The sequence below is a fragment of the Mesorhizobium sp. Root552 genome (assembly GCF_001427285.1).
Taxonomy (GTDB): Bacteria; Pseudomonadota; Alphaproteobacteria; order Rhizobiales; family Rhizobiaceae; genus Mesorhizobium.
Genome location: NZ_LMFV01000005.1, coordinates 73,944 through 128,645, shown reverse-complemented (window position 1 = coordinate 128,645; position 54,702 = coordinate 73,944). Strand labels below are relative to the sequence as shown.

Sequence of the window (54,702 nt, the reverse complement as noted above, 5' to 3'; positions counted from 1 at the left end):
GATGGTCATCTTCATCAACCAGATCCGCATGAAGATCGGCGTGATGTTCGGTTCGCCCGAGACGACGACCGGCGGCAACGCGCTCAAGTTCTATGCATCGGTGCGTCTCGACATTCGCCGCATCGGTTCGGTCAAGGACCGCGACGAGGTCGTCGGCAACCAGACCCGCGTCAAGGTGGTCAAGAACAAGCTTGCTCCTCCGTTCAAGGTGGTCGAGTTCGACATCATGTATGGCGAAGGCGTTTCGAAAACGGGCGAACTGATCGACCTGGGCGTCAAGGCCGGCGTGGTCGAGAAGTCCGGCGCATGGTTTTCCTATAATTCGCAGCGTCTCGGGCAGGGGCGCGAGAATGCCAAGCTGTTCCTGCGTGACAATCCGGAAACGGCGCGCGAAATCGAACTGGCGCTCCGCCAGAACGCGGGGCTGATCGCCGAGAAATTCCTCGAGAACGGCGGCGAGGGCGGTTTGGAAGACGAAGCGGGCGAGATGTAGAATCCCGCCCATGTGAGGCGCACAGGCTTGCATTTCATCGGGTAACATAAGCCGCCGGTCTTTTAGGCCGGCGGTTTGCGTTTTGATGCCGGCTTGTCGTGTTCCAAGGCGATTTGGCTGGCTGTTTCGCTGGATTCGTACAGGCTTTTTTGTCTTTCTGGACAGTGCGAGGGCTGGTCGCTAAAAGGCCATGTTCTGTGCGCCGGCATTGCCGGCGTTTCCCGCGAAAAAGGCATCATTCATGAGTGGCGTGAACGAGATCCGGTCGACTTTCCTCGACTACTTCCGCAAGGAAGGCCATGAGGTCGTCTCGTCGAGCCCATTGGTGCCGCGCAACGATCCCACCTTGATGTTCACCAATGCCGGCATGGTGCAGTTCAAGAACGTGTTCACCGGTTTGGAAAAGCGCGGCTATTCGCGCGCCACGACCGCTCAGAAATGCGTGCGCGCCGGCGGCAAGCACAACGACCTCGACAATGTCGGCTACACCGCCCGCCATCTCACCTATTTCGAGATGCTCGGCAATTTCTCGTTCGGCGACTACTTCAAGGAGCGCGCCATCGAGCTTGCCTGGAACCTGATCACGCGCGAGTTCGGTCTGGCCAAGGACAAGCTCCTCGTCACCGTCTACCACACCGACGACGAGGCCGTGCGCCTGTGGAAGAAGATCGCCGGCTTTTCCGAAGACCGCATCATCCGCATCCCGACGTCGGACAATTTCTGGGCCATGGGCGACACCGGCCCTTGCGGCCCTTGCTCGGAAATCTTCATCGACCGCGGCGAGCATATCTGGGGTGGCCCGCCCGGCAGCCCGGAAGAGGATGGCGACCGCTTCCTGGAGTTCTGGAACCTCGTCTTCATGCAGTACGAGCAGGTCACCAAGGAAGAGCGTGTTGATCTGCCTCGCCCCTCGATCGACACCGGCATGGGGCTGGAACGCATGGCGTCGATCCTCCAGGGTGTCGAGTCGGTCTTCGAGACCGACCTGTTCCGGCACCTGATCGATGCTGCGGCGTCAGTGCTCGGTCGGGGGCCGGATAAGGAAACCACGGCTTCGTTCCGCGTCATCGCCGACCACCTGCGCTCGTCCTCGTTCCTGATTGCCGACGGCGTGCTGCCGTCAAACGAAGGCCGGGGCTATGTGTTGCGCCGCATCATGCGCCGCGCCATGCGCCACGGCCAGTTGCTTGGCGCGAACGAGCCGCTGATGTGGAAGTTGGTGCCGGCGCTGTTGCGCGAGATGGGCCAGGCCTATCCCGAACTGGTGCGCGGCGAAGCGCTGATCACCGAAACGCTGAAGCTTGAAGAAACACGCTTCCGCAAGACGCTGGCGCGCGGTCTGCATCTGCTGGAAGAAGCCACTGCGGATCTTTCCGAAGGCGCGATGCTGGATGGTGAAACCGCGTTCAAGCTCTACGACACTTATGGCTTCCCGCTCGACTTGACGCAGGATGCGCTGCGCCAGCGCAACATTTCCGTCAATCTCGACGGCTTCAACGATGCCATGCAGCGCCAGCGGGCCGAAGCGCGCGCCAACTGGGCGGGCTCCGGCGAGGCCGCAACCGAGACAATCTGGTTTGGCCTGCGAGAAAAGCTCGGGGCCACCGAGTTCCTCGGCTACGACACGGAAAAGGCTGAGGGCGTCGTGCTGGCGCTGGTTGGTGACGGCAAGGAAATAGAGACCGCTGCCAGTGGCGGCACGGTTGCGGTGATCGTCAACCAGACCCCGTTCTACGGCGAATCCGGCGGCCAGATGGGCGATACCGGCAGGATTGCCGGAGATGGGTTTGAAATTGAAATCACCGATACGCAAAAGAAAGTCGACGGCCTCTTCATCCACCTTGGCAAGGTGGTAAACGGCACGGTCAGGGAAGGGGCGGCGGTAGAGCTCCAGGTAAACCATGCGCGTCGCTCGCGGTTGCGGTCGAACCATTCGGCAACCCACCTCATTCACGAGGCCTTGCGTGAAGTGTTGGGCACCCACGTCGCGCAAAAGGGTTCGCTCGTTGCGCCGGAACGGCTGCGTTTCGACATTTCGCACAACAAGTCGATTTCGCCGGAAGAACTCGAGCAGGTCGAGCGCATGGCCAACGAGATCGTCGTCCAGAACGGGCCCGTCACCACCCGGTTGATGTCGGTTGATGATGCGCGCGCCGAGGGTGCGATGGCGCTCTTTGGCGAGAAATATGGCGATGAGGTTCGCGTCGTCTCGATGGGCACCGCCTTGCACGGCGAAAAGGCCAATCGCCCTTATTCCATCGAGTTGTGCGGCGGCACGCATGTCAGGGCAACCGGCGATATCGGCATGGTCCGAATTCTCTCGGATAGCCCGGTTGCGGCCGGCGTTCGGCGTATCGAAGCGCTGACGGGCGAAGCTGCGCGTCGTCATCTGGATGAACAGGATCGCCGCCTGAAGGCGGTGGCGGCCACGTTGAAGATTTCGCCGGCCGATGTTCAGGCCCGGGTCGAGGCCCTGCTCGACGAGCGCAAGAAGCTGGAACGCGATCTTGTCGAGGCACGCAAGCAGCTTGCTCTCGGTGGAAGCTCGACGGCCGGAGGGTCGTCGGAGAACGAAACGATTGCCGGCGTGGGCTTCCTCGGCAAGGCCGTTTCGGGTGTTTCGCCGAAGGATTTGAAGCCGCTGGCCGATGCCGGCAAGAAGTCGCTCGGTTCGGGCGTGGTTGTCTTCGTCGGCGCTGGCGAGGATAACAAGGCAAGCGTCGTGGTCGGTGTGACAGACGACCTGACGGGCCGGTTCAGCGCGGTGGAACTCGTTCGCGTTGCCTCGGCTGCGTTGGGCGGGCAGGGCGGTGGCGGCCGGCCGGACATGGCTCAGGCAGGCGGCCCGGATGCCTCTAAGGCGAACGATGCGATTGCGGCGGTAAAGGCGGCACTGGCCGCCGCGTAACCGAGCCAACACGAGCGCTCAACCTCTGCGTTCCCCATCTCTTCCAAGGGAGCGCACCCCTCCGCTTCGTCATCCCGGAAACGAGCCGAGCAAAGCGAAGGCGAGGCTGTCCGGGATCCATTCCGTGACATCGCGGCAGTACAATGGCGGCGGAAACCTGCCGTTTCTGCGCAAACGCCGACGCCTCCCGCTCCCCCTCCTCAGGGGGAGAGGGTAAGGGTGAGGGGCAGCGCCAAGTTGCCGAACGTGGATCAAACGCGGGCTGACCTCCACCCAACCCCTTGTTCCTGCATACCTACCACAAAAATCTCACCCCTCACTTATCCCCACCCTCCGCGCCTCCCGCATACTCCATGCCATCGCCCTTGCGGGAGACCTGGTGCGCACCGGGTATCAGGGAAGGGCGTCGGTGCCGGGCTGGTCGTCTTCGGTAGGCGGCTGGGTGATGAACCCCTAAGTTCGGCCCTCGAACCGGGCGCAGTGTTGCCCGCAGTTGTCGGCCTTCAAGGCCGGAGCTGCGGCATGGCCGGTGCATCGGTTGAGGGAAGCCACCGGACGGGCGGCCGCAAGGCCGCATACTTTATCTAAACGAGCGACCGAACGGCCGCCCGTCCTCCCGACCTCATCAGAGGTCAGTTCTTTGACAATGGCCAGACGGCTTTAGCCGGGCGTGGCAACCATAAAGCACGAACTCCGATAGCCGTCTGGCCATTCCTCGGGGTCCCCGCCAGCGACGNCTTTGACAATGGCCAGACGGCTTTAGCCGGGCGTGGCAACCATAAAGCACGAACTCCGATAGCCGTCTGGCCATTCCTCGGGGTCCCCGCCAGCGACGCGCGAAGCAAGGAGCTTAAGGGTGGGGCAAGGATTCGTCCCCGCCAGCGACGCGCGAAGCAAGGAGCTTAAGGGCGGGGCAAGGATTCGTCCCCGCCAGCGACGCGCGAAGCGAGAGAGCTTAAAGGCGGGGCAAGGAATTCCCAGACGCGAAAGCGGGCGTGGCAACGAATAGGCACAACCATCTCTTCGTCATCCCGGAAGCGAGCCGAGCGAAGCGACGGCGATGCTGTCCGGGATCCATTCCGTGATAGTGCGGCAGTGTGAAAGCGACGCAGAACCGGCTGCGCCGCCCTTTGCCGCTCAGGCCATCGCCTTCTGCAGGTTCTCGTCTACCTTGTCGAGGAAGCCGGTGGTGGACAGCCACGGTTGGTCCGGGCCGATCAGCAGGGACAGGTCCTTGGTCATGAAGCCGCTTTCGACGGTGTTGATGCAGACCCGCTCCAGCGTTTCGGAAAAGCGCTTCAAGTCGGCATTGTCATCCAGCTTGGCGCGGTGCGCCAGTCCGCGCGTCCAGGCAAAGATCGAGGCGATGGAGTTGGTCGAGGTTTCCTCGCCTTTCTGGTGCTGGCGGAAGTGGCGGGTCACGGTGCCGTGCGCGGCTTCGGCTTCCACCGTCTTGCCATCCGGCGTCATCAGCACGGAGGTCATCAGGCCGAGCGAGCCGAAGCCCTGTGCCACCGTGTCGGACTGGACGTCGCCGTCATAGTTCTTGCAGGCCCACACATAGCCGCCCGACCACTTCAGCGCGGAAGCCACCATGTCGTCGATAAGCCGGTGCTCGTAGGTGATCTTCTTTTCCTTGAACGCGTCCGCGAATTCCTGCTCGTAGACTTCCTGGAAAATATCCTTGAAGCGGCCGTCATAGGCTTTCAGGATCGTGTTCTTGGTCGAGAGGTAGACCGGGTAGCCGCGCAGCAAGCCATAGTTCAGCGAAGCGCGGGCGAATTCACGGATCGACTCGTCCAGATTGTACATGGCCATGGCGACGCCGGCGCCGGGTGCATCGAACACGTCATGCTCGATCACCTTGCCGTCTTCGCCGACGAATTTGATCGACAGCTTGCCCTTGCCGGGGAAGCGGAAATCGGTGGCCTTGTACTGGTCGCCGAAGGCATGGCGTCCGACGATGATCGGCTTGGTCCAGCCCGGTACCAGGCGCGGCACGTTCTTCATGATGATCGGCTCGCGGAAAATCGTTCCGCCGAGGATGTTGCGGATGGTGCCGTTGGGCGACTTCCACATCTTCTTGAGCTTGAATTCCTCGACGCGGCCTTCGTCGGGCGTGATGGTGGCGCACTTTACACCAGCACCATACTTCTGGATCGCATGGGCGGCGTCTATCGTCACTTGGTCGTTGGTGGCGTCGCGATGTTCGACGCCGAGATCATAGTAATCGAGGTTGATGTCGAGATACGGGTGGATCAGCTTGTCTTTGATGAACTGCCAGATGATGCGCGTCATCTCGTCGCCGTCGAGTTCGACGACCGGGTTCGCCACCTTGATCTTCGCCATGAAAAGTGCCTCGTTTCTGGAAATCTGAGCGGCCGTGCCGAAGGGACTGGCCGAGGATGAAGCCCGTATATCAAAGCCATTGTAAGCGCGCAAACGACACGAGTGCTCCTGTTCTCGGCATTTGGGAGCATGGATGCGTGGCGAAAGGCCGTTTTTGGCGAGGATGAGATCAGGTCGGTCTCGCGAGGTCTTGGAAAAGCCTTCATTTTACGAGCCGGATATGGCAGGGACGGCGCCAACGCCGCATCAAGACCGTTCGCCGAACACCATGCCTTCCAGCAAAGACCAGCAGAAATCCCCGATGGCAGGGCCTGTCATTATCCTTGTCGAGCCCCAGCTTGGCGAGAATATCGGCATGGTGGCGCGCGCCATGGCCAATTTCGGCCTGTCTGAACTGAGGCTGGTCAATCCGCGTGACGGCTGGCCGAGTGAAAAGGCCCGTGCTGCGGCAAGCCGGGCCGACCATGTCATCGATGGCACGCGTGTGTTCGAAGATCTCGCATCGGCGATTGCCGATCTCAATTTCGTGTTTGCCACCACCGCACGCCAGCGTGATGGTTTCAAGAGGGTCGCCGGGCCGGTCGAGGCGGGCAGGACGCTTCGAAGCCGTTCAGGTGCCGGGCAGCGGACGGGCATCCTGTTCGGGCGCGAGCGCTTCGGGCTCAACAATGAGGAAGTCGGTCTGGCCGATGAGATCGTGACATTCCCGGTCGATCCCGGCTTTGCTTCGCTTAACATCGCCCAGGCCGTGCTGTTGATGTCCTACGAGTGGATGAAGTCCGGGCTTGAGGACGAGACCCGGACCAACTTCTCCGGGCCGGAAATGGCGCCCGCGACCAAAGAGCAGTTGCATGGCCTGTTTGCTCATCTGGAAGCAGCACTCGAGGCGCGTGGGTATTTCCGCCCGGCGGCGAAGAAGCCGAAGATGGTGGACAATCTGCGCGCTGTGCTGACCCGGGCCGGCTTTGCCGAGCCGGAACTCAAGGTTTTGCGTGGGATAGTTGCCTCGTTGGACTATTTTTCGCCGAAGGAGCCGCGCGGCGCGGGTTATCCCGAGCGCAAAGCCAAGGTGGATCGCGCTTTGCATGCGGAGGATACGCAACCCGACACGTCGGGCGAAGGGTCGGATCGTGACTGAGCAACCGATCCTGATATTCGATTCTGGCGTCGGCGGTCTCACCGTGCTGCGCGAGGCTCGGGTCCTGATGCCGGATCGCCGCTTCATATATGTCGCTGACGATGCCGCTTTCCCCTATGGCGCATGGGAGGAGCCTGCCCTGAGGTCACATATACTCGACCTTTTCGGTGTGCTTCTGGATCGTTTTCGCCCGGAAATCTCGGTCATCGCCTGCAATACTGCTTCGACGCTGGTTATCGATGCCTTGCGCGAGAAATTTCCCGGCCATCCGTTTGTCGGCACCGTGCCGGCGATCAAGCCGGCTGCGGAACGCACCCGTTCCGGGCTGGTGTCTGTGCTGGCGACGCCCGGAACAGTGAAACGCCAATACACGCGCGACCTCATCCACCAGTGGGCATCGAAATGCCATGTGAGGCTGGTTGGCAGCGATCGGCTCGCGGCTTTGGCGGAGCTTTACATGCGCGACGGCTTCGTCGACGAAGAGGTAGTGCGCGATGAGATAGCGCCTTGCTTTGTGGAACAGGACGGTGCTCGCACCGATATCGTCGTGCTTGCTTGCACGCACTATCCTTTCCTGGTCAACCGCATGCGCAAGACGGCACCGTGGCCGGTGGATTGGCTGGACCCTGCGGAAGCGATTGCCCGCCGGACGCTTTCGCTGGTTGCCAAATGCAACGCCGAGAATTTCCGCGAGGCCAATGGCGCTGAACCGGATCTGGCGATGTTCACCTCCGGAAAGGCTGAGTTTGCAACCCGCCGGCTGATGCAGGGATTTGGCCTCGCGCCCTCTCGCTAGCGGAACATGCCGCGGAGCAACGCGTTCTCTCCTGAAAGGAGAAGCGCCATGCCCGCTACCTCAAAAGCCCAGCAAAAGGCCGCCGGTGCAGCTCTTTCGGCCAAGCGCGGCGAAACCAGAAGAAGCGAACTCAAGGGCGCATCGAAGGAAATGTATGATTCGATGAGCGAGAAGCAACTCGAGGAGTTCGCCGAAACCAAGCACAAGGGATTGCCAGACAAGAAGTCCGAGGATTGATCGGGACACCGCCCGGCCGGTTGACTTGGCAGGAAACGGAATGCGGCGGGCAGCGGCTTGTCCGATAGTCGCGGCGAACAAGATAAGGACGCCGCAATGAGTCTCGACCAAACCGTTTCCTCGCTTGACTGGACACGCATCGCAAACGCGCTCGACGAGTTCGGCGTGGCCACCACCGGACCTTTGCTGAGCCGGATCGAATGCGAAGCCTTGCGCGATCTCTATGGCGGAGAGGGGCAATTCCGCAGCCGCATCGTCATGCAGCGGCATGGTTTCGGATCGGGCGAATACAAGTACTTCGCCAACCCGCTCCCCGAGCCCATCGCGACGCTGCGGGAAAGCTTTTATGTCCGTCTTGCCCCGCTTGCCAATGAATGGAACCGGCGCATGGGGATCGAGCGCCGCTATCCGCCAAAGCTCGATGCTTTTCTCGCCGAGTGTCATGCCGGCGGCCAGGAAAAGCCGACGCCCCTTCTGTTGCGGTACCGGGCCGGCGACTACAATTGCCTGCATCAGGACGTCTACGGCGCAAACCTTTTCCCGATCCAGCTTGTCATCTTGCTGAGCCAGCCAAGCGTGGAATTCGAGGGCGGCGAGTTCCTGCTGACCGAGCAGCGGCCGCGCATGCAGTCGCGGGCGGAAGTGGTGCCGCTCGGGATGGGGCACGGCGCGCTGTTCGCCGTCAATGACCGGCCCAAGGCGGGAACCCGTGGCGACTATCGCGTCAAGATGCACCACGGCGTCAGCCGCATCCGCTCGGGTGAACGTTTCGCCACCGGTGTGATCTTCCACGATGCATCGTGAACTGGTAGGGCAGCCAAGGCTTTGCTGAGGGATTGCTTGACAACAGGCAGCCCCTCCTTTAGAGCCACGCCAACACCGGGCCGCAATGCCCGGTGGTTTTTATTGTGAGTGCCGCGAAACCGGCCGGAAAGCTGTTCTGCACTTTTCCTGGTTTCGCTCTACGACGTGTCCCGTGGATCGTCCGTCGCTTTGCGCGGAAGATCCTGTCAGGTCTCGAAAAAGGAGGCCAGAGGAGGGCGCGTTTCCTTCACTCGAAACATGAGGTTTCGGGTGTATTGTTTTGAAAGGGAATGCGATGAGCAAGCGCGAATCCGCGAAATACAAAATCGATCGCCGCCTTGGCGAAAACATCTGGGGCCGTCCGAAGTCCCCGGTCAACAAGCGTGAATATGGTCCGGGCCAGCACGGTCAGCGCCGCAAGGGCAAGCTTTCCGACTTCGGCCTGCAGCTGCGCGCCAAGCAGAAGCTGAAGGGTCACTACGGCGACATTTCGGAAAAGCAGTTCCGCAAGACCTATGAAGAGGCCAACCGCCGCAAGGGCGATACGCCGGAAAACCTGATCGGTCTTCTTGAGTCGCGCCTCGACGCCATCGTCTACCGCGCCAAGTTCGTGCCGACCATTTTCGCGGCCCGCCAGTTCATCAACCACGGCCATGTCAACGTCAACGGCCGCCGTACGAACGTCGGTTCGTACCGCTGCAAGCCGGGCGACGTCATCGAGGTGCGCGAGAAGTCGAAGCAGCTCGTGATCGTGCTGGAATCGGTTGCTCTGGCCGAGCGCGATGTGCCGGACTACATCGAAGCCGACCACAACAAGATGGTGGCTACCTATGCCCGCGTTCCGGGCCTGTCGGACGTGCCGTTCGCCGTCCAGATGGAACCCAATCTGGTCGTCGAATTCTATTCGCGCTGATTGGAGCTTTCCGCTCATTCGACGAGGCCGCCTTCGGGCGGCCTTTTCGTTTTTGGCAGGTTTATTCATCGCTACGCGGGCCTTCGAGCCGCTCTTGCCTTCTCCCCTTGTGGGAGAAGGTGCCTGAACGAAGTGAAGGAGGATGAGGGGTTTCAGCGCTCCGTCCAACACCCCTCATCCGACCTCGCTGGCGCTCGGCCACCTTCTCCCACAAGGGGAGAAGGCAGGTCGCCGCACACTTATTCATTGCCACGCCCGCTTTCGCGTCTGGCCATTGTCAAAGAACTGACCTCGGTTGAGAGGTCGGGAGGACGGGCGGCCGTTCGGTCGCTCGTTTAGTAAGGTAGTGCGGCCTTGCGGCCGCCCGTCCGGTGGTCTTGCCTTACCGGGGGCAGCAATGACGCTGAAAGCCCCGATCAAGGCCCGGACTTGGGGGCTCATCACCCAGCCGCACACCGTCATGCGACCAATCCGGCACCGACGCCCTTCCCTGATACCCGGTGCGCACCAGGCCTCCCGCAAGGGCGATGGCATGAGTATGCGGGAGACACGGAGGGTGGGGATAAGTGAGAGGTGAAGTTTTTGCGGAAGTGAGTGGGATCAAGGGGTTGGGTGGAGGTCAGTCCGCGTTTGGTCCACGCTTGGCCAGTTCGGCGCTGCCCCTCACCCTTACCCTCTCCCCCTGAGGAGGGGGAGAGGAGGCGTCGGCGTTTGCGCAGAAACGGCAGGTTTCCGCCGCCATTGCACTGCCGCGAGGTCACGGAATGGATCCCGGATATTCCTTTCTCGCTCCGCTCGAAAGCGAACTGCGGGATGACGAAGTTGAGGAGGCAGCGCTCCCTTGGCCGGGATGACGTAGCTTTAGTTTCTCGCTCCGGCTTCCGGGATGGTGCCACGCGCGGAGAAACACGCGAAAAACCGCTTCGCAGCGGCAAGGGTGATGTTGTAAGCCGGTCGGAACGCAAAGACAGGCCGAACGACATGAACATGCAGTCCGAACCCATCGCCGATACGGAGGGCGGATATCATCCGCTGTTCAGGGATGCGCCGTCGTCGGTGGAGTTCAACAAGCTGCGCAAGCGCGTGTTGCGGCTGACCCGGCAGGCCATCGAGGATTTCGCCATGGTCAAGCCCGGCGAGCGCTGGCTGGTGGCGCTGTCTGGCGGCAAGGATTCCTACGGCCTGCTTGCCATCCTGCTCGACCTCAAATGGCGCGGGCTCTTGCCGGTCGATCTTTTGGCTTGCAATCTCGACCAGGGCCAGCCGAATTTTCCGAAGCACATATTGCCGGATTATCTCAACGCCAACGGCATCGCCCACCGCATCGAGTATCAGGACACCTATTCGATCGTTACCGACAAGCTGGCAGAAAACAGCACCTATTGCTCGCTGTGTTCACGGCTGAGGCGCGGCCATCTCTACAGGATCGCACGCGAGGAAGGGTGCTCGGCGCTGGTGCTGGGACACCATCGCGAGGACATCCTCGAAACCTTCTTCATGAACCTGTTCCACGGCGGCCGGCTTGCCGCCATGCCGCCCAAGCTGCTTAACGACGACGGCGACGTCATGGTGCTTCGGCCATTGTCCTACTGCGCCGAAAACGATCTGGAACGGTTCGCCTCGGGCATGCAGTTCCCGATCATCCCTTGCGACCTGTGCGGCAGCCAGGACGGCCTTCAGCGCAACATCATGAAGGCGATGCTGGACGACATCGAAAAGAATATGCCGGGGCGCAAGGACACGATGATCCGGGCGCTGACCAATGTGCGCCCGTCGCATCTGCTCGACCGCAAGCTGTTCGACTTCGCCGGTCTGGCGTTCGGTTCTGCCGGTTCGGAGTAAACGGGTAGATCACAAGACCTGTACGGGCTTTATGCCCCTCACCCTTACCCTCTCCTCGTAGAGACGGGGAGAGGGGGGCGTCGGCGTTGGAGCTTCTTCCTTCTCCCCGTTTACGGGGAGAAGGTCCGGCAGGGGATGAGGGGCGATTTCCCTTTGACCTAAACCGGCTTGTTGTGCGGTTGGAACAGCTTGCCGCGTTCCGCGACGAGAACGAAGACAAGGCCGGCCAGGGCAACGCCGAAGAAGCCGGCTCCGAGCGGCGTCGTCGTGCCGTCGAAAGCCTGGCCGAGCAGCGCGCCGATCAGCCCGCCGCCAGCCGTGCCCATGAAGCCGAGTACGGCGGAGGCTGTTCCGGCGACATGGCCGAGCGGCTCCATTGCCAGCGCATTGAAGTTCGAGCCGATCAGGCCGAACTGGAACATGGCCAGTGCGAATAGCAGCAGGAACAGCGGGAACGGGATGGTTCCGAACAGCGACAGGACGAACCAGACGGCGCTCACCAGCATAAAGCCGATGAGCGCTCCGTGCGACAGGCGGCGCATGCCGAAACGCCCGACAAGGCGGGAGTTGAGGTATGAGGCAAGCGACATGAAGGCTGCGACCGTGGCGAAAGCGACCGGGAACAGTGCTCCAAGCTCGTAAATGCCGACATAGATCTGCTGGGCCGAGTTGATGAAGCCGAACAGCGCGCCGAAGATGAAGGTGGAAGCCAGCGTATAGCAAAGCGCCACGCGGTTGGTGAGCACGATGGTGAACGCTTCGCCGACCGAGCGGATGGTGAAGGGACGTCGGTCTGCCGGGTTCAGCGTTTCCGGCAACCTCAGCTTCATCCATAGCGACACGGCAATGGCCGCGACGGCCATGAAGACGAAGATGAGGTGCCATTCGCCGAACAGCATGATGACCTGGCCGGTGCCGGGCGCGATGATCGGGACGATCATGAACACCATCATGACCAGCGACATGACTTCGGCCATCTGCCGGCCGCCGAAGACGTCGCGGATGATGGAGACGGTGATCACGCGCGTGGCAGCCGAGCCGATGCCGTGCACGAAGCGGAACAAAAGCAGGGCCTCGAAGGTGGGCGCGAAGGCGCCGAGGAACGCCGCGACTATGTAGATGCCGAGGCCGGCCAGCATGGGTGCCTTGCGGCCGAAGCGGTCGGCAAGCGGGCCATAGGCGAGCTGTGCAACCGCAAAGCCCATCAGATAGGCCGAGATGACATACTGGCGATGGTTTTCGCTTTCGACGCCGAGGCTGGCGCCGATTTCCTGCAGGCCCGGCAGCATGATGTCGATGGCAAGCGCATTGAGCGCCATCAGCATCGCCATCATGGCGATGAATTCCACCTTGCTCATGCCAAGCAGGCGGGGCGGTGCCGTATTCGCGGTAGCGTCCATTTCATTCACCCGTAAGAGAGCAACAAAGGCGCCGGGGTGGCCAGCGCCTTCAGAAGCAGTCCCGACAGGTGCCGGAACCGGAGAGGAAATTGGTGTCTAGGTCAGGCGGCGCCTTTGACCTTGATGCCCTTCTCGTCGAAGAAGGTTTGCAGTTCACCTGCCTGGAACATCTCGCGCACGATGTCGCATCCGCCGACGAACTCGCCCTTGACGTAAAGCTGGGGGATGGTCGGCCAGTTGGAATATTCCTTGATGCCCTGGCGCAGCTCACTGGAATCGAGAACGTTGATGCCCTTGTAGTCCACGCCCACATAGTCGAGGATCTGCACGACCTGGCCGGAGAAACCGCACTGCGGGAAGCCGGGGGTGCCTTTCATGAACAGCACGACGTCGGTGTTCTTGACTTCGCTGTCGATGTAATCGTTGATGCCGCTCATGGCCAATCCTTTCAGGCCTGTGGGAGCCAGGCCGCAAAACTTTGCTTCCAGATAACCCCGTGTGCGCCCGGAAACAAGACGTTTGGCGTCCCGATACCCAAATGGCGCATCAATTGGCCCGGTTTTGGGCCAAAGCCTTGATCAGTCGGGCGCGCTGGTCTGCAGCGCCAGGGCGTGCAGGACGCCGCCCATGTTGCCGCTGAGCGCATTGTAGACCATCTGGTGCTGCTGCACCCGGCTCTTGCCGCGAAAGCTCTCGGCCACGACTTCGGCGGCATAGTGGTCGCCGTCGCCGGCAAGATCGCGGATCGTCACCTTGGCGTCCGGAATGCCTTCCTTGATCAGCCGTTCGATGTCGCGCGCGTCCATTGCCATATCGTATTCCCCGTTCAGGTTCCCATGAAGTCCGGGAACCACGATTCGTGAGCGGTGGTCAGTTCATCAAAGGATATGGCACGCGCCTCACCAAGTTTCAATTCGCGCCCGCCCGTGGTGCCGATCCACGGCGCGAAGATGCCGAGCTTCTTCTGTTCGGCGGCGAGTTGCTCCCATTCCGCGCCTTGCGGGTCGATGGACAGGGTGAGCAGGTAGCGCCCTTGATCCTCGCCGAAGAACATGGCGGCGGGGTCGGCTTCGGTCAGGCCGGGAATGGTGGCGCCGATGCCGGACGCCATCGCCATTTCGGCGAGCGCGACGGCCAGCCCGCCATCGGAGAGGTCGTGGCAGGCGGTAACGATGCCGGAGGCAATGAGATTGCGCACATGGTCGCCGACGCGCTTTTCATGCGCGAGATCGACTGGCGGTGCGCCGCCTTCGGCGCGGCCGTGGATGTTGCGCAGGAAGATCGACTGGCCAAGATGCGTGCCCCAGCTTGGGGGCGCGCCGACCAGCACGATCATCTGGTTCTCGGCGGCAAAGCCGATGCGGGCCATCTTCGACCAGTCGGCAAGCAGGCCGACGCCGCCGATGGTGGGCGTGGGCAGGATGCCCTGGCCGTTGGTCTCGTTGTAGAGCGAGACGTTGCCGGACACGATCGGGAAGCCGAGCTCGCGGCAGGCTTCGCCGATGCCCTGGATGGCCTTGACGAACTGGCCCATGATCTCGGGCCGCTCGGGATTGCCGAAATTGAGGTTGTCGGTGGCGGCCAAGGGCAGCGCGCCGGTAGCGGTGAGGTTGCGCCAGCATTCCGCGACCGCCTGCTTGCCGCCCTCATAGGGATCGGCCTCGCAATAGCGCGGCGTGACGTCGGAGGAGAAGGCGAGCGCCTTGGTGGCATGGCCCTCGACGCGCACGACGCCGGCGTCGCCGCCCGGCCGTTGCAGCGAATTGCCCTGGATCATGGTGTCGTACTGTTCCCAGACCCAGCGCCGCGACGACAGGTCCGGTCCGCCGAGCAGCTTCAGGAGCGCGTCGGCGACATCGACCTTCGGCAGCGCGGAGGCGTCGAGGCGCGCGGGCGTCTTCGGCTCGATCCACGGCCGGTCGTATTCGGGCGCTTCGTCGCCGAGTTCCTTGATCGGCAGGTTGGCGACTTCCTCGCCCTGGTGCAGGACGCGGAAGCGCAAATCGTCGGTGGTCGTGCCGACGATGGCGAAGTCGAGGCCCCATTTGGTGAAGATCGCCTCGGCCTCGGCCTCTTTTTCAGGGCGCAGCACCATCAGCATGCGCTCCTGGCTCTCCGACAGCATCATCTCGTAGGCGGACATCTGCTCTTCGCGCACCGGCACCTTGTCGAGGTCAAGCTCGATGCCGAGGTCGCCCTTGGCGCCCATCTCGACGGCGGAGCAGGTGAGGCCGGCAGCGCCCATGTCCTGGATGGCGATGACTGCGCCCGACGCCATCAGTTCGAGGCAGGCTTCGAGCAGGCACTTTTCGGTAAAGGGGTCGCCGACCTGCACGGTCGGGCGCTTCTCGTCGATCTTGTCGTCGAATTCGGCCGACGCCATGGTTGCGCCGCCGACGCCGTCGCGGCCTGTCTTGGCACCGAGATAGACGACGGGCAGGCCGACGCCCTTGGCTTGCGACAGGAAGATGCCATCGGTCTTGGCAAGGCCGGCGGCGAAGGCGTTGACGAGGATGTTGCCGTTGTAGCGGGCGTCGAAATTCACCTCGCCGCCGACGGTCGGCACGCCGAAGGAATTGCCGTAGCCGCCGACGCCGGAGACGACGCCGGCCACGAGGTGCTTGGTCTTGGGATGATCGGGCGCGCCGAAGCGCAGCGCGTTCATCGCAGCGACTGGCCTTGCGCCCATGGTGAAGACGTCGCGCAGGATGCCGCCGACGCCGGTCGCCGCGCCCTGGTAAGGCTCGATGTAGGAGGGGTGGTTGTGGCTCTCCATCTTGAAGACGACGCAGTCGCCGTCGCCGATATCGACCACGCCGGCGTTCTCGCCCGGGCCCTGGATGACCACGTCGCCCTTGGTGGGCAATGTGCGCAGCCATTTCTTCGAGGATTTGTACGAGCAGTGCTCGTTCCACATCGCCGAGAAGATGCCGAGCTCGGTAAACGTCGGCTCGCGCCCGACGAGTTCGAGGATGCGCTGGTATTCGTCCGGCTTCAGGCCGTGCGCGGCGATGAGCTCTGGAGTGATCTGGCGGGCGTTGGAAATGGTCATCGATCTTTCCGTTTGATCCTAACCCGTCCTAAAGCGGGAAACACCACGGTCCGCAAGGACGGCGAGGATGCACAGCACAAGAAAAAGCACGGTCACGGCCAATGCCGAGGCCGCAACGGACGTAACGCCGTTGGCTGCAACGTCGAGGAACGGGTAAGTCACTTCACCGGTGGTGTGCCCCCGCGCCAGCGCGTAGACAAGATAGGCGACCGGATAAAGCATCCAGATGGGAATGTCAGCCCAGCGCGTCTTGCCGTCGGCACCCGCAAACAGCCACCAGAGCACGAAGATGACTGGGGCTATGTAGTGCAAAAGCACGTCGCAGAGCAGGAACAGCCCCTCGGGCGCCCAAAGCTGCGCCAGCACGGTGGCGTAGACCAGAAAGACAAGCGTGATCGAGATAGCGACGCCGGCGCGGACCCTCGGGCCGGCGAAGCCGGGCAGCCATGCGTAGCCGGTGGCCGAAAGTAGCGACAAGTGGACCAGCACCGCGCCGATATTGGTCAGGATGGTGAAGAAGCTGAAATAGAAAACGACGGAGCCGAACAGGCCGCGGCCCGCTTCCATGGAGGCGGGGATGGTGATGCAGAACTGCAGGACAAGACCGGTCAAACCTGCGATCAGTCCGAGTATCTGCAGCGCGCGGCCCATCTAGGCGCTTGCGCCGCAGTCGCTGCTGCCGCCTTGCCAGCGGGCGATGTCGGAGCCGATGCGGGCGCCGAGCGGCTCGCTCATCAGCGGGCCGAACACATCGACGCGGCTGGAATTGCCGGTGGCCTGCACGACGAGAAGCGGCTTGCCGCCATAGTGCTTGGCCGGCACCAGCAGGAAGCGCGGCGTGCCGCCGAAATTGTTCAGTTCATTGGCCATCTGGTAGGACTTGAAGGCCGGGTCCTTGCTGGCGATCCAGCATTTGTGGGCGGCAATCGCGACCTGTTCCATGGCACGCAGCGATGCGCTCTTGCCCGACGAGGGCGCGCTGCTGCTTTTCGAGCCCGACTGGCAGGAGGCGAGCGCAAGCGCTGCAACCGCCAGAACTGCGGATCGGGTGATGAATGATACCTTGGTCATGCGCCCGTCCATCTCGTTTTGGGAGGAAGTTTTCGGACACGCGCCACGCCGCGCAGGGCGTGGCGGGTTGAACTGGCTTTACGCGGCAATCCCCAGCGCGCTTTCGAACAGGGCGCGGCCATCGCTGCCGCCGTGGGCGGCTTCGATGAGGTTTTCAGGATGCGGCATCAGGCCAAGGACATTGCCCTTGTCGCTGACGATGCCGGCAATATCGTTGATGGAGCCGTTGGGATTGGTGCCTTCGGCATAGCGGAACACGACCTGGCCGTTGTCTTCGATGCGCGCCAGCGTCTCGGCATCGGCGAAATAGTTGCCGTCATGGTGCGCGACAGGGCAGCGGATGATCTGGCCGGGCTGGTAGTTGCGGGTAAACGCGGTGTTGGCGTTGGCGACCGAAAGCTTGACCTCGCGGCAGACGAACTTCAGCGAGGTGTTGCGCATCAGCGCGCCGGGCAGAAGGCCGGATTCGACCAGGATCTGAAAGCCGTTGCATACGCCGATGACCATGACGCCCTTGGCGGCCTTCTCGGCCACGGCCCTGAGCGCCGGCATGCGGGCTGCGATGGCGCCGCAACGCAGGTAGTCGCCGTAAGAGAACCCGCCGGGAATGACGATGAGGTCAACGTCCGGGATTTCCGTGTCGGTTTCCCAGACGGTGACCGGCGCCTTGCCGGAAATCTTGGTCAGCGCCGCGATCATGTCGCGGTCACGGTTGAGGCCGGGGAGGAGGACGACGGCTGATTTCAAGTCAGGCAATCTCCACCGCGTAGTTCTCGATGACCGTGTTGGCGAGGAGCTTGTCGCACATCGCCTTCAAATCGGCTTCAGCCTTGGTCTTGTCGGTCGCGTTGAGTTCGAGGTCAAACACCTTGCCCTGGCGCACGGAGCCGACGCAGCCAAAGCCGAGGCCGCCGAGCGCATGCTCGATTGCCTTGCCCTGCGGGTCGAGGACGCCGTTCTTGAGGGTTACGGTGACGCGGGCCTTGATCACGCTGGACATTCTCCGGTTGTGTATCGATCAGTGCGGCTTCGAGCCCTTGGGCGGCTCGGCGGAAGCGACCAGCACCGGTCCGGTGGGACGCGGCGGCTCGTTCTCGTTCATGATGCCGAGGCGGCGGGCGACTTCCTGATAGGCTTCGACCAGCCCGCCCATGTCGCGGCGGAAACGGTCCTTGTCGAGCTTGTCTTGGGTTGCGACGTCCCACAGGCGGCAGCTATCGGGCGAGATTTCGTCGGCGACGACAATGCGCATCATGTCGCCTTCGTAGAGGCGGCCGCATTCCATCTTGAAATCGACGAGCTGGATGCCGACGCCGAGGAAGAGGCCGGACAAAAAGTCGTTGACGCGGATGGCGAGCGCCATGATGTCATCGATTTCCTGCGGGCTGGCCCAGCCGAAAGCGGTGATGTGCTCTTCCGAGACCATCGGGTCATCGAGCGCATCGGCCTTGTAGTAGAACTCGATGATCGAGCGCGGCAGCACGGTGCCTTCTTCGAGCCCGAGGCGCTTGGCCAGCGAGCCTGCGGCGACGTTGCGCACGACAACCTCAAGCGGGATGATCTCGACTTCCTTGATCAACTGCTCGCGCATGTTCAGGCGGCGGATGAAATGGGTCGGGATGCCCATGCGGTTGAGGTGATTGAAGATGTGCTCGGAAATGCGGTTGTTGAGTACGCCCTTGCCGTCGACGATCTCGTGCTTCTTCTTGTTGAAGGCAGTCGCGTCGTCCTTGAAGAACTGGATCAGGGTGCCGGGCTCGGGTCCTTCATAGAGGATCTTGGCCTTGCCTTCATAAATGCGGCGACGTGGCTTCATTTTATTGTGTTTCTCTGGCTCGAGGGGCGGGCGGCTGCTACCAGTCCCTTTTTCGCCGCAAAAGCGGCAACCGTGGGGGCTTAATCGCGGTCTCTAGCGCAAACGGGTGTTTTCCTCAATGAGCAAATCCGGGCTTTCAAGAGTTTCAACGCCCACTTTGACGATCGAAATGCCGCAGAGGCAAGCAATCTAGCATATTGACCGGGCGGCGGCCTTTTGGTTTGTGCATCCGCACCACATATTCACCTTCACCGAATCGAAGATCGACCTTGGAGGCACTGGCATGACGAGCATGAAGGACCGGGAGGAAGGGTTCGAACGCAAGTTCGCTCTTGATGAAGAACAGAAGTTCCGTGCTGTTGCCCGCCGCAACAAGCTGCTCGGACTTTGGGCTGCCGAAAAGCTCGGCAAAAGCGGAGCGGATGCCGAGGCCTATGCCAAGGAAGTCATCGTTTCGGATATCGAGGAAGCGGGCGACCACGACGTGTTCCGCAAGATTCGCAAGGATTTCGATGCCGCAGGCGTCGACCAGTCCGACCATCAGATCCGCCGCACCATGGACGAATTGATGGCGACGGCCGCCGAGCAGGTGAAGAACAGCTAAGAACTGCCAGGAACTGCACGAGCCTTTGCTCTGGACCAATCGACCGCCCGGCAAATCCGGGCGGTTTTTCTTTGCCTTTCCATGCGTTTCCGGCTGAAACTGGATTCTCTCAATGAGGAATCGCCATGTCCCTGAAAGAGCGCCTTGCGGCTGACGAAACGCTGATCACTGCCTGGTCTGGCGTGCCGGACGCGTTGACGGTGGAGATCATGGCGCGGCAAGGGTTCGATGCGCTGACCCTGGACATGCAGCATGGCGGCCACCACGAGGACAGCGTGCTGCGCTGCATCGCGCCGATACAGGCGGCAGGCAAGCCTGTGATCGTACGGGTGCCGGTCGGCCGTTTCGACATGGCGAGCCGTGCGCTGGATTTCGGCGCCGAGGCGGTGATCGCGCCGATGGTGAATTCCGTGGCGGACGCAAGGGCGTTTGCCGCGGCGATGAAGTATCCGCCGGTGGGACAGCGCTCCTGGGGACCGACCTTCGGCTATCCGCGCTACGGCAAGGGCGACAGTCAGGACTGGCTACGCGAGAGCAACGGGCGCACGCTTTCCTTTGCCATGATCGAAACGCGCGCGGCGCTCGACGCATTGGACGGTATTCTCGAAACGCCCGGCATCGATGCCATTTTCCTCGGGCCCGGCGACTTTTCCATCGCCTGGACGAACGGCGCGACCGTCAATTCCACGCTTGAGGACATGATGGAAACGGTGGCTTCGGTGGCCAAGCGCGCACGACAGGCCGGCAAACATGCCGCGATCTATGTCACCGATACGAAGATTGCCGGGCGCTTTGCCGAGATGGGCTATCGCCTGCTGGCAACCGGCCAGGAGCAGCAACTGATCTCGATGGGTGCGGCCAGCCTGCTGGCCGACCTCAGGAAGTCAATCGGATAAGAATCACAGCCGCGTCATGAAGTGGGCGAAGGTCATAGACCCTTCCGGCCACGGACCGTGGCCGGATTCGGCGTTGATATGGCCGGCTTCGCCCGCGTCGATGAACAGAGAACCCCATGCGCCGGCAATGTCTTCCGCGATATCGAAAGCGCAGAATGGGTCATTGCGGCTGGCAACCGTGATCGACGGAAACGGCAACGGGTCGCGCGGGTAGGGGCCGAAGGTCATCAGGTGCTTCGGCTTGATCTTCGGATTGGCGACATCGGGTGCGGCAACGAAGAAGGCACCGGCAACCGGCTTGGCGAATTTGGGAATTGCCTGGATGACGGTGGGCACGCCGAGCGAATGCGCCACGAGGATGACCGGGCGCTCTGCTTCGTTCACCGCCTTGGCAACGGCGTCGGTCCAGCTTTCGCGCACAGGCTTGGACCACTCAGCCTGTTCGACGCGTCGCGCCGTCGACAACTTCGTTTCCCAGCGGCTTTGCCAGTGATCCGGCCCGGAATTGGTGTATCCTGGGACCATAAGAATATCTGCGTCTTTAGCTTTCATGGCCCGCATGTAGCGAGGCAGGGCGGGTTCTGCAATGTCGGCGGACCGAGCTGTATGTTCGATTTAGTGAACACGATGTTCGATTTTTGCTGTCTTGTGTGAACGATTGACCTGTTCGATATAGAACCGAGACAGAAACAGCCGTGCCGGGAGTTTGGTTTTGACGCTGACACGACGCACATTGATCGGCGCCGCAGGTGCCTTGCCGTTGGCAAGCTGGGCGACTGCCGGTCGAACGGAGACACCGATGAGTGAATTGCCATTTTCCGCGACGACGCCGGTAAGCATCGGCCGTGTCGGCCTGCGCGCCCGCGATGCGGAGGGCCTTGCTTCTTACTATCGTGACGTGGTGGGGCTTCAGGAGCTTTCCCGCGACGGCGAAACGATCACGTTGGGCGCTGCCGGGCGTCCGCTTCTGGTGCTGGAGTCCGACACGGCCGCGAAGCCTGACGATCCGCGCAGCGCCGGACTGTTCCATACCGCCTTCCTTCTGCCGGAGAGGGCCGATCTCGGCCGCTGGATCAACCACGCGATTGCGCAGAAGATCCGGGTTGAAGGCGCGTCTGACCATATCGTCAGCGAGGCGCTTTACCTTACCGACCCGGAAGGCAACGGCATCGAAATCTACGCCGACCGCCCCAAGGATAGCTGGAAATGGGACGGTTCGCAGGTTGCGATGGCGACCGACCGCATGGACGTGCAGGGCGTGGTCGCTTCGGTGCCGCAAGGCGATGCAGGTTGGCAGGGCGCGCCTGAAAACACGGTGGTTGGCCATGTGCATCTGCGCGTTGGCGATCCGCGCGAGGCCGAAGCCTGGTGGAATAGCGAGTTCGGCTTCGACACCGTTGCCAAATACGGCGCGCAGGCGGTGTTCCTGTCGTCGGGCGGCTACCATCATCACATCGGCGCCAACACCTGGCAGAGCGCGGGCGCCGGTAAGCGCGAGAAGGAACGGACCGGCTTGGCCTGGGTCGAGATGCGTTCCTCGGAAGCTGCTGCGGGATCGAGCAAGCAGGACCCCTGGGGCACGGAAATCCGCACCGTGTTAGGCAAGGCTGCCTGACTTTACAGGGAGTTCGATGCAAAAAGGGCCCGCGCGGGCCCTTTTTCATTTCGGCGATAAGAGGGATCAGGCTGCGCCGAACACGCGCCTGAAGATCGTATCGACGTGCTTGGTGTGGTAGCCGAGGTCGAACTTCTCGCGGATCTCGGCTTCGGAAAGCGCTGCCGTGACTTCCTTGTCGGCGAGCAGTTCCTCAAGGAAATCCGCCCCCTGTTCCCAGACCTTCATGGCGTTGCGCTGGACCAGCCGGTAGGAATCCTCGCGGCTGAGCCCGGCCTGGGTGAGAGCGAGCAAGACCCGCTGCGAGTGCACGAGGCCGCGGAACTTGTTCATGTTCTTCAGCATGTTGTCTGGATAAACAAGCAGCTTGTCGATGACGCCGGTGAGGCGGGCGAGCGCGAAGTCGAGCGTGATCGTCGCGTCGGGGCCGATCATGCGCTCGACCGAGGAGTGAGAGATGTCGCGCTCGTGCCAGAGCGCCACGTTTTCCATGGCCGGCATTGCGTAGGAGCGCACCATGCGGGCAAGACCTGTGAGGTTCTCGGTCAAAACCGGGTTGCGCTTGTGCGGCATTGCCGACGAGCCTTTCTGGCCGGGCGAGAAGTATTCTTCCGCCTCCAGCACCTCGGTGCGCTGGAGATGGCGGATTTCGATGGAAAGCCGCTCGATGGACGAGGCGATGACGCCGAGCGTGGCGAAGAACATGGCGTGGCGGTCGCGCGGGATGACCTGCGTCGAGACCGGCTCCGGCTTCAGGCCGAGCTTGGCCGCGACGTGTTCTTCGACATAGGGCTCGATGTTGGCGAAGGTGCCGACCGCGCCGGAAATGGCGCAGGTGGCGATGTCCTCGCGGGCATGGACGAGGCGCTCGCGGGCACGGGTGAACTCGGCATAGGCTTCGGCCAGCTTGACGCCGAAAGTCGTTGGCTCGGCGTGGATGCCGTGGCTGCGGCCGATGGTGACGGTGTCCTTGTGCTCAAAGGCGCGGCGCTTGAGCGCTGCCAAAAGCGCATCGATGTCGGCAAGCAGGATGTCGGCGGCGCGGGTGAGCTGGACGGCAAAGCAGGTGTCGAGCACGTCCGACGAGGTCATGCCCTGGTGGATGAAACGGGCATCCGGGCCGACGAATTCGGCCAGATGGGTGAGGAAGGCGATGACGTCGTGCTTGGTGACGCGCTCGATCTCGTCGATGCGGGCGACGTCGAATTCAGCCGCGCCGCCCTTTTCCCAGATGGTCTTTGCCGCTTCCTTCGGAATGACACCCAGTTCGGCCAGCGCGTCGCAAGCGTGCGCCTCGATCTCGAACCAGATGCGAAAACGCGTCTCGGGCGACCAGATGGCGACCATTTCCGGCCGAGAATAGCGAGGGATCATGCGCTTTTGTTCCAACGATTGGGAAGGTTGGCCGCGTCCTAACAGAGCGCGGCCAAATGCTCAACGCGTTACCCGCGCAAACCAGAGGCTGGTCAACAGGAGCGCGGCAAAACCGATGGGGAAATAAAGCCGGATGCCGATGACGGCGAACTGGTAAAGCGCGGAAGCGACCGTAAAGAACAGTTCGATGAACCAGAAATAGGTGAATGCTGCGGCGTGGCGCTCGCCGAGCAGCCAGTAGAACAGGGCGTGCAGGCCGCTGGTGAAGGCGATGGTCGCGGTGAGCAGGCAGACGAACAGGGACGCGAAGGCGACCTCGCGACCGCGCCCGATCGAAAAAAGCCGGGCCAGATAGAGCGCGACCGGGAATGAAAGCGCGCCGCCGGCGAGGAAGAGGATGGAGATTTCGCGCACCTGGACCGGCGTTGCCCATTCAGCCAGCAACAGGTTGACGAGCGCCGATGCGCCGGTGACGAGCCCCCATAGAAAAGCGCCGCCAAGCGCGAGGCCAAGCGACGGCAATGCCAACCGCACGCGGTGCACAGTTGCGCTTTCAGCGTTGCCGGATCGGCGCGAGGACGAAGCGGCCGGCGATCTCGGCTGGCGGTTCACGGTTTTCCGGTCACGGCGATCCAGCGGTAGTCCGGTCCTTCGAAGCCGACGCGGCGCACCGCGATCAGCACGGCATAGCGGGAGATGCCATCCTTCGAGAAGGTTTGCACCGCACCGATGCTGTAGCCGTTCGGGCAGCCTCGGCTCTGAGGAACCGACTTGTCTTCGTGGAGGAGCTGGGTCTTGCCGTCCGGCGCGCTATCGATGCGCAGGAGGCGAAAGCCGCTGGCCTCGCCAAGGCCATGGCAGCTTTCAGCTTCGCCCATGGGCAGGACTTCAAGACGAAATTCGAGCGGCGGGTCGATGGCCGGGAATACCGGGCGCGGATTGACGACGATGCGCAAAGGATCGGCGGACAATTCCGTGACCGGGTTAGAGCCGGCGGTGAAGCCGCGATTGGCGGCGAGCTCCGCCTGCTTGACGACTGGCTCGCCTTTTTGACGGGCTTGGTCCCGCGCCGCCTCAAGCGAGGCGGATTCGTCGTCGATACGGACCCTTACCGGGGTACCCTTGATGAAACTGTCGGTCGCGGTGTCGATGTAATAGCGGTTGGCATAGGGAAAGCCGGAGCCATCCTGGACGCCGTATTCCTCGAAGGCAAAGATGCTGCCATCCTGGCTGAAGCCGAGGATTTCCAACTCTGCAACGTCGCCTGCGTGCGCACAGGCGAGGGTGGCGAGTTGAAGGAGCGAGGCGGTGGCCAAAATGGAAAGTGGTCGCATCGTTCCTCCAATTTCGGTTCACGGCAAAGAGCGGATCGCGGCTTGCGCCCGTCAGCGCGACGACCATACCGGAAAAAGATCGCCCTCGGCAGGTGTCGCGGAATGAATGCCCCGGGCGATTGCACGCGCCATTGTCGCGCCTGCGGCAGCGCCAAGGTCGATGGTTTGCTCGGGCGAAAGCGAGATACCGCTGCGACCCGTCGCGAGCGCGAAGATGAGATCGCCGTCGAAAGGCGTGTGGCTCGGCCAGATGGCGCGGGCAAAGCCATCGTGCGCAGCGACGGCAAGGCGCTTGGCGGCGGCCTTGGTCAGTACGGCATCGGTGGCAATGACGGCAATCGTGGTGCTGGCGCCTTGCGGCTTTTCGTGGAATTTCAGGGCGATCCTGCGTGCGTCGTCGGGCATTGGGTGCGGATAGCCCAAGCCGCCGAACTCCTCGCCGATTTCAAACGGTGCGGCCCAGAAGTGGCGCGAGCGAGCGACCGTGACCGAGCCGAGCGCGTTAACCGCAACAAGCGCGCCGATGGTTATGCCGTTGTCCAGCACAACCGATGCGGAACCGAGGCCGCCTTTAAGCCCTGTGACCAGCGCACCTGTGCCCGCGCCATGCGAACCAAGGGCAAAGTCGGTTGCCGCGTTTTGAGCGGCTTCGTAGCCCAGTTCGCGATAGGGCGGGTAGCGGCCCCAATCCTTGTTGCCGCCGTTGGCGAGGTCGAAAAGGATCGCGGCGGGAACGATGGGAACAACCTGACCCTGCACGGCAAAGCCGATGCCCTTTTCGCGCAAAGCCGCCTGCACGCCCGACGCGGCATCAAGGCCGAAGGCCGAGCCGCCCGACAGAACAACCGCGTTGACGGCCTCGACCGTGTTTTGCGGCTCAAGCAGGTCTGTTTCGCGCGTGCCGGGCGCACCGCCGAGAACCTGAACGCTTGCCACGGTGGGCTCGTCGCAGAGGATGGCCGTGACGCCGGACTTCAGCCTATCGCCGGCGGAATTACCGACCTTCAGGCCTGCCACATCGGTGATGAGGTTTTTAGGGCCGGTGCGAAACATCATTGACCCTCGACAGGGGTGAAACGCTGTCCGTCGAAACGCCATGCCCGATACGGATTTTCGCTCATGTCGCCTTTTTCATCGAAGCGGATCGTGCCGATTGCGGTGGCGAAGTCCTGCCCGGTCAGTGCGTCAGACATCGGCTTGCCGGCAACGGAGGCTGCCTGCGCAACCTGCACGGCCGCGTAGGCGGGAAGCGCATAGCCTTCCGGGATGATGCCGGCGGCGGTGAATGCCTCCAGCGCCTTCTTATCCGCGACATCGGACCATTCCGGCAAGGCGATCATCAAGGTGCCGGCGGCGAACGGCACGGTGTCTTGCGCCACTCGCAAGGCTTCGCCGCCCGCGAAGACGATATCGGCGTCCAGTTGGCTTGCGTCCCGCGCCATGATGGCGATGTCGGCTCCATCGCCACCGGCAAAGGCGTGCGTTGCTCCGGCTTTCTTGAGCCGTCCGACAAGGGCAATCTGGTTGTCCATTTCAGGGCGGAAGGTGTCTACGAATACCGGCTTGAGCGCGGCTTGCTCGGCTGCGGCGCGGACCGTCTCGGCCATTTCCCGCCCGTAAATGGTGCCGTCGTCGACGATGGCGAACAACTCGTCTTTCCACAGGCGGGTGAGGATAGAAGCCGCAGCATTGCGCTCGTCATCGCCGCGCGGTCCGAGCCGGAAAACCGGCCAGCCTGTCCTGGCGCGGCGGTCGGTCAGGCTCTCGGTCCGCACGCCGACGGTGATGACGGGAATGGCGGCATCCTTCAGGAGAGGCAGTGCCGCTTCGATGGCCTCGGTACAGAGAAAGCCAACGACAACCTGCACTTTCGCCTGTGCGAAAGCGCGTGCGGCGGCGGCCCCGCCTTCAGCCGTGCAGGCATCGTCGACAACGGTGATTTCTGCGCCGGCCGCGCTGGCTGCAAGCCTGGCACCCGACTCGATTTGTTGGCCAAGCAGCGCGGACGTGCCGGACAAGGGCGCGGCGACGCCGATTGACAGCGTCTGGGCGTGGGCCATGCCGGCAAGGAAAAGGCTGCCGGCCATCGCCAATATGCCTGCCGCTTTCCGCATTGGGTCCAAGAATCCTCCACCACCGGCAAGGTGCCGGAACGCGCCAAGACCTAAAGGCTGGCGCTCTGGCGCGCAACACGGCAAGTTCATTCTTGTCTGTCAAGCACTTCGCTTGTGGCGCGATGTCATGGGCCATATATAGCGGTAGGTTTCAGGTGGTCGCGACTTTGGAAAATTGCCGGTGCTGAAGAAAAATGACATTGGGCCGCAGGCCTATCGCGATGCGATGGCCAAGTTTGCCGGCCACGTTCACGTGCTGACGACGGACGGGCCAGGCGGACTGCGCGGCGCGACCGTGACGGCGGCGTGTTCGGTATCCGATGCCCCGCCGATCGTGCTGGTATGTCTCAACCGCGAGAACCGGAAGAACGAAGCTTTCATCGTCAACGGCAATTTTGCGCTGAACACGCTCGGCGCAAAGCACGAGGCGCTGGCAACTGCCATTTCCGGCCTGACGCGGCTTCCGCTCGAGGAGCGTTTCGCCCTCGGAAGCTGGGACAAGATTTCGACCGGGGCTCCGACGCTGGTCGACGCCGTTGCTGTGTTCGATTGCGAACTGGTGGACACCAAGGACCTCGCCACGCACAGGGTGCTGTTTGGCAAGGTGACAGGCCTGCGCATCGGGGATAACCTCAAGCCGCTGATCTATCATGATCGCGGCTATACGCTTCTTTAGGCGCGCATGGCGCGCACGGAGACGAAATGAACGACCTTGCCCCGCGCGCCGCGCCGCGGACGATCGATGAAACGCTCGATCTTCTCAACAGCGCGGACTACGTCGCCGACCGCTCTCTGGCGACTGTTCTTTTCCTAAGCCTGCGCATGAAGCGTCCGCTGTTCCTCGAAGGCGAGGCCGGTGTCGGCAAGACCGAGATCGCCAAGGTGTTGGCGCAGGCACTGGGGCGAAAGCTGATCCGGCTTCAGTGCTATGAAGGGCTGGATGTTTCGTCTGCCGTCTACGAGTGGAACTATGCCGCGCAGATGATCGAAATCCGCATGGAGGAGGCGTCCGGCAAGGTCGAGCGCTCCGACATGGAACGCAACGTCTTCTCGGAAAAATACCTGATCCGCCGCCCGGTTCTGGAAGCCTTGACCGGCAAGGCCGGCGCTGCCCCTGTGTTCCTGATCGACGAACTGGACCGGACGGACGAGGCGTTCGAGGCCTTCCTGCTCGAAATCCTGTCCGACTTCCAGGTCACGGTGCCGGAGCTTGGCACGATCAGGGCGGAGGAGCCGCCGCTGGTTATCATCACCACCAACCGCACCCGCGAAATCCATGACGCGCTGAAGCGGCGGTGCCTCTATCACTGGGTCGATTACCCGAACGCCGAGCGCGAGCTTGAAATCGTGCGGCGCAAGGTTCCGCAGGCCAACAGCCGGCTTTCCGCCGAAGTCGTGTCCTTCGTGCAGAAATTGCGGGACATCGAACTGTTCAAGGCGCCGGGCGTGGCCGAGACGATCGACTGGGCGGGCGCGCTGACGGAACTCGACAAGGTGGCGCTCGATCCGGAAACGGTTTCCGATACCATCGGCGTGCTGCTGAAATACCAGGACGATATTGCCCGCATCGGACAGGGCGAGGGCCGGCGCATCCTCAACGAGGTGAAAGCCGAGCTTTCGGCAGCGGAGTAAGCGCCGTGCCGATGCTTCCAAGAGAAATGAGGGAGGCTGCGCCCGGCGGGCGCATGGCGGACAATATCGTCTATTTCGCGCGTGCCCTGCGCAAGGCCGGCCTGCGGGTCGGGCCGGCTTCGGTCAAGGACGCCATTGAGGCGGTGCTGGCGGCAGGCATAGGCAGCCGCGATGACTTCTACTGGACGCTGCATGCGGTTCTGGTGACGCGGCGCGAGGATCACGAGACTTTCGATGAGGCCTTCCATCTGTTCTGGAAATCGCGCGAGCTGATCGAGAAGATGCTGGCGATGTTTTCGCCCGTCGCACCGGACAAGCGCGAGAAGGCCAAGCCTCGGGCCGCCGAAAGCCGGGTTGCCGATGCGCTCTTCGAAGGCCACCGCAAGCACCAGTCGGTGCAGGAAATGCCCGAGATCGAGGTCGATGCGCGCTTTACCGTGTCCGGCAACGAGCTGTTGCGCGGCAAGGATTTCGCCCAGATGAACGCGTCGGAGATGGCCGATGCCAAGCGCGCCATTTCCGAACTGAGGCTGCCGTTCGACCTGGTGCGCATGCGCCGCTTCAAGCCGGATTCGCGCGGCGGTCGTATCGATCCGCGCGCCATGATGCGCACGGCGGCGCGCACCGGCGGGCAATTGGTGCTGCCGAAATTCCGGTCGCCGCGCGAGGTGCATCCGCCGCTGGTGGTGCTGGCGGATATTTCCGGCTCGATGAGTCAATATACGCGCATTTTCCTGCATTTCCTGCACGCTTTGACCGAGAAGCGCCGGCGGGTGCACGCCTTCGTGTTCGGTACGCGACTGACCAACCTGACCCGCCAGATGCGCCATCGCGATCCCGATGTCGCGCTGGCCGATTGTTCATCGGCTGTGAAGGACTGGTCCGGCGGCACGCGCATCGGCGATGCGCTTGGCGACTTCAACCGGCTATGGTCGCGCCGCGTGCTGGGGCAGGGCGCGGTGGTGTTGCTGATCACCGACGGGTTGGAGCGCGACGACATTGCCGGCCTGTCTGCCGAGATGGAACGGCTGCACAAATCCTGCCGGCGGCTGATATGGTTGAACCCGCTGCTGCGCTTCGACGGGTTCGAGGCCAAGGCGCGGGGCGTGAGGGCCATGCTGCCGCATGTCGATGAGTTCCGCGCCGTACATAATCTCGACGCGCTCGCCAACCTGTGCGCCTCGCTCGACCGGCGCTCGGTCGCTTCGGTCGATCCGCGCCGGTGGATCGCGCCTGAGAGCAAGCGCGCCGCGTGACGATCTGGGAGAAGGACGATGGAAGCCAGCGCCTATATCGATGAAGCCCGCGATCCTCTGATCATCGCGGAAGGATGGGTGAAGGACGGTCGCGAGGTCGCCCTTGCAACGGTGGTGGAAACGTGGGGCTCTGCGCCGCGCCCGGTGGGCAGCCATCTGGTCATCGACGGCGAAGGCAATTTCCAGGGCTCGGTATCCGGCGGCTGCGTGGAAGGCGCCGTGGTGACGGAAGCCATCGACGTGATCGGCACGGGCAAGGCAAAGATGCTGGAGTTCGGCGTGGCCGACGAGACGGCATGGCGGGTGGGCCTCTCGTGTGGCGGCAGGATCAGGGTTTATGTCGAGCGGCTGGGGTAGTTGAAATGCTTGAGGGCGGGCTGCATCCGCAAGTCCTGAAGTATTTTGAGGCGGGGCATTGGGATGGATAGGCAGGTACTGCAAACACTGAACGCTGAACGGCGCGCGCGGCGCGCCGCCGTCGTCGTGACCGATATGTCCGATGGCAGTGTTCGGCTGATCCGGCAGAGAGATGCGACGGAAGGAGAGCTTGGCGAGGCGGTCACGAAAGCGCTGCGTACCGGCAGGTCGGGGCTGGTGGAGATCGGGGCGCGCTCGCTGTTCCTCAACGTGCATCTGCCCAATCCGCGCCTTGTGGTGATCGGCGCTGTCCATATCAGCCAGGCGCTCGCGCCGATGGCGAAAATCGCCGGTTATCCGGTCGAGATCATCGATCCGCGCAGCGCCTTCGCGACGCCGGAACGCTTCCCTGAAATCGTCCTGCATGCCGAGTGGCCTGAGGACATTCTGGCGCGCCAGCCCCTGGATGCCTATACGGCTCTGGCGGCGGTGACGCATGATCCCAAGGTGGATGACATGCCGCTGAAGGCGGCGCTCGATGCCGGCTGCTTCTATGTCGGCGCGCTCGGCAGCAGGAAGACGCATGCCAAGCGAGTGGAGCGCCTTCTGGCGATGGGCGCGACGGCTGAGCAGATCGAGAGCATCCATTCGCCGATCGGCATCGACATCGCTGCGGCGAGTCCCGCCGAGATCGCGGTAGCCGTGCTGGCCGAAGTGGTTCGTGCCTTCCGCTCGCGTGGTCTTGAAGCGAAAGGGGCGGCGGCATGAAATTCGGTCCGGTCCCTCTTGATGAGGCCGAGGGAGCTATACTGGCGCATTCCGGCATGGTGGGTGAGAAGCGCTTCCGGAAGGCGCGCGTGCTGACGGCCGAGGATATTGCCGACATGCGCGCCGCCGGCATGAGCGAGGTGATCGTCGCGGTGCTGGACGACAACGATATCGAAGAAAACGATGCCGCGACCCGCATAACCGAGGCGCTGCGTTTCACCGGAGCGGAAGCGAAGCCTGCAGCGACCGGGCGCGTCAACGTCTTTGCCGAGACGGACGGCGTTTTTACCGTCGACAAGGCCCTGATCGACGCCGCCAATCGCATCGACCCGGATGTGACGATTGCCACGCTTGCCGAGTATGCCCCCGTGATCGCCGGGCAGATGGTGGCGACGGTCAAGATCATTCCGTTTGCGGTTTCCGCTGCGGTCATCGACGGGATTGTTCGGCTGGCAAAGGACAGGACGGCGTTCGCCGTTCATGCTTTCAAGCCGCAGACGGTAGGCGTCGTCCAGACCACGCTGGCGACGCTCAAGGACAGCGTACTCGACAAGACGCTGAAGGTTACCGAAGCGCGGCTGGCGCGCTCTGGCAGCCGGATTTCACAGGAAAAGCGCACGCCGCATGAGACAGCAGCGGTCGCCGCTGCGATCGAAGACCTGGCGAACGACAGCGATATGGTGCTGGTGTTCGGCGCTTCGGCGATGAGCGACCCTGATGACGACGTCATCCCCGCGGCGATCCGCGCGTCCGGCGGTACGGTGTTCCGCTCGGGAATGCCGGTCGATCCGGGCAACCTGTTCGTGCTGGGTGAGCGGAATGGCAAACCCGTTCTGGGCGCGCCGGGATGCGCGCGCAGTCCCAAGCCGAACGGCTTCGACTGGGTGCTGGACCGCATGTTTGCCGGCATAGGCGTGACCGGCGACGACATCGCCGGCATGGGGGTGGGCGGTTTGTTGATGGAAATTCCGTCGCGACCCGAGCCGCGTGAACCGGTGCCTGTTCCGCTGCATCCGCAAGTTCATGTGGTTCTTCTGGCGGCGGGCCGCTCCAGCCGCATGGGCGGGCCAAACAAACTGGTCGCATTGTTCGAGGGAAAGCCGTTGGTGCGCCGCACGGCGGAACGCGTGGTTGCGTCGAACGCGTCGGGCGTCGTGGTTGTCACGGGTCATCAAGGCGAGCGCGTTCATGCAGCATTGGCAGGGCTCAAGCTCACGATAGCCGACAATCCGCACTTCGCAGAAGGCTTGTCGTCGTCGCTCAAGGCCGGCATTGCCAATGTGCCGGATACGGCAGCGGGCGCGATGATCGTGCTGGGTGACATGCCGGGCGTGTCCTCCGCCGACATCGACCAGTTAATCGAGGCCTTCCGCAAGAGTGGCGGCAAGGCCGTGGTGCGCGCCTCGTATGGGGGAAAACGCGGCAATCCGGTGATCCTGCCGCGCGCGCTGTTTGCTTCGGTTTCACATCTTGAGGGGGATACCGGCGCGCGTCATCTGGTGGAAGCGGGCGACGTCGAGGTCATCGATGTCGAGATCGGACCGGCGGCGGCGGTGGATGTTGATACGCCGGAGGCTCTCGAAAAAGCCGGCGGCATTCTGCAAGGATGACGATGGCATCCTTCCGACTGGCTTTGACGGCCTTTTCCTGCGCTTTGCTGTTCACCGGTCCCGTATCGGCCCAGTCGTTGACGCTGAAGCCGTTCAAGGACGATCTTTTCGCCTATCCGGCGCTGCTTTCTTCGGAGCCGGGCGATGTCTACCGCGTCGTGGACTATCGCGAACTGCGGGACATCAACGAACGCGACCAAGTGCCTGAGCGCAGGGTGCGGGCGAACTACGTCTCGACCGGCGTGCGCAAAGTGCAAAAAGATCTGGCGCTGAATACAGACGCCGGCACGGTTCGCCACGTTGCCGTTGGCAGCACCGAGGGCTCAAGCGTGATCGTGCTTTACCTGCATGGGCAGGGCGGCAGCCGCAAGCAAGGCGTGGACGATTTCACTTTCGGCGGCAATTTCAATCGCCTGAAGAACCTGATGGCAGACAATGGCGGCCTTTATCTGTCGCCCGATTTTAGCGATTTCGGTGACAAGGGCGCTGCCGAGATCGCGGCGCTCATAGGGTACTATGGCGAACGTTCGCCCGGTGCACGCATCATTGTTGCCTGCGGCTCGATGGGTGGTGCGCTGTGCTGGAAGCTGGCGGAACGCAAGGACACCGGCGCGGAAATCGACGGCCTTGTCCTGCTCGGCTCGCTTTGGGACGAGGGGTTTTATGCAAGCCCTGCCTTCAAGCGGGGTGTGCCGGTGTTTTTCGGGCAGGGCAGCAAGGATCCCGTTTTCCCGGTCGAACAGCAGGAAGCATTCTTCCGCTCAATCCTTGCCAAGTCGAAGGCCTATCCCACCCGCTTCGTTCGCTTTGAAACGGGTACCCACGGAACGCCGATCCGCATGACGGATTGGAGGGAGACTCTGAACTGGATGCTCTCTCGGTGAAAATTCGCCACGCCCTGCCGAATTTTGAGCAGGCTTGAATGTACAGAAGGTCAGGGTGCCGTGTTGTAGTCGACCACCGTTTCCGGGTTGATCTCGCCGTCATAGGAAGCGTCGACGTCGAATTGCACCAGGGAGAATGTGCCGTTGCGGAAAAGCCAGGTTCCCGATGACGATGCGTCGCCCACGCCGCGCCATTTGGCGTGGGAGGTTATTGTGTGGCTGGCTTCGTCATAGCCGGAGTTGACCAGCCGGTCATCGGTGCGGAAGCCGATCACGTTGACGGCCTCCAGCTTGCCGTCGCTGTCATTGTTCTCGTAGTGGATGTCCAGTTCGGGTGAAGCGAACTGCAACTGTTTCACCCCGTCGACATCGGTTGCGACATAGTAGACGGCGTCTTCATTGTAGGCCCCCATCGAACAGAAGAAGCGGAACAGCCTGACTTCGCTTTCATTGGAACTTTCATCCGGCTTGTAGCGGATGGCGTAGCTGTCGGGTTCACCGATCGGATCGCCGCCCGGACGGGTCTGGTCGCACTGCTTGCCATAGCTCGCCGCAAACAGCTTTTTGGCTTCTTCAAGCGCAGTATCCTTCTGGGGTGGCAGCGGGCCGTCGCCACAACTTGCCGGAACGGCATTTTCGAAGGTTTCGCTTGTGGGTTTGAGCGCGCCTTTGTCGATGCGGATCGGTGTGAACGGAGGTTCCTGCGCTGCGGCATTGAGCTGCCTCAGCGTGTAGCAGCCGGCAAAGACCTTTTCGCTGCCGTCCGTGCCAGTGGCGCGAATGGCCACGGGAACGCTGAAAAAGACGCTGCCTGCCGCCCCTTCCTCGCTGACAGAACCGGTCGCGGCCTCGACGGAGGCGGTGCCTTCGAACCCCTTGGCGAATGTCTCAAAATCCTTGGCGGGCTTGGTGTCGCCGAAATAATCCCAGGCGCGGGCATATTCCTGACGGTTTATGGCGTTGTAGAGCGATGAGACCAAGGCGGCGGGGTCGGAGCGGTTGTCCAGGTAAGGCGCCTCCGCCGCCAGCGCCGACGCGGAAAGTGCCCCTGACAGGGCAAGAGCGAGCGTCGGGGTGAGGACGTCTTTCATCGGCGAATCTCCTGACGGCGACGTTCCGAATCTTATTGCCGAATGCGGCGCGCTCAAGACGGCGGATGCGCTTGAAAATCCCACGCGGAAGGCGCTATCTCCGCGCGCGGCGGTTCCCGAAGCTTTTTGGAGAAATATTGTGGCGATTTCGATGTATGACGTGTCCGTGCCGGTGTTTGCCGCACGGTTGAAGGCGTTGTCAGGGGTGCTTGAAGCGGCCGAGAAGAACGCCGTGGAACGCAAGATCGACCCCCGCACGTTTCTGACCTCGCGGCTTGCACCCGACATGTTCACGCTGGCGAGACAGGTTCAGATCGCTACCGACCACGCCAAGGGCGCGCCGTCGCGCCTCGCTGGCCGCGACGTTCCGAAATACGAGGACAATGAGGCAAGCTTTGCCGAGTTGCAGACCCGTATCGCCAAGGTGGGCGAACATCTGTCGAGCTTTTCCGCCGCCGACATCGAGGGTTCGGAAGACAGGGTTATCGAGCTAAAGGTCGGCGGCCGAGAGCTTTCAATGAGCGGCAGCCAGTACCTGCTCAACTTCGCGATGCCGAACTTCTATTTCCACCTGACGACTGCCTACGGCATCTTGCGCCACTACGGCGTGCCGCTGGGCAAGATCATGTTCCTGGGCGGACGCTGATTTTCAGCGAAGCGCCATTTCACGTGCGACGCGCGGAAAGTCGGCAGGCTTGATGCCGATATCGGCGCGGTCGGCGTTGCTCATCGAGTTGAGCAGCGCAAGCGCCGCGCGATAGCGTGTCTGCTCCTGTGGGCGGGGGCGGGCGAACAGTTCTATATAGAACCCCATGATCAGGCTCCTTAGTTGTCCTCCCAGAGCTGCAATATAGGTGATTCATGACAATTGTGCAGTGCAACATGCGCATGGCTGCCATGTGGTGCGCTTTTTTGCGAGAATCTTGGCTGGAGATGAAACCTAAAACGGGTCGGCTGCGTATAGTTGAAGCCGGCTAGTGCCGGTTTTCCTCGCCAACTGGCGCATTCCGGGCTGCACGAAAGTGTAGCCCGGCTTTTTGCGGTGTTGGATTGCCGGCAGCTAAATTCCTTACAAACGCGGGCATTCATTCTTAACCCCACGACCCTATGCTTTTCACCGTCGAGATGCTGCTCGAGGGGGAGGCTGAAATCGGTACTGGCGCAAAGCGTGATTTCGCTTCGTTGCTCGACGACCTGTTCGTCGCTTCCGAAAGCGAGGAGGAGGCTGCGCCCAAGCCGTCGGTCGCCTTCGACTATCTCGCCGTCGTCGATGAACTGCATTCCGGCCGGATCAAGGTTTCCGAGGAAGCGCTGGCGGCGCAATACCGCGAGAGCGGGCACGATCTCGCAGCCGAATTTGCCGCGCTGCTGGACCAGGCCAGATTGGCACTGGCCGGTGAAACGCCGGAACAGCAGGAAAAACTGCCACCTATCGATCCTGCATCGATCGCTGCCGAACTGGGCCTTGGTCAGCCCGGCGTCGACTACGGGCAACTGCGCCGCAGCTTCGCCTTTGCCAACCACCCCGACCGGGTGCCGTCCCATTTGCGCCAAAGGGCGATGATCCGCATGCAGGTTGCGAACATGCTGATCGACGAGGCCAAGAACAAGGCGGCGGGTGCCCGTCGCAAGTAGACAATCCACATTTTTCTAACGGGCTTGCCGGGGTTGGACGGCCCGCGCGATTTGCCTATGTTGTGGGGCATCCAGAGGCGTGACCACGCCGGACTTTCCGATGGAGACCATTCATGAAAATGAGCCGCCTCGGCCGGACGGACTTGGCTGTGTCGAAAATCTGCCTTGGCTCGATGACCTGGGGCCAGCAGAATACGCAAGCCGAGGGCCATGCGCAGATGGATCTGGCCTTCGAGCACGGCGTGAATTTCATCGATACTGCCGAACTGTACCCGATCCCGCCAAAGGCGGAGACGCAGGGCAGGACCGAGAAAACCATCGGCACGTGGATGAAGGCCAAGGGCAACCGCGACAAGGTGGTGCTGGCCTCCAAGGTGGTGGGCCGGACGGAAAACCAGTGGTTTCGCGACGGGCGGCCATCGAGGCTTACGCGTGCCGACATTTTCGATGCGGTGGAAAAATCGCTGGCGCGGCTGGGAACTGACTACATCGATCTCTACCAGATCCACTGGCCGGACCGGGAGGTGCCGTGGGGCTCCAATCCGACCCGGATCGGTGGCCAACTGGCAGCCTCCCCGGCCGGAAAGGCGGATCGCGGCACGCCGATAGCGGAAACGCTGGCGGTTTTTGACGAGCTGGTGAAGCAGGGCAAGATCAGGCATTTCGGCCTGTCGAACGAGAGTTCCTGGGGCGTGATGAAGTTCCTCGCCGAGGCCGACAAGGGCATTGGCCCGCGCCCCATCTCGTTGCAGAACGCCTACAACCTGCTCAACCGCACATTCGAGGTCAATCTGGCCGAGGTCTGCGCATTCGAAAACGTGGCGCTGCTTGCCTACTCGCCGCTGGGGCAGGGCTATCTGACGGGCAAATACGATCACGGCGCACGGCCGGCGGGGTCGCGTTCGCAGCTTTTCAATCGCGGGCAGCGCTACGAGACGCCGAATGCGGCCGAGGTGCAGCTTGAGTATAACGAACTGGCGCGTTCGTTCGGCATGGAGCCGGCTTTGTTTGCGAGTGCCTATGTTTCGAGCCGGCCGTTCGTGACGTCCAACATCATTGGCGCAACGGCAATCTGGCAGCTGGAGATGGCGCTATCCTCGGTCGATGTGACATGGACGGACGAGATGCAGAAAGCCGTCGATGCAATTCACCAGCGTGTCGGCAATCCGTGCCCATGATGCGGTCGCGGCGCTGGACAGCGTGAGGGGGAGAACATGGGATTTTCAGTCGATGCCGTGCGCGGCCGGTTTCCGGCGCTGAACCTTGCCGACAACGGCAAAAGGCGGATTTACCTGGACAATCCGGCCGGCACGCAGGTGCCGCAGGCGGTTGCGGACGCCGTGGCGCGCTGCCTTTTGACCACCAACGCCAATCTGGGCGGATACTTTGAGACGACAGTGGCGGCAGGGCAGGTTGTCGACGAGGCGCATCAGGCGATGGCCGATTTCCTTGGCGCTTCGACGCCGGAGGAGATCATCATCGGCGCCAACATGACGACGCTGACCTACCACATGTCGCGCACGCTCGGCCGCGATTTCAAGCCGGGCGACGAGATCGTGCTGACCCGCATGGACCACGAAGGCAATGTTTCGCCCTGGCTGCAACTAGCGGAGGATCGCGGGCTGGTGGTGCGCTGGGTGCCTTTCCACCAGCAAAGCTGGCAGGTCGAGGAGCAGGCGTTGGCGGAGGCGTTGAGCGACAGGACACGGCTGGTGGCGCTTAACTACGCCTCGAACCTGACCGGCTCGATCAACAACGTGAAGGCGCTGACGCGGCTGGCGAAGCAGGCTGGCGCACTGGTTTATGTCGATGCAGTGCAGTTCGCGCCGCACGGGCTGGTCGACGTACGGGACATCGGCTGCGACTTCCTCGCCTGCTCGGCCTACAAGTTCTTCGGGCCGCATCTCGGCGTGCTGTGGGGGCGGCGCGATGTGATCGACGCGCTGACGCCCTACAAGTGCCGCTGTTCGTCCAACGGCCTGCCGGAGCGGTTCGAAACCGGTACGCCACAGATCGAACTGCTGGCGGGGCTGTCGGCGGCGGTCGGCTATTTCGAGGCACTGGGCGAGATGGCAGGCGAGAAGGGTTCGCGCCGGGCGAAGATAACGGCGGCCTACAAAGCCTCGATCGCCTATGAGAACCCGCTGGCGCAAAAGCTCATCGACGGGCTGTCCGATATTGCCGGTCTGACCATCCAGGGCATCACCGATCCGGCAAGGCTACAGCATCGGGTGCCAACGGTGTCGTTCACGGTGGCTGGCATTTCGCCTGAGAGCATCGTGCGGCAGATGAACGCGGAAAACATCTTCCTCTGGTCAGGGCACAACTACGCCTGGGAAGTTGTGCACCAGCTCGGCATTCCGGCGGACGATGGCGTCGTGCGCATCGGCATTGCGCACTACAACACGGCAGGCGAGATCGGCGAAACGCTGGAAAGCGTGCACCGGACCATCGCCATGCTGCGCCAGCAACGCTAGAGCGCGCCTTTCATCTTGCTGCCGAAGCCGCTCAGGAAAGCGGTGAGGTTGTCGCCGAGCGCATCGCACAGGTAACCGCCTTCCTGCACGATGACGGTGGGAAGGCCAAGACCGGCGATGGCTTCGCCGATGCGGGCGAAACCCGGCGTGGAAACGGACAGCCCGCCGAAGGGATCGCCCTCGAAAGCATCGAGGCCGAGCGCGACCACAAGCGCCTCGGGCGCAAAAGCGCGGATGCGCTGGAAGGCGGCTTCGAGCGTTTTCAGGAACACGGCGTCACTGGATTTGCGCGGCAAGGGCAGGTTGAGATTGTAGCCGAGGCCTGGGCCTTCGCCGCGTTCGTCGGCATAGCCCCAGAAGAAGGGATAGAAGCGCACCGGGTCAGCGTGAAGCGAGACGGTGAGCACGTCCGGGCGCGCATAAAAGATGCCCTGCGTGCCATTGCCGTGGTGCAGGTCGACGTCGAGGATGGCAACGCGGGTGGCGCCGCGTCGCAGCACCTGCGCGGCAATTGCCGAATTGTTGAAGAAGCAGAAGCCGCCGGCGACATCGGCAAAGGCGTGGTGACCGGGTGGACGGCAAAGCGCATAGGCGGCGGGTGCGCCGGCCAGCACGGCCTCGGCCGTCTCGACCGCGCTCCAAGCGCTCCACAGCGCACTTTCCCATGTCTCGGCCGAGATAGGGCAGGCGGTGTCGGCCATGTGATAACCGGCCTGGCCGACGGCGGAAGCGGGGTAGGAGCCGCCACGTGCGATCGGGTGGATGTTGGGGATGACTTCTTCAGAAGCGCCTTCGATACGCTGCCAGCGCTCAAAGATGTGCTCGAGGAAATCGAGATATTCCGGCGTGTGGATCGCCGCCACAGGGCCGAGACCGTGATTGCGCGGGCGCTCGATGGTGCAGCCTGCGGCTTTGGCGCCAGCGAGCAGGCGCTCGACCCGCTCCGGCTGTTCCGGGTTGGGCTTCGGCGCGCCGCTGGAGAGGAACGCCTTCGGGTCATGGCGCTTTTGCTCTGCAGCGTAGAAGGCTTTCATCCTTGTCCTCTCAGGCTTGACTGTCGGTGTCGGCGAGCCGGAAAAAGGCCTCGCCGAGGATCTTGTGCACCTGCTCGTCAGGTACGAACTTGATGCCGAGTCGGTCGTAGAACGCCTGCGCCCTGAAATTTTCGGTATCGACCGACAGGCGCAGATAGACCCCGCCAGCGTCTTTCGACAGTTTCGCCACGCGGCGCAGCAGGCGTTCGCCGACCTTCAGGCCACGGAAGCGCTCGGCCACAAACAGGTCCTGGATATAGACGCCCGGCCTACCCATCCAGCTCGAAAAGATCGGGAAATACAGGCACATGCCGGCGAATTCTGAATCAATTTCTGCGATCAGCACTTCGAAAGCCGGGTGAGTGCCGAAACCGTAGCGCCTGATGTCGTCGGGAGTGCTGGTCACCTTGTGCAGTTCGCCGACGATCTCGGCAATGCCGAGCAGCGAGCCGTGGATTGCCTCGGCGTCCTCGATCCGGGCAGGCCGGGTCGTGATGGCGGAGGCGGCGGGCTCAGCCATCGACCGGCAGATCAAGTTCGCGGGCGAGCGCTACCAGCGCATCGCCGAGGATCGCCACCATCTCGCCGATCTGATCGCGCGTGATGATGAGCGGCGGGGCGAGAATGAAATTGTCGGCCTCGATGCCGTCGCCCCGGATACGGCGCGAATAGACGATCAGGCCGCGTTCGTAGGCGAGGTCGAGCAGGTGCTGGTTGGCGTTGAGCTTCTTGGGAAGCGGCGCGAAGGTGACGGGATCGGCCACCATGTCGGCACCGATCAGAAGACCCTTGCCGCGAATTCCGGCGATGAAGGGGAAGCGCTTTGCGAGGCCGTGAAGCTCGGAAACCAGAAGATCGCCCATTGCGGCGGCGTTGGCTTCGCAGCCGAGCCTTTCCATTTCACCGAGCACGGCCACACCGGCTGCGCAGGCAAGCGGATTGCCGGCATAGGTGTAGCCATGCTGGAAGCCGCCCATGTCGAGCACGGGCGTCACCACGCGACGCGATGCAGCCATCGCGCCGAGCGGCGCATAGCCTGAGCCGATACCCTTGGACATGGTGACGATATCGGGCCGACAGTTCCAGTGATCGCCGCCGAGGTAGCGGCCGGTACGGGCAGCGCCCGACATCACTTCGTCATGGATGAGCAGGATGCCGTATTTGTCGCAAACCTCGCGGATACGGGCAAAATAGCTGTCCGGCGGGACAAGAGCTGCGGTGGCAGCCCCGCCGATCGGTTCCATGATGAAGGCGACGACGCTTTCCGGCCCTTCGGCAAGGATCTTCTCCTCCAGCATGTCGGCGTAGCGCAGCCCGCGCTGTTCCATGGAAAGGTTGTCGCGGTCGCGATAGGCCGTCGGTGCCGGGATCGCAGGCATAGGCTGGATTTGCGGGGAAAAGGTCTCGGTCAGGGCGAGGTCGCCGGTGACGCCGAGCGCACCCATCGTACCGCCATGATAGGACGGAAAGCGGCAGATCACCTTCCAGCGCTTGGGTTGGCCGGTTGCGACTGCCCATTGGCGCGCGAGTTTGATCGCAGACTCCACCGCTTCCGAACCGCCCGAGACGAAGAAGATGCGGTCGAGGTCGCCCGGCATTTTCGCGGCGAGCCGCTGCGCCAGTTCTTCGGCCGGCTCGTTTTCGAAATGCAGGCGATAGGCGAAGGTGGTCTTTTCCATCTGCCGATTCATCGCCTCGATGACGGTGCGGTTGCCATGGCCGATGTTGGAGACCATCGGACCGCTGGAGCCGTCGATGAAGCGACGACCATCCTGCGTCCAGAAATAGATTCCCTCGGCCCGCTCGACGAGCGGCCGGCGCAGTCGCGTCACGTAAAACAGATGTGACGGCGGGCGCGCTGCTTCAGCCGAGGTGGAAGGTTTTGCTGCTTGCGGCATGAAAAGACTCTACTTTCCGAGATAGCGATCAAGCACGTTTCTGGTGACGTGTTCGACCATCGCATCACTTCTGAGCAGGCCTGCCACCCACTCGCAACTGCCGGCATGGAAGACTTCGCCCTTGCCCAGCGGGAAATTGACGATCATGCCGTTGCCGCGCTTGACCTTTTCCAGATTGGCATCGCTGGCGTTGCCGAACAATGTCTCGGCGGAAAAGCGTCCGTCTTCGTCGCCAAGGAACTGGTCTTCGGCTGCAATGTCGGCGCTTTCCTCGACCTGGCTTGCCATGCCGAGGGCAAGGATCTGCAAGCCGTCAGGTGCGCCGCTGGTGGCGGTAGGAACGGGCAGGCCGCCACGAACTTCATGGTCGAGGCCGTCCACCTCATAACCGAAGACGTGGCTTTCCGCTCCAAGCACGTCGCCATAGTAGATGCCGGTACCGGCGAACGCCCAGTGTTCGGGGCGATAGACGGGGAAACCTCGTGCGCCGCGCGGTGCGCAACCACCCCAGCCGGCATAGATGCCGCGCGTGGCGTTGAGGCCGAAGGTGCGAGAACCCGGCCGTCCGATTTCGGGAGCTTCCCATGAATTGGTGGCGCGGGTGACATCGCCGCTCTTATAGACAGGGTCTTCGGCGCGAGCGCGATATTTGTAGCAAACCTGACGGCGGCCCTCGTCTTCAAGGCGTGTCTGCCACATGAAGTTGCCCGCAAAGCGCGCGGCATGGCCACCATTTTCGACATAGTTGTCGATGGCATCACGCATTTCCCATGTCCAGTATTCGTCATGACCGACGAAGACGACGCAATCGTAGCCGTCGAGGATCTCGGGGCGGAAATGCAGGTCGTGCTGGCTGGCGAGATCGACTGCGTAGCCGGCGCGTTCGGCGAAGCGGAAGAAATGGCTGTCGTAACTTGCCCAGCCGGATGACGCGTATTTCTTCGAGTGGCCAGTCGCGTAGGCCCATTCCATGTGGGGGTAGCGCGGCACGGTCCTCGGCGGCATCGCGACTTCCAGCGGCACGCGCGGCGCATCGGGCGGCAAGGTCACGAAGCCGCGGCACCAGGGGCGCTGGGTCGAGACCATGCAGGCGTACTGGTCGCGATTGGGCCCGGTGATGCCCTGATAGTGATTGGAGCCGCCCCATGTGTTGTAGGCAAGCCATGTGCCGGTTGCGGCCACCTGGAGAATGCGGCGGGGCTTCTTGCCGGGATTGGGCGAGACGATGAACAGGTGCTGGCTACGGATAAGCTGGCCGTCACGGTTTTCAGCGGTCAGCGTGATGCGATAGGCGCCGGAGGGCCAGTCGAGGTCGATGCCGAACGCATAGCTGCTTTCCCAGTTGCAGCCATCGACCGAGCATTGATCCGGCGTATCCTGCCAGCGTGCCGCAATCCGTGCGGCTGTGAAAACCGCTGCCTCGCTGCTGCCGTCGCGAACGATATCAAGGTCGAACTGCGGTGCTGTCGAACTGACGAAAAGCAGCACTGTCTCGCCGGCGCGATAGGAAAAGCGGTCGCTGTAGCACCAGATTTCGCCGCGTTCTCCATCCATGCCCGGCCATTCATAGGTGTGGCCCCGCACTGCGATGCGGCGCTGTTCGGGCGTCAGCCCAAAATCCGGGAACTCGGTCGGCAGGGTGTTCATGAAGGCCTTTGCGGGAGCTTGCAGCGCCATTTCAGCCGCGCTGTCGCTTGCCGTCAAATGGAAACCATCGGGCCAGAGATACCGGCTCGGCTGCCGCAATCACCCAACGGGTTGGCCTTTTGGCCGAAACGCTTTATCCAGCGTTGAGGGCATTATTCGCCGCCGGAGACGCCATGCTGAGAGTGCAGAAGGTCAAGGTCGACGACATCTACGTGCCGACAGCACGGCGCAAGACGCTGCATCCCGAAACTGTCAGGCATCTTGCCGAGGATATTCTCGAAAACGGCATGAAAACGCCGATCCAGGTCCGTAACGACGGCAAGCGCTATGTCCTTGTCGAAGGCTTGCACCGGCTTGAAGCGGCGAAATGGCTCGGCGAAACGGAAATCAATGCGTATCTGGTGCAGGCAAAGCGGCACTAGTTCGATGCGGTAGGGGCTGCGAAGAACAGCTTTTTGCGCTTCGCGATCGCCTTGACGTGCAATCTTCAAAAGCCGGTGCTGTTTGATCGCACGCAACGACGGCGCGTCAAGGCGCGACCAATGTCGGCCCCATTACACACGGATTGCGGTGATGGAGCCGAAACTGGACAGTACGATGAGCATGGACGAAATGATGCGGAGATGGCCGGCAACGGTCCATGTCGCCATCAACCATCGCCTGTTATGCGTGGGGTGCCCGATCGGGCCGTTCCACACCCTTGCCGATGCGGCGCGCGAGCACGGGCTGGACGAGGCGATGTTGCGCCAAGAATTCGAGGCGGCAATCACCTCGGATCAGGAAAGACGACGCACCAAACTGGCGAGCTAACTTTTCTCGACGCGGCCTTCCGCGAGCAGCATGAGACGGTGCGGCTCGACCACTGTCACGCGCTGGCGCCCGCTCTTGACGAGGCCTCTTTCTTCCCATGCCGTGAGCAGGCGGCTGACGGTGTGCAGCGTCGTGCCGGTCATTTCCGCGATGTCCTGACGCGAGATCGGGAAATCGATGAGCAGACCGTCTTCGGTCTTTTTTCCGGTCTGGTTGGCGAGGCGCAGTACGGTGTTGGCGACGCGTTGCTCGACCTGCTCGGTCGACATTTCGACAAAGCGCGTCTGCGCGTCGTTGAGGCGCGCGCCGACGGTGTTGTAGGTGCCGGCGCCAAAGCTCGGAAACCGCGCCGCGAACTCGGACCAGAGTTGGCCCGGCCAGGCAAGCACGACACAATCGACCACTGCGATGGCGTTGGCCGGATAGGTCTTGCGGCCAAGCGCTTGGGCAATCCCCATCAACTCACCGGCGCTGATATAACGCACGATGACCTGCTGGCCGTCCGGCGTATGCTTGACGACGCGGGCATAGCCGTCGAGCAGGAGAAAGAACGAGTGCGCTTCCTCTTCCTGCTCGAAGATCGCATCGCCCTTTGGAATGCGCAGCGAGCGCGCTTGCTGCATGATGACGTCGAGGTCGGCTGGGGCGATGCCCTGAAAAAGGGGCAGGCCGGAAATCAACGAGCGGTCGAGACGGCTCAAGCGGCTTCTCCTCATGATCTTCGATCACGAGATACACCAATAAGATGGCCACGCCTACCGCCCCGATGTCACACCGGGCGCACCGAGCGTGCGGTTCAAGGGCGGATTGCGTGCAAGTTGCTAGGCAGCAAAGAGACCGTGAAAATGGTCGTCTAAAGGCTGGCGATCAGCACGCGGAGAAATGAGCCATGGCCTCGTCAGATAGCGATCCGAACAGCCAGTCGGTGATTGAAGAGGTGGCGCGCGCGGCCTTCGACCGCTGCCATCCGGGCGACAGTTTCGACGACATGAAGCAGCGCGCGTCGTTCTCCAAGGAAGACCGCTATTTGCTTGCCGATTGGCTGGCCTTTGCCGAGGCGGAACTACAGAGCCGGGGAGCGGATGCCCGCTGAAATCAGGCGACCTTTGCAGGCAGCAGCTTGCGGAACCTGGCAAGCAATGAATCGGGCTCGCGCACGAGGCGGATGCCGAGATTGTCGGGCGCCATGCCTGCGGCACAACCGCCGCTTTTGCCATCGCGGATGAAGTAGGACATGTAGCCGCGATGCTTGCCGCCAACCACGCGCACGCCGCAATTGTCCAAGCTTTCGGCTTTTGCTGCACCGTCGGCGAGGCGCGTGCGCGTATAGCAGGTCGTCGTCCATTCCCACACGTTGCCGGCGATGTCGGCAACACTCTTTGCGTTGGTGCCGAAATGGCCGCGCGTCTTGGGCTCGGGGTCGGGTTCGCTCTTGCCGGTTTCGCTGCGGTAGCGGGCAAGCCAGCGCTCGGCGGGATTGCTGCCGTTGCTGTCGAGGAGCAGCGCATCGTCGGCGTAGCGTTCGCCAGCGGCGAAAGCCCATTCGGTATCGGTGGGCAGCCGCCAGACAGCGCCGGTCCGCTCGGTCAGCCATGCGGCATAGGCGGTGGCGTCGCGATAGCTGACGCCTGTTGCGGGCATGTCGTCGCCGGCGGTAATGGCGCTGGCCTCCGGAGCCTCGCAGGCGCCATCGGCGACACAACGTGCGTAGTCGGCAGCACTCACCTGGTATTTCATGATAGCGAAGCCACGCTGCACTTTGGTGGCCTGCAGGGGCGCATCGACGGGATAGTCGTTCTTCAGGAATTCGCCGGGCAGGCGCAAGTCGAACGAGCCGGGCGCTATTGCCACGGTTTCCGGTTCGGCGGCCATTTGCGCCGGAGCCTTGCCGGCGATTTCAACGACCTGGGGGGCAAAGGCGCCGGCCGCGGCAAGCATCGTAGCCGCTATCGCCATTGAAGCCTGAACCTTGAGTTTCATGACCAGTCCTCAGAAAAATGGCCCGCCGGAGTTCCGACGGGCCGCCCATTCGGCACGAGTGTTTGGCCCGTTGGAGCGGCTTCGAGATTGAGGCCGCTCCGACTTGTCTCGCTTAGATCGCCCGGATCGGGCCAGGCGCGGAGACTTGCGCCATCAGGTCGTCGTTCCACTCGCCTTCCACCATGATGTGCGCGGTGGCTCCGAGTTCTGCCGCCTCGATCAGGTTGTGGTTGACGTAGGCGTAAACACCGGGTTGCAGGAAGGTGTAGAACGCAGCCCCGGCAGAGCCCCCGCGGATGAACCACGTTTCGAGGTCCTTGGCGGGCGCGTTGCTGAACTTGCCCTGTTCCCAGACATGGTCGCCGTGGCCGCCGATGAGGTGCGGGCGGGTGTCGCGGTTTGCCTGGGAATGAACGATCAGCACCTTGTCGCCGACTTTGGCCTTGAGAGCGTTGTCACCGGTAAGCGCGCCGACCTTGCCGTTGAACACGACGTGGGTGGGGATCAGCCCGCGCATGACGTTCAACGTTTCTTCGTAGCTTTCGCCGAGCGTCTCGTAGCTCTTGTACTTGCCGTTCTCGTCGCGCGGCACGTAGAAATCGTTCTCGCCGATGTAGAACAGCTTGTCGTAGGTCAACTGCTTGCCGTTGCCATCCTTCAGGCCGTCACGCGGCAACACCATGATGGTACCGCTCATTCCGGACACGACGTGCCAGGGGATCATGCCTTCCGGCGCGCAGTGGTAGACGAAGGTACCGGTCCGCGTCGCCTTGAAGCGCAGCACGACCTGTTCGCCAGGGTTGACGTGGGTAAGCGCACCGCCACCGAGAGCACCGGTCGCCGCATGGAAGTCGATGTTGTGCGGCATCTCGTTGGTTTCGGGGTTGACCAACGTGAGTTCGACATAGTCACCCTCATGCACGATCATCATCGGTGCGGGGATCGAACCGTTATAGGTCATGGCCCGCATCGTGGTGCCTTCGCGGTCGATCACGACCGGCTGTTCCTTGACGGTCAGCTGGAACTCAACGACCTTCGGTCCGCCCGTGGCGACCTGCTCGTGTTCATGCACGAAGGGCGGGGCGACCAGATTGACCTTCTGGCGGGGCAGGCTCTTTATGTCAGCAGCCGGCACCTGTGCCAGCGCGGGGGTGGCGGCCATTGCGGCCAGAAGGACGGCGCCGGCTGTACCGGCAGCTGTGCCCAAGAGTGCTTCACGACGCGTCAACATGGCCAAATCTCCTTCAGGACCATTCACGTTGCCTATGACCCGTAATCTAGTTGCACTGCACAAATCCGTCTTTGTTGCATTGCAAACGAAATGGCGATGGAGAGGTCGATCTTGCCGGTTTGGCTTGGCCAAAACTATCGGCCCCGCATTGCGAGGCCGATGGTTGGTGTTGGTAGTCGAAAGGTAGTATCAGGCCGCCCTGCTGTGCAGGCGAGGCGATTGGGCAAGATAGGCATCGAAGGCGGCAGCGACGGAGCGGATGACGAAGCGGTGGGCTTCGTCGACGCGCACCACGCCGTCTTTGACCGTCACCAGGCCGTCGGCAGCCATGTTCGGGAGGCTGACTGCCCCGTCGAGAATCTTGGCTGCGTCAAAACCGTGCCTGGCGCAGATGGCAGGGATGTCTGCTTCGAAGTAGCACATCAGCCGCTCGATGATGTCCGCCCGCAGCCGGTCCTCCGCAGTCAGGCGGTAACCCTTTGCGGTGGCCAGTCGCCCTGAAGATATGTGGCGGGCATAGAGGCCGAGCGCGACCTCGTTTTGCACGTAGCCATGTTCGAAGCGGCCAATGGATGAGGCGCCGAAGCCGATCAGCGAATCGCAGTTGTCCGTGGTATAGCCCTGGAAATTGCGACGAAGGGTGCGGGTCTGCCATGCGCGCGCCAGTTCATCGCCGGGCAGGGCGAAATGATCGAGCCCTATCTGGATATAGCCGGCATCGACCAGCGCAGCGGCGATCGCCTCCGCCTGGACGACGCGGGCCGCGCTGTCGGGAAGCACGGTCTCGTCAATCATTTTCTGGTGCTTCTTGAATGACGGCACGTGCGCATAGCCGAAAACGGCAAGCCGGTCCGGGCGCATTGCTGCCACGCGTTCGGCGGTTTCCACGCAGGAAGCCACCGTCTGGTGCGGCAGGCCATAAATGAGGTCGAAATTAATGCTTTCGACACCGGCGGCACGCAGCAGGTGCACGGCTTCAGCCGTCTGTTCTTCGCTCTGGATGCGGTTGATCGCAACCTGAACCTTGCGGTCGAGGCTTTGCACGCCGAGGCTTGCCCTGCGCACGCCGGACCCGCCCAGGGCGGCGGCCATGTCGGATGTCAGAGTACGCGGATCGATCTCGACGGCGATTGAGGTGACCTCGCTGAAAGCGAAGTACCGCCGCAAAAGATTTACCAGCGTTGCGAATTCGTGCGGCTCGACGATGGTCGGAGTACCGCCACCGAAATGCACCTCGCCGATGTGGAGGCCGGCTGGAGCATGCTCTGCAACCAGCCGGATTTCCTCCTGCAACACGTCGAGATAAGCCAGGATGGGCTGGTCTTGTCGGGTGATCGTGGTGTGGCAGCCGCAATACCAGCACATGGAACGGCAAAAGGGGATGTGAAGGTAAAGAGAAGCGGGTTCGCTTGCCGGCAGTGCCGACAACCAGTCGCTATACGCGCCGACGCCGACATTGTCTGAAAAGTGTGGTGCCGTCGGATAGCTGGTGTACCGCGGCAACCGCGCGTCGGCATATTTGTGCAGGATCGAACCGGACAAGCTTCACCTCTTGGAACTGTGAGGCAATTGCTAGCGCCAGCGCAGCTCCATGTCTTTGAGCAGGATCAAGCCGTATTGCGCGTCAAAATGAAGGTGGCCGCACCGCAAAGCGCCAACGCCTGAATCGCGACGATCTTGAGATCGGTATCGAGTGCGATCGACAGGACCAGCGTCAGCGCCATGGCCACTATGGCGGCGATCTTGCCCTTGCGGCTGATCGCGCGCCTGTCGCGCCAATCGCGGATGGCCTTGCCGAACGTGCGGTTTTTGAGCAGCCAGTCGTGCATTGCAGGCGAGGATTTAGCGAAGAAGAATGCCGCAAGGATGATCAACGGCGTTGCCGGCAATAACGGCAGCACGATACCAAGCGCACCCAGCGCCAGGCTGGTGAAGCCGAGGATCAGCCAGACGATGCGCATTGCATCTCTGCGAGATATGGCTGGGCTGGACATGTCCGGGCTCGTCTCATTGCCTTCCTTGATGCCACCGCCGGGCCAGTAACGCCACAGGTGGATTCGATGTTTGATACGCCGCAAAGATTTTTTCCCGCCCAGACGGCATGTGTACGGTGCAAACAGCAATCTGGAGCATGGTACGCATGGACGTGGCGCTAAGCGACAAGCACGGCCTGCACGAGGACGCCTTGGCGCTTGTCCTCGGCACGCTTTTGGTTGCGCTGGGAACGGTGATCTATGCCAAGGCCGTGCTTTTGGTCGGCGGCATGGCCGGGCTTGCGCTGCTGATGCAATACACGACCGGTGTCGATTTCTGGCTCGGTTTTTCGCTCATCAACCTGCCATTCTATTATCTCGGCCTGAATCGGATGGGGTGGCGCTTCACATTGCGGACATTTGCGGCGGTAACCCTGGTGTCGCTGTTTTCACGACTGACGGCGGATTGGATCGACTTCTCGCGGCTTGAACCCGCTTATGCAGCGGTCATGGCCGGCACGTTGTGCGGTACCGGCCTGTTGATGCTGTTTCGGCATAGGACAGGCCTCGGCGGCGTCAACATCCTGGCGATGTTTCTTCAAGACAATTGGGGTGTTCGTGCCGGGTATTTCCAGCTTGCCGTGGACCTGTCCATCCTTGGCGCGGCGGTTTTCGTGCTAAGCCCGGATCGCATTGCGCTGTCAGTGGTGAGCGCGGTGATCCTCAATCTCATCATCGCCGTCAACCACCGTCCAGGTCGCTATCTCGGCATAAGCTGAGACCAAATTCGCCCCGGTGTTTGTCCGGGATCAAGCCGGTTTTGTGCGAAACTCTGTAGAATTCCTTCCAGATGCAGGATTGCGGCAACCGCACCAGAGCTCTTGCCGGGTCGCTGCTTGATCACGCGACAGGAAGACAGAGCTATGCTCAACACCCTAAATTCCACGCACCACGGCAGCGCTTCCGGCAGCCTGGATCTCGTCCAGCGTCTGGCGGTCGCGCTGGACAAGGCGCATCTTGACTGCGGTTGCCGCACGCAACTGGACGAAGCGCTGGCTATTTTTGAAAAGCACGAGCGATTGCGCGACGCGTGCGCCTGCCTGGCCAATGCGAGGACGCAGCGCGAGAAGATCGAGGTTGCGCTGGTATTCCTCAACGATTTGAACGACCTGACCGCCACGGAAGCCGACCGCAGCGTCTATCTCGACCTTGCCTTGCTGTTCGACAGCATTGCGGAGATGGCGAAGGATGGGGCGAGTTCGATGCGTGCGCTCGTCGAGGCAACGGAGGAGGGCGCCGATGCCTACGCCGCTGCAATCGCCGAAGCCGAAGCGGCGCACCGTTCAGGCAAAGGCAAGTCGAAAAAACGCCCGGCTGCGTGAGCTTCCGCGCCGGGGGAGCGAAATATCATGTTTTACAATCTGGCCTTGATGACCTGCCACCCGGCTACCTTGCCATGTTTGCTGCAAGGCGAGCCGGATAGCATCGATGCAGTCAGTGGCCGCCGCAGCCGCAATCAGATGTATGCGGCCGGCCGATTTCAACGCGCCATAGATCCGGTCCCTGCTGCAGATATTCCCATGAATATTCGCCCGGATGACGCATCTCGATCTGCGCGCGCAACGGACGCGGATCGTGATCGTTGACGATGATGAGCGAAGCGCCATGACCGAGCGCGCCCAGCATGTCGAAAATGCGTTGGTGACGTTCGAACGGAGCGATCATTCTAACGTCGATGAGGGGCGTGGCGCCCGTTTCCGTGGTCGTCATTTTTGAAATATCCCGTTGCCGCCGGAAAAAGCTGCCCGAGCGAGGCGGCAGGTTCGGCTCCGGCCGTGCAAAGCTATGCGGCCAACGCCTTTTCATGATTGTCGAAACGCAAATAAACGCCGAAAGCCGGGCCTAAGCCAAAAAATTCCTTCTTTGGCCACCACTTAGCCGCGCAACTGTCATTGGCTGGCCACGATTGCATTCCTATTTATGGGCCATGGGAAAAAGCAAAAAAGAGAAGAGACGACCGATGAGCGAGGAAAAGAGCAGGCTGGACGAATTGTTGAACGACCCGATGGTGCAGCTTGTGATGCAGCGCGATCACGTCAATCCCAAGGGTGTCCGCTGGATGCTGGAACGCGCCCGCGCCCGCGCGGAAGACCCTTCGCTGCCTCCCGCCTACATGGTGGCTCGTGAATGCTGGGAGCACGGCATCTGCAGCTAGGCTGCGCCTCTCGCCACAGTAGAACAAATTCGCCGCCGTCCGGGCAACCGGGCGGCGGTTTCGCTTTGGGTTGGCGAGCCATCAGCCCGATGAATGAACAGACATGGTAAAAATTCGATTCAATCTTTCTTGGTAATTCATCGCTCATAACTGACCTGAATTCCCGGGGCGTTGCCGCTGGGGCTGTTTTGTTCCGCGTACAGGTCCTTGATGCGTTCCTCGGGCATTCTTGCATCGCTGCTTCTTTGCCTTGGCCTTGCCGGCTGCTCGTCGAGCGTGGGCATCGAGGACATGATGCCGAGGCCTTCGGCGGAGATCACCAGTTCGATATCGCGACCTGAAAACACCGTGCGAGCCGCGTCGCCGGTGCGTCCCAAGGCAATGCTGCCGGCGATGTCCGCGCCTGACCCAGAACCGGAGGTTGCGGTCCTGGCCGAGCCGGAGCCGGTTCAGGACAGCGGCTTTGCCATGCCTGCGGTCGATGTCGCAGCCCTGATCCCGACGCAGAAGCCGAGCCGGGCGGCGCGCGCCATCGATGATGGCGTTGTCCACCCGCATCGTTTCCGCGACGCCAAGCCGATCAACTTCGGCAGGGTCAAGCCGAAGCACTATGCGGTGCACGGCGTCGATGTTTCACGCTGGCAGGGCGACATCAACTGGGCGAAACTGCGCAGCCAGGGTGCCAATTTCGCTTTCATCAAGGCGACTGACGGCGGCGACCATCTCGACCCGATGTTCATGAAGAACTGGCGGGGTGCCGATGCTGCCGGCATCAGGCGCGGCGCTTACCATTTCTTCTACTGGTGCCGTGTCGCCAGCCAGCAGGCGGACTGGTTCATCCGCAACGTACCGAAGGTGGAGGGCGCGCTGCCGCCGGTCATCGACGTGGAGTGGAACGGCGAATCGAGTTGCAAGCGCCGGCCTTCGCCCGCCCAGGTACGCGAGAAGATGCAGGTCTTCATGGACAGGCTGGAACAGCATTACGGCCAGCGCCCGATCATCTATACGGCGCCTGACTTCTATGCCGACAACCTGCGCGGGGCCTTCCCCAATCATCCGTTCTGGCTGCGCGCGGTGGCCCAGCATCCGTCCAAGGTCTATCCGGGGCGCAACTGGCTGTTCTGGCAGTATTCCGGCTCGGGTCTTTCCCAGGGTGTCAACGGCAGGATCGACCTCAACGTGTTCCAGGGCAGCGAAGCCGAATGGCGGCGCTGGGTGGGCGGTGCGCAATTGATGGCCGACGCGCAGTAGCGAGCTTAGGCCGCGTCCTCGTCTCCGGTTTCTCCAACTTCCTCAGTTTTTGGCGCCTTCTTCGCTTCGCAGCACGGAGACGGCGGATTGCCGTATCAATCGCATTGCAGTGCGCCTAAATATAGCTATTGCTATAATTTAAATACTATGCTTCCCTTAATTGTCTTTGCTATTTGGGGAACATACTGATGCGCCGCTGGCTGCCGTTCGATCGTAGTCGCCGAGGATTTCTCGGCGCGGGCCTGTTGGCGGCTGGCGCCACGGCCATAAGCGCCAGGAGCGCGACGGGACAATCCTCCCACACGCATGACCATGGCGCGCCCGCGCCTTCGCCATATTCGGCCGAGAGCTCGGCAGGCCACCACACCGGCCACGGCGCGATGATGACGGTGGGCGAGGTCGACAACGAGCGCAACGGCTTCGACCCGACCGCGATGCTGACGGACTGGGAGACCGGCACTGTCTCGACCTTGCCGGATGGACGCAAGCTCAGGACCTTTACGGTGACGGCCGAGGACAAGGAGATCGAGATCGCGCCGGGCGTGATGTTCCCGGCCTGGACTTTCAACGGCCGCGTGCCGGGACCATCTTTGCGGGCCGTGGAAGGCGAGCGGTTGCAGATCATCTTCCGCAACAACGGCTCGCACCCGCATTCGATGCATTTCCACGGCATCCATGCCGCGCGCATGGACGGCGTGCCGGGGGCGGGGCTGATCGGGCCGGGCGAGGAGTTCGTCTACGAGTTCGACGCCAAGCCGTTCGGCTGCCATCTCTACCACTGCCACGCGCTGCCGCTGGCGCGCCACATGCACAAGGGCATGTATGGCCTGTTCGTCATCGACCCCGATCCGGAGCGCCATCCCGAAGCCGCCGACGTTGCCCGCTCGCGCCTGCTCGGCACGCTGGAAAACGCCGAATGGCAGGAAATGGCGATGGTGATGAATGCCTTCGACACCACCTTCGACGGCGAAAACGAGTTCTATGCCTGCAACACGGTGGCGCATTGCTACGCCAAGAAGCCGATCCGCGTGATCCGCGACCGCCCGGTGCGCATCTATCTGGTCAACGTCACCGAGTTCGACCCGATCAACTCCTTCCACCTGCACGCCAACTTCTTCGATTATTTCGACCAGGGCACGACCCTGACCCCGACGCTGAAGACGGTGGACCTGATCATGCAGTGCCAGGCCCAGCGCGGCATCCTCGAATTCTCGTTCAAGGACCATGAGCCGGGCTCCTACATGTTCCACGCGCATCTATCCGAATTTACCGAGCTTGGCTGGATGGGTGCGTTCGACGTCGTCGAGGCAGTGTCATGAACGAGCGCATCGACATGCACGATATCGAGCCCGGCACCCCTCACGCCACTGAGCCCAAGCGCCCGGCGCTTGCCTGGCTGGCGATTCCCGTAGCCATCGCGGCGCTGGCGGTCTGGTGGCTGCTGTCGTCCAATCTTTTGGCCGGTTTCTCCAACGGCGCTCCGCCGGTCGAGAACCTGACCGTCGAACGCACCATTCTCGACCAGGGCGGGATAAGGCTGCTGGTTCGGGCCGGCGGCTCGGAGCCGATGCGAATCGCCCAGGTGCAGGTCGATGCCGGCCACTGGCTGTTCGAACAGCAGCCGCCGGGACCGATCGCGCGCGGCGACACCGCCTGGATCAGCGTGCCGTACCCGTGGGTCGTCGGCGAGACCCATCACGTGGCGTTCGTCACCAATACGGGTGCCGCCTTCGACCACGAGATCGGCGTTGCCGTGCCGACGCCGGTGACGACTTCGGGCAGCCTTGCTTCGCAGGCCCTGCTCGGCGTGTTCGTCGGCATAGTGCCGGTTGCCGTCGGCCTGCTGTTTTACCCGGCGCTGCGCGGCGCAGGCCCTGCGACGATGAACTTCCTGCTGGCCATGACGGTCGGCCTGCTGGCCTTCCTGTTGGTCGACACGCTTGAAGATGCCTTCGAGTTCTCCGGCGAGTCCGCGGCGCTGTTCCAGGGGCAGGCGATGGTGATCCTTGCCGCGGCGGCGAGCTTCCTGCTGCTGATGGCGGTTGCCCGCAGCCACGGTCATCCTTCGGGGCTGGCGCTGGCGACCTATATTGCGCTCGGCATCGGCCTGCACAATCTGGGCGAGGGCCTTGCCATCGGCGCTTCCTTCGCGGCGGGCGCTGCGGGGCTTGGAACCTTCCTGGTGATGGGCTTTGCA

59 protein-coding genes (2 of these 59 running past the window's edge) are annotated in these 54,702 nt (G+C 62.4%); 31 read left to right on the top strand and 28 right to left on the bottom strand.

Annotated elements, in window-relative coordinates; translation table 11 throughout:
* Window positions 1–493 carry the end of a recombinase RecA gene (gene recA / locus ASD50_RS03305; protein ID WP_056236056.1) on the top strand. 593 nt of this gene lie to the left of the window's left edge, so 493 of the gene's 1,086 nt are visible here — the last part of the coding sequence; its start codon lies off the left edge, out of view; it ends in the stop codon at window positions 491–493.
* Between the two features lie 241 nt (window positions 494–734).
* Window positions 735–3,401 carry an alanine--tRNA ligase gene (gene alaS / locus ASD50_RS03300; RefSeq protein ID WP_056236213.1) on the top strand — a complete coding sequence of 889 codons (2,667 nt, stop codon included), beginning with the start codon at window positions 735–737 and terminating at the stop codon, window positions 3,399–3,401.
* Between the two features lie 1,137 nt (window positions 3,402–4,538).
* Here the strand turns inward: alaS and ASD50_RS03295 are convergent.
* Window positions 4,539–5,750 carry an NADP-dependent isocitrate dehydrogenase gene (locus ASD50_RS03295; RefSeq protein ID WP_056236053.1) on the bottom strand — a complete coding sequence of 404 codons (1,212 nt, stop codon included), beginning with the start codon at window positions 5,748–5,750 and terminating at the stop codon, window positions 4,539–4,541.
* A 268-nt stretch (window positions 5,751–6,018) separates the two neighbouring features.
* Here ASD50_RS03295 and ASD50_RS03290 point away from each other — a divergent pair, with 268 nt between their 5' ends.
* The 6 genes from ASD50_RS03290 to ttcA all read left to right on the top strand — a co-directional run bounded on the left by ASD50_RS03290 (window position 6,019) and on the right by ttcA (window position 11,480).
* Window positions 6,019–6,888 (top strand): RNA methyltransferase, encoded by an 870-nt coding sequence (locus ASD50_RS03290; protein WP_056236210.1) that lies wholly within the window; start codon window positions 6,019–6,021, stop codon window positions 6,886–6,888.
* On the top strand, window positions 6,881–7,684 hold the full coding sequence (gene murI, locus ASD50_RS03285) for a glutamate racemase (RefSeq protein WP_056236049.1): 804 nt from the start codon (window positions 6,881–6,883) through the stop codon (window positions 7,682–7,684). Before ASD50_RS03290 ends, murI begins: the two co-directional genes overlap by 8 nt.
* Before the next feature lie 48 nt (window positions 7,685–7,732).
* Complete coding sequence (locus ASD50_RS03280; RefSeq protein ID WP_056236044.1) at window positions 7,733–7,921, top strand: DUF3008 family protein; 189 nt, start codon at window positions 7,733–7,735, stop codon at window positions 7,919–7,921.
* Window positions 7,922–8,017: 96 nt separating this feature from the next.
* Window positions 8,018–8,725 carry a 2OG-Fe(II) oxygenase gene (locus ASD50_RS03275; RefSeq protein ID WP_056236205.1) on the top strand — a complete coding sequence of 236 codons (708 nt, stop codon included), beginning with the start codon at window positions 8,018–8,020 and terminating at the stop codon, window positions 8,723–8,725.
* A gap of 295 nt (window positions 8,726–9,020) precedes the next feature.
* The gene (gene rpsD, locus ASD50_RS03270) at window positions 9,021–9,638 is read left to right on the top strand and encodes a 30S ribosomal protein S4 (protein WP_056236041.1); all 618 of its coding nucleotides are present in this window, start codon (window positions 9,021–9,023) and stop codon (window positions 9,636–9,638) included.
* 981 nt (window positions 9,639–10,619) lie between these two features.
* Window positions 10,620–11,480 (top strand): tRNA 2-thiocytidine(32) synthetase TtcA, encoded by an 861-nt coding sequence (gene ttcA / locus ASD50_RS03265; RefSeq protein WP_056236202.1) that lies wholly within the window; start codon window positions 10,620–10,622, stop codon window positions 11,478–11,480.
* A gap of 158 nt (window positions 11,481–11,638) precedes the next feature.
* Here the strand turns inward: ttcA and ASD50_RS03260 are convergent, their stop codons facing one another.
* The 9 genes from ASD50_RS03260 to purC all read right to left on the bottom strand — a co-directional run bounded on the left by ASD50_RS03260 (window position 11,639) and on the right by purC (window position 18,819).
* Entirely contained in the window at window positions 11,639–12,838 is a 1,200-nt protein-coding gene (locus tag ASD50_RS03260; RefSeq protein ID WP_056236198.1) for a multidrug effflux MFS transporter, read from the bottom strand.
* Between the two features lie 143 nt (window positions 12,839–12,981).
* Window positions 12,982–13,317 (bottom strand): Grx4 family monothiol glutaredoxin, encoded by a 336-nt coding sequence (gene grxD / locus ASD50_RS03255; protein WP_056236038.1) that lies wholly within the window; start codon window positions 13,315–13,317, stop codon window positions 12,982–12,984.
* Window positions 13,318–13,458: 141 nt separating this feature from the next.
* Window positions 13,459–13,692: a BolA/IbaG family iron-sulfur metabolism protein gene (locus ASD50_RS03250; RefSeq protein ID WP_056236035.1), complete on the bottom strand. Its 234-nt coding sequence runs from the start codon at window positions 13,690–13,692 to the stop codon at window positions 13,459–13,461.
* 14 nt (window positions 13,693–13,706) lie between these two features.
* Window positions 13,707–15,932, bottom strand: a complete 2,226-nt coding sequence (gene purL / locus ASD50_RS03245; protein WP_056236031.1) for a phosphoribosylformylglycinamidine synthase subunit PurL — start codon at window positions 15,930–15,932, stop codon at window positions 13,707–13,709.
* Window positions 15,933–15,950: 18 nt separating this feature from the next.
* Complete coding sequence (locus ASD50_RS03240) at window positions 15,951–16,583, bottom strand: Pr6Pr family membrane protein (protein WP_056236025.1); 633 nt, start codon at window positions 16,581–16,583, stop codon at window positions 15,951–15,953.
* Entirely contained in the window at window positions 16,584–17,003 is a 420-nt protein-coding gene (locus tag ASD50_RS03235) for a hypothetical protein (RefSeq protein ID WP_056236196.1), read from the bottom strand. It abuts the gene before it with no gap.
* 78 nt (window positions 17,004–17,081) lie between these two features.
* Entirely contained in the window at window positions 17,082–17,750 is a 669-nt protein-coding gene (gene purQ / locus ASD50_RS03230; RefSeq protein WP_056236020.1) for a phosphoribosylformylglycinamidine synthase subunit PurQ, read from the bottom strand.
* A 1-nt stretch (window position 17,751) separates the two neighbouring features.
* Window positions 17,752–17,994 carry a phosphoribosylformylglycinamidine synthase subunit PurS gene (purS, locus tag ASD50_RS03225; RefSeq protein ID WP_056236192.1) on the bottom strand — a complete coding sequence of 81 codons (243 nt, stop codon included), beginning with the start codon at window positions 17,992–17,994 and terminating at the stop codon, window positions 17,752–17,754.
* A gap of 27 nt (window positions 17,995–18,021) precedes the next feature.
* Entirely contained in the window at window positions 18,022–18,819 is a 798-nt protein-coding gene (gene purC / locus ASD50_RS03220) for a phosphoribosylaminoimidazolesuccinocarboxamide synthase (RefSeq protein ID WP_056236017.1), read from the bottom strand.
* Between the two features lie 283 nt (window positions 18,820–19,102).
* Here purC and ASD50_RS03215 point away from each other — a divergent pair, with 283 nt between their 5' ends.
* Both ASD50_RS03215 and ASD50_RS03210 read left to right on the top strand, forming a co-directional pair.
* Window positions 19,103–19,423 carry a DUF1476 domain-containing protein gene (locus ASD50_RS03215; RefSeq protein ID WP_056236189.1) on the top strand — a complete coding sequence of 107 codons (321 nt, stop codon included), beginning with the start codon at window positions 19,103–19,105 and terminating at the stop codon, window positions 19,421–19,423.
* A gap of 125 nt (window positions 19,424–19,548) precedes the next feature.
* A complete protein-coding gene (locus ASD50_RS03210) occupies window positions 19,549–20,319 on the top strand; it encodes an HpcH/HpaI aldolase family protein (protein WP_056236012.1) in 771 nt (256 codons plus the stop codon).
* A 3-nt stretch (window positions 20,320–20,322) separates the two neighbouring features.
* On the opposite strand, the gene ASD50_RS03205 is transcribed toward ASD50_RS03210, so the two are convergent.
* Window positions 20,323–20,871, bottom strand: coding sequence for an RBBP9/YdeN family alpha/beta hydrolase (locus ASD50_RS03205; protein WP_056236008.1), 549 nt, complete (start codon window positions 20,869–20,871; stop codon window positions 20,323–20,325).
* A gap of 160 nt (window positions 20,872–21,031) precedes the next feature.
* Between ASD50_RS03205 and ASD50_RS03195 the strand changes: the two genes are divergently transcribed.
* Window positions 21,032–21,934 (top strand): VOC family protein, encoded by a 903-nt coding sequence (locus tag ASD50_RS03195; RefSeq protein WP_244484413.1) that lies wholly within the window; start codon window positions 21,032–21,034, stop codon window positions 21,932–21,934.
* Between the two features lie 66 nt (window positions 21,935–22,000).
* On the opposite strand, the gene purB is transcribed toward ASD50_RS03195, so the two are convergent.
* The 5 genes from purB to ASD50_RS03170 are packed head-to-tail and all read right to left on the bottom strand — an operon-like array spanning window position 22,001 to window position 26,756.
* Window positions 22,001–23,308 (bottom strand): adenylosuccinate lyase, encoded by a 1,308-nt coding sequence (gene purB / locus ASD50_RS03190; protein ID WP_056235996.1) that lies wholly within the window; start codon window positions 23,306–23,308, stop codon window positions 22,001–22,003.
* Between the two features lie 60 nt (window positions 23,309–23,368).
* The gene (locus tag ASD50_RS03185) at window positions 23,369–23,920 is read right to left on the bottom strand and encodes a hypothetical protein (RefSeq protein ID WP_320410594.1); all 552 of its coding nucleotides are present in this window, start codon (window positions 23,918–23,920) and stop codon (window positions 23,369–23,371) included.
* A complete protein-coding gene (locus ASD50_RS03180; RefSeq protein WP_056235993.1) occupies window positions 23,917–24,642 on the bottom strand; it encodes a DUF2259 domain-containing protein in 726 nt (241 codons plus the stop codon). Before ASD50_RS03180 ends, ASD50_RS03185 begins: the two co-directional genes overlap by 4 nt.
* 51 nt (window positions 24,643–24,693) lie before the next feature.
* Window positions 24,694–25,695: a P1 family peptidase gene (locus ASD50_RS03175; protein WP_056236182.1), complete on the bottom strand. Its 1,002-nt coding sequence runs from the start codon at window positions 25,693–25,695 to the stop codon at window positions 24,694–24,696.
* Entirely contained in the window at window positions 25,695–26,756 is a 1,062-nt protein-coding gene (locus tag ASD50_RS03170; protein WP_056235991.1) for an ABC transporter substrate-binding protein, read from the bottom strand. Before ASD50_RS03170 ends, ASD50_RS03175 begins: the two co-directional genes overlap by 1 nt.
* Before the next feature lie 181 nt (window positions 26,757–26,937).
* On the opposite strand from ASD50_RS03170, the gene ASD50_RS03165 reads away from it, so the two are divergent.
* The 7 genes from ASD50_RS03165 to ASD50_RS03135 all read left to right on the top strand — a co-directional run bounded on the left by ASD50_RS03165 (window position 26,938) and on the right by ASD50_RS03135 (window position 33,263).
* Window positions 26,938–27,432, top strand: a complete 495-nt coding sequence (locus tag ASD50_RS03165; protein ID WP_056236178.1) for a flavin reductase — start codon at window positions 26,938–26,940, stop codon at window positions 27,430–27,432.
* A gap of 26 nt (window positions 27,433–27,458) precedes the next feature.
* Window positions 27,459–28,388, top strand: a complete 930-nt coding sequence (locus tag ASD50_RS03160) for an AAA family ATPase (protein ID WP_056235988.1) — start codon at window positions 27,459–27,461, stop codon at window positions 28,386–28,388.
* A gap of 11 nt (window positions 28,389–28,399) precedes the next feature.
* Window positions 28,400–29,644, top strand: a complete 1,245-nt coding sequence (locus ASD50_RS03155; protein ID WP_056235986.1) for a vWA domain-containing protein — start codon at window positions 28,400–28,402, stop codon at window positions 29,642–29,644.
* 18 nt (window positions 29,645–29,662) lie between these two features.
* Window positions 29,663–30,001, top strand: a complete 339-nt coding sequence (locus ASD50_RS03150; protein ID WP_056235983.1) for an XdhC family protein — start codon at window positions 29,663–29,665, stop codon at window positions 29,999–30,001.
* A 63-nt stretch (window positions 30,002–30,064) separates the two neighbouring features.
* Complete coding sequence (locus ASD50_RS03145; RefSeq protein ID WP_056235981.1) at window positions 30,065–30,769, top strand: XdhC family protein; 705 nt, start codon at window positions 30,065–30,067, stop codon at window positions 30,767–30,769.
* Window positions 30,766–32,379, top strand: coding sequence for an NTP transferase domain-containing protein (locus ASD50_RS03140; RefSeq protein ID WP_056235978.1), 1,614 nt, complete (start codon window positions 30,766–30,768; stop codon window positions 32,377–32,379). Before ASD50_RS03145 ends, ASD50_RS03140 begins: the two co-directional genes overlap by 4 nt.
* Window positions 32,376–33,263, top strand: a complete 888-nt coding sequence (locus ASD50_RS03135; RefSeq protein WP_413813868.1) for an alpha/beta hydrolase family protein — start codon at window positions 32,376–32,378, stop codon at window positions 33,261–33,263. The genes ASD50_RS03140 and ASD50_RS03135 overlap by 4 nt, the downstream gene beginning before the upstream one ends.
* 50 nt (window positions 33,264–33,313) lie before the next feature.
* Here ASD50_RS03135 and ASD50_RS03130 read toward each other — a convergent pair whose 3' ends face one another.
* A complete protein-coding gene (locus ASD50_RS03130; RefSeq protein ID WP_056235971.1) occupies window positions 33,314–34,354 on the bottom strand; it encodes a DUF1176 domain-containing protein in 1,041 nt (346 codons plus the stop codon).
* Between the two features lie 139 nt (window positions 34,355–34,493).
* Here ASD50_RS03130 and ASD50_RS03125 point away from each other — a divergent pair, with 139 nt between their 5' ends.
* On the top strand, window positions 34,494–35,000 hold the full coding sequence (locus ASD50_RS03125; protein WP_056236175.1) for a DUF1993 family protein: 507 nt from the start codon (window positions 34,494–34,496) through the stop codon (window positions 34,998–35,000).
* A 3-nt stretch (window positions 35,001–35,003) separates the two neighbouring features.
* Here ASD50_RS03125 and ASD50_RS23485 read toward each other — a convergent pair whose 3' ends face one another.
* Window positions 35,004–35,168, bottom strand: coding sequence for a DUF1127 domain-containing protein (locus ASD50_RS23485; RefSeq protein WP_156464916.1), 165 nt, complete (start codon window positions 35,166–35,168; stop codon window positions 35,004–35,006).
* A gap of 293 nt (window positions 35,169–35,461) precedes the next feature.
* Here ASD50_RS23485 and ASD50_RS03120 point away from each other — a divergent pair, with 293 nt between their 5' ends.
* The 3 genes from ASD50_RS03120 (at window position 35,462) to ASD50_RS03110 (ending at window position 38,466) form a co-directional block, all read left to right on the top strand.
* Window positions 35,462–35,989 (top strand): hypothetical protein, encoded by a 528-nt coding sequence (locus tag ASD50_RS03120; RefSeq protein ID WP_244484412.1) that lies wholly within the window; start codon window positions 35,462–35,464, stop codon window positions 35,987–35,989.
* Window positions 35,990–36,102: 113 nt separating this feature from the next.
* Window positions 36,103–37,167 (top strand): aldo/keto reductase, encoded by a 1,065-nt coding sequence (locus tag ASD50_RS03115; protein ID WP_056235969.1) that lies wholly within the window; start codon window positions 36,103–36,105, stop codon window positions 37,165–37,167.
* Between the two features lie 36 nt (window positions 37,168–37,203).
* Window positions 37,204–38,466 carry a cysteine desulfurase-like protein gene (locus tag ASD50_RS03110; protein ID WP_056235967.1) on the top strand — a complete coding sequence of 421 codons (1,263 nt, stop codon included), beginning with the start codon at window positions 37,204–37,206 and terminating at the stop codon, window positions 38,464–38,466.
* On the opposite strand, the gene ASD50_RS03105 is transcribed toward ASD50_RS03110, so the two are convergent.
* Genes ASD50_RS03105 through ASD50_RS03090 form a run of 4 tightly spaced genes read right to left on the bottom strand, consistent with a single transcriptional unit; the run spans window position 38,463 to window position 43,045 of the window.
* Complete coding sequence (locus tag ASD50_RS03105) at window positions 38,463–39,500, bottom strand: histone deacetylase family protein (RefSeq protein ID WP_056235965.1); 1,038 nt, start codon at window positions 39,498–39,500, stop codon at window positions 38,463–38,465. The genes ASD50_RS03110 and ASD50_RS03105 overlap by 4 nt on opposite strands.
* 10 nt (window positions 39,501–39,510) lie before the next feature.
* Window positions 39,511–40,020, bottom strand: a complete 510-nt coding sequence (locus ASD50_RS03100; protein WP_056235962.1) for a GNAT family N-acetyltransferase — start codon at window positions 40,018–40,020, stop codon at window positions 39,511–39,513.
* Window positions 40,013–41,398 (bottom strand): aspartate aminotransferase family protein, encoded by a 1,386-nt coding sequence (locus ASD50_RS03095; RefSeq protein ID WP_056235957.1) that lies wholly within the window; start codon window positions 41,396–41,398, stop codon window positions 40,013–40,015. The genes ASD50_RS03100 and ASD50_RS03095 overlap by 8 nt, the downstream gene beginning before the upstream one ends.
* A 9-nt stretch (window positions 41,399–41,407) precedes the next feature.
* Window positions 41,408–43,045, bottom strand: a complete 1,638-nt coding sequence (locus tag ASD50_RS03090; RefSeq protein WP_056236167.1) for a N,N-dimethylformamidase beta subunit family domain-containing protein — start codon at window positions 43,043–43,045, stop codon at window positions 41,408–41,410.
* Between the two features lie 173 nt (window positions 43,046–43,218).
* On the opposite strand from ASD50_RS03090, the gene ASD50_RS03085 reads away from it, so the two are divergent.
* Both ASD50_RS03085 and ASD50_RS03080 read left to right on the top strand, forming a co-directional pair.
* Window positions 43,219–43,467: a ParB N-terminal domain-containing protein gene (locus ASD50_RS03085; protein WP_056236162.1), complete on the top strand. Its 249-nt coding sequence runs from the start codon at window positions 43,219–43,221 to the stop codon at window positions 43,465–43,467.
* A 175-nt stretch (window positions 43,468–43,642) separates the two neighbouring features.
* On the top strand, window positions 43,643–43,855 hold the full coding sequence (locus tag ASD50_RS03080) for a DUF1858 domain-containing protein (RefSeq protein ID WP_244484411.1): 213 nt from the start codon (window positions 43,643–43,645) through the stop codon (window positions 43,853–43,855).
* Here the strand turns inward: ASD50_RS03080 and ASD50_RS03075 are convergent.
* Window positions 43,852–44,556: a Crp/Fnr family transcriptional regulator gene (locus ASD50_RS03075; protein ID WP_056235952.1), complete on the bottom strand. Its 705-nt coding sequence runs from the start codon at window positions 44,554–44,556 to the stop codon at window positions 43,852–43,854. The two genes, ASD50_RS03080 and ASD50_RS03075, sit on opposite strands and share 4 nt — an antisense overlap.
* A 188-nt stretch (window positions 44,557–44,744) precedes the next feature.
* Here ASD50_RS03075 and ASD50_RS03070 point away from each other — a divergent pair, with 188 nt between their 5' ends.
* Window positions 44,745–44,948, top strand: coding sequence for a hypothetical protein (locus tag ASD50_RS03070; RefSeq protein WP_056235950.1), 204 nt, complete (start codon window positions 44,745–44,747; stop codon window positions 44,946–44,948).
* Between the two features lie 2 nt (window positions 44,949–44,950).
* Here the strand turns inward: ASD50_RS03070 and ASD50_RS03065 are convergent, their stop codons facing one another.
* The 4 genes from ASD50_RS03065 to ASD50_RS03050 form a co-directional block, all read right to left on the bottom strand.
* Window positions 44,951–45,835: an SUMF1/EgtB/PvdO family nonheme iron enzyme gene (locus tag ASD50_RS03065; protein WP_056235947.1), complete on the bottom strand. Its 885-nt coding sequence runs from the start codon at window positions 45,833–45,835 to the stop codon at window positions 44,951–44,953.
* A gap of 112 nt (window positions 45,836–45,947) precedes the next feature.
* Window positions 45,948–47,066, bottom strand: a complete 1,119-nt coding sequence (gene nirK / locus ASD50_RS03060; protein WP_056235943.1) for a copper-containing nitrite reductase — start codon at window positions 47,064–47,066, stop codon at window positions 45,948–45,950.
* A 189-nt stretch (window positions 47,067–47,255) separates the two neighbouring features.
* A complete protein-coding gene (gene hemN, locus ASD50_RS03055; protein WP_056235939.1) occupies window positions 47,256–48,608 on the bottom strand; it encodes an oxygen-independent coproporphyrinogen III oxidase in 1,353 nt (450 codons plus the stop codon).
* A gap of 65 nt (window positions 48,609–48,673) precedes the next feature.
* Window positions 48,674–49,060: a YbaN family protein gene (locus tag ASD50_RS03050; RefSeq protein ID WP_244484410.1), complete on the bottom strand. Its 387-nt coding sequence runs from the start codon at window positions 49,058–49,060 to the stop codon at window positions 48,674–48,676.
* A gap of 146 nt (window positions 49,061–49,206) precedes the next feature.
* Between ASD50_RS03050 and ASD50_RS03045 the strand changes: the two genes are divergently transcribed.
* Window positions 49,207–49,818 (top strand): YitT family protein, encoded by a 612-nt coding sequence (locus ASD50_RS03045; protein WP_056235931.1) that lies wholly within the window; start codon window positions 49,207–49,209, stop codon window positions 49,816–49,818.
* A gap of 144 nt (window positions 49,819–49,962) precedes the next feature.
* Complete coding sequence (locus ASD50_RS03040) at window positions 49,963–50,421, top strand: hypothetical protein (RefSeq protein ID WP_200952368.1); 459 nt, start codon at window positions 49,963–49,965, stop codon at window positions 50,419–50,421.
* A 112-nt stretch (window positions 50,422–50,533) separates the two neighbouring features.
* Here the strand turns inward: ASD50_RS03040 and ASD50_RS03035 are convergent, their stop codons facing one another.
* Complete coding sequence (locus ASD50_RS03035) at window positions 50,534–50,809, bottom strand: DUF2249 domain-containing protein (RefSeq protein WP_056235928.1); 276 nt, start codon at window positions 50,807–50,809, stop codon at window positions 50,534–50,536.
* Between the two features lie 250 nt (window positions 50,810–51,059).
* Here ASD50_RS03035 and ASD50_RS03030 point away from each other — a divergent pair, with 250 nt between their 5' ends.
* The 4 genes from ASD50_RS03030 to ASD50_RS03015 form a co-directional block, all read left to right on the top strand.
* Entirely contained in the window at window positions 51,060–51,254 is a 195-nt protein-coding gene (locus tag ASD50_RS03030; RefSeq protein ID WP_056236159.1) for a hypothetical protein, read from the top strand.
* Between the two features lie 210 nt (window positions 51,255–51,464).
* Complete coding sequence (locus ASD50_RS03025; protein ID WP_056235924.1) at window positions 51,465–52,505, top strand: GH25 family lysozyme; 1,041 nt, start codon at window positions 51,465–51,467, stop codon at window positions 52,503–52,505.
* Between the two features lie 188 nt (window positions 52,506–52,693).
* Entirely contained in the window at window positions 52,694–53,824 is a 1,131-nt protein-coding gene (locus tag ASD50_RS03020; RefSeq protein ID WP_056235921.1) for a multicopper oxidase domain-containing protein, read from the top strand.
* Between the two features lie 14 nt (window positions 53,825–53,838).
* Window positions 53,839–54,702, top strand: partial view of a metal transporter gene (locus ASD50_RS03015; RefSeq protein WP_082549472.1) — the 5' portion only. The gene runs 330 nt beyond the window's last position; only the first 864 of its 1,194 coding nucleotides appear in the window; the start codon lies at window positions 53,839–53,841; its stop codon lies beyond the right edge, outside the window.

Bases quoted from the DNA above. Each gene is read 5' to 3' on its own strand.
- ASD50_RS03120 (WP_244484412.1), top strand. From the start codon at position 35,462: ATGCTTTTCACCGTCGAGATGCTGCTCGAGGGGGAGGCTGAAATCGGT.
- ASD50_RS03140 (WP_056235978.1), top strand. From the start codon at position 30,766: ATGAAATTCGGTCCGGTCCCTCTTGATGAGGCCGAGGGAGCTATACTG.
- purL (WP_056236031.1), bottom strand. From the start codon at position 15,932: ATGACCATTTCCAACGCCCGCCAGATCACTCCAGAGCTCATCGCCGCG.
- ASD50_RS03235 (WP_056236196.1), bottom strand. From the start codon at position 17,003: ATGACCAAGGTATCATTCATCACCCGATCCGCAGTTCTGGCGGTTGCA.
- purC (WP_056236017.1), bottom strand. From the start codon at position 18,819: ATGAAGCCACGTCGCCGCATTTATGAAGGCAAGGCCAAGATCCTCTAT.
- ASD50_RS03045 (WP_056235931.1), top strand. From the start codon at position 49,207: ATGGACGTGGCGCTAAGCGACAAGCACGGCCTGCACGAGGACGCCTTG.
- ASD50_RS03210 (WP_056236012.1), top strand. From the start codon at position 19,549: ATGTCCCTGAAAGAGCGCCTTGCGGCTGACGAAACGCTGATCACTGCC.
- ASD50_RS03170 (WP_056235991.1), bottom strand. From the start codon at position 26,756: ATGCGGAAAGCGGCAGGCATATTGGCGATGGCCGGCAGCCTTTTCCTT.
- ASD50_RS03260 (WP_056236198.1), bottom strand. From the start codon at position 12,838: ATGAGCAAGGTGGAATTCATCGCCATGATGGCGATGCTGATGGCGCTC.
- rpsD (WP_056236041.1), top strand. From the start codon at position 9,021: ATGAGCAAGCGCGAATCCGCGAAATACAAAATCGATCGCCGCCTTGGC.
- ASD50_RS03065 (WP_056235947.1), bottom strand. From the start codon at position 45,835: ATGAAACTCAAGGTTCAGGCTTCAATGGCGATAGCGGCTACGATGCTT.
- ASD50_RS03175 (WP_056236182.1), bottom strand. From the start codon at position 25,695: ATGTTTCGCACCGGCCCTAAAAACCTCATCACCGATGTGGCAGGCCTG.
- ASD50_RS03110 (WP_056235967.1), top strand. From the start codon at position 37,204: ATGGGATTTTCAGTCGATGCCGTGCGCGGCCGGTTTCCGGCGCTGAAC.
- ASD50_RS03040 (WP_200952368.1), top strand. From the start codon at position 49,963: ATGCTCAACACCCTAAATTCCACGCACCACGGCAGCGCTTCCGGCAGC.
- ASD50_RS03105 (WP_056235965.1), bottom strand. From the start codon at position 39,500: ATGAAAGCCTTCTACGCTGCAGAGCAAAAGCGCCATGACCCGAAGGCG.
- ASD50_RS03100 (WP_056235962.1), bottom strand. From the start codon at position 40,020: ATGGCTGAGCCCGCCGCCTCCGCCATCACGACCCGGCCTGCCCGGATC.
- ASD50_RS03250 (WP_056236035.1), bottom strand. From the start codon at position 13,692: ATGGCAATGGACGCGCGCGACATCGAACGGCTGATCAAGGAAGGCATT.
- ASD50_RS03290 (WP_056236210.1), top strand. From the start codon at position 6,019: ATGCCTTCCAGCAAAGACCAGCAGAAATCCCCGATGGCAGGGCCTGTC.
- ASD50_RS03135 (WP_413813868.1), top strand. From the start codon at position 32,376: ATGACGATGGCATCCTTCCGACTGGCTTTGACGGCCTTTTCCTGCGCT.
- ASD50_RS03150 (WP_056235983.1), top strand. From the start codon at position 29,663: ATGGAAGCCAGCGCCTATATCGATGAAGCCCGCGATCCTCTGATCATC.
- ASD50_RS03155 (WP_056235986.1), top strand. From the start codon at position 28,400: ATGCTTCCAAGAGAAATGAGGGAGGCTGCGCCCGGCGGGCGCATGGCG.
- ASD50_RS03145 (WP_056235981.1), top strand. From the start codon at position 30,065: ATGGATAGGCAGGTACTGCAAACACTGAACGCTGAACGGCGCGCGCGG.
- ASD50_RS03035 (WP_056235928.1), bottom strand. From the start codon at position 50,809: ATGACGACCACGGAAACGGGCGCCACGCCCCTCATCGACGTTAGAATG.
- ASD50_RS03090 (WP_056236167.1), bottom strand. From the start codon at position 43,045: ATGAACACCCTGCCGACCGAGTTCCCGGATTTTGGGCTGACGCCCGAA.
- ASD50_RS03050 (WP_244484410.1), bottom strand. From the start codon at position 49,060: ATGTCCAGCCCAGCCATATCTCGCAGAGATGCAATGCGCATCGTCTGG.
- ttcA (WP_056236202.1), top strand. From the start codon at position 10,620: ATGAACATGCAGTCCGAACCCATCGCCGATACGGAGGGCGGATATCAT.
- ASD50_RS03070 (WP_056235950.1), top strand. From the start codon at position 44,745: ATGGCCTCGTCAGATAGCGATCCGAACAGCCAGTCGGTGATTGAAGAG.
- purB (WP_056235996.1), bottom strand. From the start codon at position 23,308: ATGATCCCTCGCTATTCTCGGCCGGAAATGGTCGCCATCTGGTCGCCC.
- nirK (WP_056235943.1), bottom strand. From the start codon at position 47,066: ATGTTGACGCGTCGTGAAGCACTCTTGGGCACAGCTGCCGGTACAGCC.
- ASD50_RS03080 (WP_244484411.1), top strand. From the start codon at position 43,643: ATGAGCATGGACGAAATGATGCGGAGATGGCCGGCAACGGTCCATGTC.
- ASD50_RS03275 (WP_056236205.1), top strand. From the start codon at position 8,018: ATGAGTCTCGACCAAACCGTTTCCTCGCTTGACTGGACACGCATCGCA.
- ASD50_RS03215 (WP_056236189.1), top strand. From the start codon at position 19,103: ATGACGAGCATGAAGGACCGGGAGGAAGGGTTCGAACGCAAGTTCGCT.
- ASD50_RS03280 (WP_056236044.1), top strand. From the start codon at position 7,733: ATGCCCGCTACCTCAAAAGCCCAGCAAAAGGCCGCCGGTGCAGCTCTT.
- ASD50_RS03095 (WP_056235957.1), bottom strand. From the start codon at position 41,398: ATGCCGCAAGCAGCAAAACCTTCCACCTCGGCTGAAGCAGCGCGCCCG.
- ASD50_RS03240 (WP_056236025.1), bottom strand. From the start codon at position 16,583: ATGGGCCGCGCGCTGCAGATACTCGGACTGATCGCAGGTTTGACCGGT.
- ASD50_RS03020 (WP_056235921.1), top strand. From the start codon at position 52,694: ATGCGCCGCTGGCTGCCGTTCGATCGTAGTCGCCGAGGATTTCTCGGC.
- ASD50_RS03295 (WP_056236053.1), bottom strand. From the start codon at position 5,750: ATGGCGAAGATCAAGGTGGCGAACCCGGTCGTCGAACTCGACGGCGAC.
- ASD50_RS03030 (WP_056236159.1), top strand. From the start codon at position 51,060: ATGAGCGAGGAAAAGAGCAGGCTGGACGAATTGTTGAACGACCCGATG.
- alaS (WP_056236213.1), top strand. From the start codon at position 735: ATGAGTGGCGTGAACGAGATCCGGTCGACTTTCCTCGACTACTTCCGC.
- ASD50_RS23485 (WP_156464916.1), bottom strand. From the start codon at position 35,168: ATGGGGTTCTATATAGAACTGTTCGCCCGCCCCCGCCCACAGGAGCAG.
- ASD50_RS03205 (WP_056236008.1), bottom strand. From the start codon at position 20,871: ATGAAAGCTAAAGACGCAGATATTCTTATGGTCCCAGGATACACCAAT.
- grxD (WP_056236038.1), bottom strand. From the start codon at position 13,317: ATGAGCGGCATCAACGATTACATCGACAGCGAAGTCAAGAACACCGAC.
- ASD50_RS03115 (WP_056235969.1), top strand. From the start codon at position 36,103: ATGAAAATGAGCCGCCTCGGCCGGACGGACTTGGCTGTGTCGAAAATC.
- ASD50_RS03180 (WP_056235993.1), bottom strand. From the start codon at position 24,642: ATGCGACCACTTTCCATTTTGGCCACCGCCTCGCTCCTTCAACTCGCC.
- ASD50_RS03085 (WP_056236162.1), top strand. From the start codon at position 43,219: ATGCTGAGAGTGCAGAAGGTCAAGGTCGACGACATCTACGTGCCGACA.
- ASD50_RS03160 (WP_056235988.1), top strand. From the start codon at position 27,459: ATGAACGACCTTGCCCCGCGCGCCGCGCCGCGGACGATCGATGAAACG.
- ASD50_RS03130 (WP_056235971.1), bottom strand. From the start codon at position 34,354: ATGAAAGACGTCCTCACCCCGACGCTCGCTCTTGCCCTGTCAGGGGCA.
- ASD50_RS03025 (WP_056235924.1), top strand. From the start codon at position 51,465: ATGCGTTCCTCGGGCATTCTTGCATCGCTGCTTCTTTGCCTTGGCCTT.